At 68.7% G+C, this 55,417-nt stretch carries 55 protein-coding genes and 1 tRNA gene (2 of these 56 only partly in view); 29 read left to right on the forward strand and 27 right to left on the reverse strand.

Annotated features, from left to right (window positions below; genetic code table 11):
- On the forward strand, positions 1 to 600 hold the 3' portion of the coding sequence (locus ACYVOK_RS28325) for a S1 family peptidase (RefSeq protein ID WP_460665600.1). The gene continues 351 nt to the left of window position 1, outside the view; only the last 600 of its 951 coding nucleotides appear in the window; the start codon falls outside the window, past its left edge; its stop codon occupies positions 598 to 600.
- A gap of 145 nt (positions 601 to 745) precedes the next feature.
- On the forward strand, positions 746 to 1,246 hold the full coding sequence (locus ACYVOK_RS28330; RefSeq protein WP_460665601.1) for a GNAT family N-acetyltransferase: 501 nt from the start codon (positions 746 to 748) through the stop codon (positions 1,244 to 1,246).
- A gap of 52 nt (positions 1,247 to 1,298) precedes the next feature.
- Here the strand turns inward: ACYVOK_RS28330 and ACYVOK_RS28335 are convergent, their stop codons facing one another.
- Positions 1,299 to 2,768, reverse strand: a complete 1,470-nt coding sequence (locus ACYVOK_RS28335; RefSeq protein ID WP_460665602.1) for a M28 family peptidase — start codon at positions 2,766 to 2,768, stop codon at positions 1,299 to 1,301.
- A 132-nt stretch (positions 2,769 to 2,900) separates the two neighbouring features.
- Here ACYVOK_RS28335 and ACYVOK_RS28340 point away from each other — a divergent pair, with 132 nt between their 5' ends.
- Positions 2,901 to 3,662: a DinB family protein gene (locus ACYVOK_RS28340; RefSeq protein ID WP_460665603.1), complete on the forward strand. Its 762-nt coding sequence runs from the start codon at positions 2,901 to 2,903 to the stop codon at positions 3,660 to 3,662.
- On the opposite strand, the gene ACYVOK_RS28345 is transcribed toward ACYVOK_RS28340, so the two are convergent.
- The 4 genes from ACYVOK_RS28345 to ACYVOK_RS28360 form a co-directional block, all read right to left on the reverse strand.
- Entirely contained in the window at positions 3,643 to 4,479 is an 837-nt protein-coding gene (locus ACYVOK_RS28345; protein WP_460665604.1) for an AAC(3) family N-acetyltransferase, read from the reverse strand. The genes ACYVOK_RS28340 and ACYVOK_RS28345 overlap by 20 nt on opposite strands.
- 50 nt (positions 4,480 to 4,529) lie before the next feature.
- Positions 4,530 to 5,396: an LLM class flavin-dependent oxidoreductase gene (locus ACYVOK_RS28350; RefSeq protein WP_460665605.1), complete on the reverse strand. Its 867-nt coding sequence runs from the start codon at positions 5,394 to 5,396 to the stop codon at positions 4,530 to 4,532.
- A gap of 150 nt (positions 5,397 to 5,546) precedes the next feature.
- A complete protein-coding gene (locus ACYVOK_RS28355; protein WP_460665606.1) occupies positions 5,547 to 6,797 on the reverse strand; it encodes an MFS transporter in 1,251 nt (416 codons plus the stop codon).
- A 112-nt stretch (positions 6,798 to 6,909) separates the two neighbouring features.
- Positions 6,910 to 7,401 carry an NUDIX domain-containing protein gene (locus tag ACYVOK_RS28360; RefSeq protein WP_460665607.1) on the reverse strand — a complete coding sequence of 164 codons (492 nt, stop codon included), beginning with the start codon at positions 7,399 to 7,401 and terminating at the stop codon, positions 6,910 to 6,912.
- A 17-nt stretch (positions 7,402 to 7,418) separates the two neighbouring features.
- Between ACYVOK_RS28360 and ACYVOK_RS28365 the strand changes: the two genes are divergently transcribed.
- A complete protein-coding gene (locus ACYVOK_RS28365) occupies positions 7,419 to 8,183 on the forward strand; it encodes a hypothetical protein (protein WP_460665608.1) in 765 nt (254 codons plus the stop codon).
- 162 nt (positions 8,184 to 8,345) lie between these two features.
- On the opposite strand, the gene ACYVOK_RS28370 is transcribed toward ACYVOK_RS28365, so the two are convergent.
- Positions 8,346 to 9,740, reverse strand: coding sequence for an FAD-binding oxidoreductase (locus tag ACYVOK_RS28370; protein ID WP_460665609.1), 1,395 nt, complete (start codon positions 9,738 to 9,740; stop codon positions 8,346 to 8,348).
- 184 nt (positions 9,741 to 9,924) lie between these two features.
- Between ACYVOK_RS28370 and ACYVOK_RS28375 the strand changes: the two genes are divergently transcribed.
- Together ACYVOK_RS28375 and ACYVOK_RS28380 are read left to right on the forward strand one after the other, a co-directional pair.
- A complete protein-coding gene (locus ACYVOK_RS28375; protein WP_460665610.1) occupies positions 9,925 to 11,175 on the forward strand; it encodes a lactate racemase domain-containing protein in 1,251 nt (416 codons plus the stop codon).
- A 79-nt stretch (positions 11,176 to 11,254) separates the two neighbouring features.
- A complete protein-coding gene (locus ACYVOK_RS28380) occupies positions 11,255 to 12,712 on the forward strand; it encodes a flavin-containing monooxygenase (RefSeq protein ID WP_460665611.1) in 1,458 nt (485 codons plus the stop codon).
- 285 nt (positions 12,713 to 12,997) lie between these two features.
- On the opposite strand, the gene ACYVOK_RS28385 is transcribed toward ACYVOK_RS28380, so the two are convergent.
- Entirely contained in the window at positions 12,998 to 14,371 is a 1,374-nt protein-coding gene (locus tag ACYVOK_RS28385) for a cystathionine beta-synthase (protein WP_460665612.1), read from the reverse strand.
- Between the two features lie 88 nt (positions 14,372 to 14,459).
- On the opposite strand from ACYVOK_RS28385, the gene ACYVOK_RS28390 reads away from it, so the two are divergent.
- Positions 14,460 to 15,521 carry an SGNH/GDSL hydrolase family protein gene (locus ACYVOK_RS28390; protein WP_460665613.1) on the forward strand — a complete coding sequence of 354 codons (1,062 nt, stop codon included), beginning with the start codon at positions 14,460 to 14,462 and terminating at the stop codon, positions 15,519 to 15,521.
- A 115-nt stretch (positions 15,522 to 15,636) separates the two neighbouring features.
- Positions 15,637 to 15,867 carry a DUF4287 domain-containing protein gene (locus tag ACYVOK_RS28395; protein ID WP_460665614.1) on the forward strand — a complete coding sequence of 77 codons (231 nt, stop codon included), beginning with the start codon at positions 15,637 to 15,639 and terminating at the stop codon, positions 15,865 to 15,867.
- A 67-nt stretch (positions 15,868 to 15,934) separates the two neighbouring features.
- Here the strand turns inward: ACYVOK_RS28395 and ACYVOK_RS28400 are convergent, their stop codons facing one another.
- Positions 15,935 to 16,597, reverse strand: coding sequence for a hypothetical protein (locus ACYVOK_RS28400; protein ID WP_460665615.1), 663 nt, complete (start codon positions 16,595 to 16,597; stop codon positions 15,935 to 15,937).
- A 132-nt stretch (positions 16,598 to 16,729) separates the two neighbouring features.
- A complete protein-coding gene (locus ACYVOK_RS28405; RefSeq protein WP_460665616.1) occupies positions 16,730 to 17,575 on the reverse strand; it encodes a Bax inhibitor-1/YccA family protein in 846 nt (281 codons plus the stop codon).
- Positions 17,576 to 17,799: 224 nt separating this feature from the next.
- On the opposite strand from ACYVOK_RS28405, the gene ACYVOK_RS28410 reads away from it, so the two are divergent.
- From ACYVOK_RS28410 to ACYVOK_RS28425, 4 genes are all read left to right on the forward strand, one after another.
- Entirely contained in the window at positions 17,800 to 18,999 is a 1,200-nt protein-coding gene (locus ACYVOK_RS28410; RefSeq protein WP_460665617.1) for a GNAT family N-acetyltransferase, read from the forward strand.
- Between the two features lie 212 nt (positions 19,000 to 19,211).
- The gene (locus ACYVOK_RS28415; protein WP_460665618.1) at positions 19,212 to 20,519 is read left to right on the forward strand and encodes an NAD(P)/FAD-dependent oxidoreductase; all 1,308 of its coding nucleotides are present in this window, start codon (positions 19,212 to 19,214) and stop codon (positions 20,517 to 20,519) included.
- Between the two features lie 170 nt (positions 20,520 to 20,689).
- Complete coding sequence (locus ACYVOK_RS28420; RefSeq protein WP_460665619.1) at positions 20,690 to 22,393, forward strand: PDR/VanB family oxidoreductase; 1,704 nt, start codon at positions 20,690 to 20,692, stop codon at positions 22,391 to 22,393.
- A 13-nt stretch (positions 22,394 to 22,406) separates the two neighbouring features.
- Complete coding sequence (locus ACYVOK_RS28425; RefSeq protein WP_460665620.1) at positions 22,407 to 22,985, forward strand: PadR family transcriptional regulator; 579 nt, start codon at positions 22,407 to 22,409, stop codon at positions 22,983 to 22,985.
- On the opposite strand, the gene ACYVOK_RS28430 is transcribed toward ACYVOK_RS28425, so the two are convergent.
- Together ACYVOK_RS28430 and ACYVOK_RS28435 are read right to left on the reverse strand one after the other, a co-directional pair.
- Positions 22,982 to 23,641, reverse strand: a complete 660-nt coding sequence (locus ACYVOK_RS28430) for a response regulator (protein ID WP_460665621.1) — start codon at positions 23,639 to 23,641, stop codon at positions 22,982 to 22,984. The genes ACYVOK_RS28425 and ACYVOK_RS28430 overlap by 4 nt on opposite strands.
- A complete protein-coding gene (locus tag ACYVOK_RS28435; protein WP_460665622.1) occupies positions 23,638 to 24,762 on the reverse strand; it encodes a sensor histidine kinase in 1,125 nt (374 codons plus the stop codon). The genes ACYVOK_RS28430 and ACYVOK_RS28435 overlap by 4 nt, the downstream gene beginning before the upstream one ends.
- Before the next feature lie 104 nt (positions 24,763 to 24,866).
- On the opposite strand from ACYVOK_RS28435, the gene ACYVOK_RS28440 reads away from it, so the two are divergent.
- The 6 genes from ACYVOK_RS28440 to ACYVOK_RS28465 all read left to right on the forward strand — a co-directional run bounded on the left by ACYVOK_RS28440 (position 24,867) and on the right by ACYVOK_RS28465 (position 27,801).
- Positions 24,867 to 25,373: a glycine cleavage system transcriptional repressor gene (locus tag ACYVOK_RS28440; RefSeq protein ID WP_460665623.1), complete on the forward strand. Its 507-nt coding sequence runs from the start codon at positions 24,867 to 24,869 to the stop codon at positions 25,371 to 25,373.
- Positions 25,370 to 25,918 (forward strand): peptide deformylase, encoded by a 549-nt coding sequence (locus tag ACYVOK_RS28445; protein WP_460665624.1) that lies wholly within the window; start codon positions 25,370 to 25,372, stop codon positions 25,916 to 25,918. Before ACYVOK_RS28440 ends, ACYVOK_RS28445 begins: the two co-directional genes overlap by 4 nt.
- Positions 25,919 to 26,190: 272 nt before the next feature.
- A tRNA-Leu gene (locus ACYVOK_RS28450) sits at positions 26,191 to 26,271 on the forward strand.
- A 372-nt stretch (positions 26,272 to 26,643) separates the two neighbouring features.
- On the forward strand, positions 26,644 to 26,766 hold the full coding sequence (locus tag ACYVOK_RS28455) for a hypothetical protein (protein ID WP_460665748.1): 123 nt from the start codon (positions 26,644 to 26,646) through the stop codon (positions 26,764 to 26,766).
- 145 nt (positions 26,767 to 26,911) lie between these two features.
- Positions 26,912 to 27,526 carry a hypothetical protein gene (locus tag ACYVOK_RS28460; protein WP_460665625.1) on the forward strand — a complete coding sequence of 205 codons (615 nt, stop codon included), beginning with the start codon at positions 26,912 to 26,914 and terminating at the stop codon, positions 27,524 to 27,526.
- Between the two features lie 101 nt (positions 27,527 to 27,627).
- Positions 27,628 to 27,801, forward strand: coding sequence for a hypothetical protein (locus ACYVOK_RS28465; protein WP_460665626.1), 174 nt, complete (start codon positions 27,628 to 27,630; stop codon positions 27,799 to 27,801).
- A 250-nt stretch (positions 27,802 to 28,051) separates the two neighbouring features.
- On the opposite strand, the gene ACYVOK_RS28470 is transcribed toward ACYVOK_RS28465, so the two are convergent.
- Complete coding sequence (locus ACYVOK_RS28470) at positions 28,052 to 28,504, reverse strand: hypothetical protein (RefSeq protein WP_460665627.1); 453 nt, start codon at positions 28,502 to 28,504, stop codon at positions 28,052 to 28,054.
- Between the two features lie 446 nt (positions 28,505 to 28,950).
- Here ACYVOK_RS28470 and ACYVOK_RS28475 point away from each other — a divergent pair, with 446 nt between their 5' ends.
- Complete coding sequence (locus ACYVOK_RS28475; RefSeq protein ID WP_460665628.1) at positions 28,951 to 29,487, forward strand: hypothetical protein; 537 nt, start codon at positions 28,951 to 28,953, stop codon at positions 29,485 to 29,487.
- A 505-nt stretch (positions 29,488 to 29,992) separates the two neighbouring features.
- Here ACYVOK_RS28475 and ACYVOK_RS28480 read toward each other — a convergent pair.
- Together ACYVOK_RS28480 and ACYVOK_RS28485 are read right to left on the reverse strand one after the other, a co-directional pair.
- On the reverse strand, positions 29,993 to 30,301 hold the full coding sequence (locus ACYVOK_RS28480) for a hypothetical protein (RefSeq protein ID WP_460665629.1): 309 nt from the start codon (positions 30,299 to 30,301) through the stop codon (positions 29,993 to 29,995).
- A gap of 143 nt (positions 30,302 to 30,444) precedes the next feature.
- Complete coding sequence (locus ACYVOK_RS28485) at positions 30,445 to 30,957, reverse strand: hypothetical protein (RefSeq protein ID WP_460665630.1); 513 nt, start codon at positions 30,955 to 30,957, stop codon at positions 30,445 to 30,447.
- 238 nt (positions 30,958 to 31,195) lie between these two features.
- On the opposite strand from ACYVOK_RS28485, the gene ACYVOK_RS28490 reads away from it, so the two are divergent.
- Positions 31,196 to 31,678: a YfbM family protein gene (locus ACYVOK_RS28490; protein WP_460665631.1), complete on the forward strand. Its 483-nt coding sequence runs from the start codon at positions 31,196 to 31,198 to the stop codon at positions 31,676 to 31,678.
- 96 nt (positions 31,679 to 31,774) lie between these two features.
- On the opposite strand, the gene ACYVOK_RS28495 is transcribed toward ACYVOK_RS28490, so the two are convergent.
- Positions 31,775 to 32,407: an AAA family ATPase gene (locus ACYVOK_RS28495; RefSeq protein WP_460665632.1), complete on the reverse strand. Its 633-nt coding sequence runs from the start codon at positions 32,405 to 32,407 to the stop codon at positions 31,775 to 31,777.
- Between the two features lie 38 nt (positions 32,408 to 32,445).
- Between ACYVOK_RS28495 and ACYVOK_RS28500 the strand changes: the two genes are divergently transcribed.
- A complete protein-coding gene (locus ACYVOK_RS28500; RefSeq protein ID WP_460665633.1) occupies positions 32,446 to 33,444 on the forward strand; it encodes an RNA polymerase subunit sigma-70 in 999 nt (332 codons plus the stop codon).
- A gap of 22 nt (positions 33,445 to 33,466) precedes the next feature.
- Here the strand turns inward: ACYVOK_RS28500 and qcrB are convergent, their stop codons facing one another.
- Positions 33,467 to 34,852 (reverse strand): cytochrome bc1 complex cytochrome b subunit, encoded by a 1,386-nt coding sequence (gene qcrB, locus ACYVOK_RS28505; RefSeq protein WP_460665634.1) that lies wholly within the window; start codon positions 34,850 to 34,852, stop codon positions 33,467 to 33,469.
- 192 nt (positions 34,853 to 35,044) lie between these two features.
- On the opposite strand from qcrB, the gene ACYVOK_RS28510 reads away from it, so the two are divergent.
- Positions 35,045 to 35,434, forward strand: a complete 390-nt coding sequence (locus ACYVOK_RS28510; RefSeq protein ID WP_460665635.1) for an ester cyclase — start codon at positions 35,045 to 35,047, stop codon at positions 35,432 to 35,434.
- 3 nt (positions 35,435 to 35,437) lie between these two features.
- Here the strand turns inward: ACYVOK_RS28510 and ACYVOK_RS28515 are convergent, their stop codons facing one another.
- Positions 35,438 to 36,271, reverse strand: coding sequence for a uracil-DNA glycosylase (locus ACYVOK_RS28515; protein WP_460665636.1), 834 nt, complete (start codon positions 36,269 to 36,271; stop codon positions 35,438 to 35,440).
- Between the two features lie 75 nt (positions 36,272 to 36,346).
- Here ACYVOK_RS28515 and ACYVOK_RS28520 point away from each other — a divergent pair, with 75 nt between their 5' ends.
- Complete coding sequence (locus ACYVOK_RS28520; RefSeq protein ID WP_460665637.1) at positions 36,347 to 36,868, forward strand: flavoprotein; 522 nt, start codon at positions 36,347 to 36,349, stop codon at positions 36,866 to 36,868.
- A gap of 4 nt (positions 36,869 to 36,872) precedes the next feature.
- Here ACYVOK_RS28520 and ACYVOK_RS28525 read toward each other — a convergent pair whose 3' ends face one another.
- From ACYVOK_RS28525 to ACYVOK_RS28570, 10 genes are all read right to left on the reverse strand, one after another.
- The gene (locus ACYVOK_RS28525) at positions 36,873 to 37,742 is read right to left on the reverse strand and encodes a Ppx/GppA phosphatase family protein (protein WP_460665638.1); all 870 of its coding nucleotides are present in this window, start codon (positions 37,740 to 37,742) and stop codon (positions 36,873 to 36,875) included.
- A gap of 91 nt (positions 37,743 to 37,833) precedes the next feature.
- The gene (locus tag ACYVOK_RS28530) at positions 37,834 to 38,316 is read right to left on the reverse strand and encodes a DUF501 domain-containing protein (protein WP_460665639.1); all 483 of its coding nucleotides are present in this window, start codon (positions 38,314 to 38,316) and stop codon (positions 37,834 to 37,836) included.
- Positions 38,313 to 38,918, reverse strand: coding sequence for an FtsB family cell division protein (locus ACYVOK_RS28535; protein WP_460665640.1), 606 nt, complete (start codon positions 38,916 to 38,918; stop codon positions 38,313 to 38,315). Before ACYVOK_RS28535 ends, ACYVOK_RS28530 begins: the two co-directional genes overlap by 4 nt.
- Before the next feature lie 4 nt (positions 38,919 to 38,922).
- Positions 38,923 to 40,203, reverse strand: a complete 1,281-nt coding sequence (gene eno / locus ACYVOK_RS28540) for a phosphopyruvate hydratase (protein ID WP_460665641.1) — start codon at positions 40,201 to 40,203, stop codon at positions 38,923 to 38,925.
- A gap of 218 nt (positions 40,204 to 40,421) precedes the next feature.
- Positions 40,422 to 41,270: a phosphotransferase enzyme family protein gene (locus ACYVOK_RS28545; RefSeq protein WP_460665642.1), complete on the reverse strand. Its 849-nt coding sequence runs from the start codon at positions 41,268 to 41,270 to the stop codon at positions 40,422 to 40,424.
- Positions 41,271 to 41,344: 74 nt separating this feature from the next.
- On the reverse strand, positions 41,345 to 42,412 hold the full coding sequence (locus ACYVOK_RS28550) for a MazG family protein (RefSeq protein ID WP_460665643.1): 1,068 nt from the start codon (positions 42,410 to 42,412) through the stop codon (positions 41,345 to 41,347).
- 13 nt (positions 42,413 to 42,425) lie between these two features.
- Entirely contained in the window at positions 42,426 to 43,073 is a 648-nt protein-coding gene (locus ACYVOK_RS28555) for a hypothetical protein (RefSeq protein WP_460665644.1), read from the reverse strand.
- A 28-nt stretch (positions 43,074 to 43,101) separates the two neighbouring features.
- The gene (gene mfd, locus ACYVOK_RS28560) at positions 43,102 to 46,728 is read right to left on the reverse strand and encodes a transcription-repair coupling factor (RefSeq protein ID WP_460665645.1); all 3,627 of its coding nucleotides are present in this window, start codon (positions 46,726 to 46,728) and stop codon (positions 43,102 to 43,104) included.
- 13 nt (positions 46,729 to 46,741) lie between these two features.
- On the reverse strand, positions 46,742 to 47,317 hold the full coding sequence (gene pth, locus ACYVOK_RS28565) for an aminoacyl-tRNA hydrolase (protein ID WP_460665646.1): 576 nt from the start codon (positions 47,315 to 47,317) through the stop codon (positions 46,742 to 46,744).
- A 52-nt stretch (positions 47,318 to 47,369) separates the two neighbouring features.
- Entirely contained in the window at positions 47,370 to 48,017 is a 648-nt protein-coding gene (locus ACYVOK_RS28570; RefSeq protein WP_460665647.1) for a 50S ribosomal protein L25/general stress protein Ctc, read from the reverse strand.
- Positions 48,018 to 48,335: 318 nt separating this feature from the next.
- Between ACYVOK_RS28570 and ACYVOK_RS28575 the strand changes: the two genes are divergently transcribed.
- The 6 genes in view from ACYVOK_RS28575 to ACYVOK_RS28600 are tightly spaced (at most 10 nt apart) and all read left to right on the forward strand, a layout consistent with a single transcriptional unit that may run on beyond the window.
- Positions 48,336 to 50,888: a TIGR03773 family transporter-associated surface protein gene (locus ACYVOK_RS28575; RefSeq protein WP_460665648.1), complete on the forward strand. Its 2,553-nt coding sequence runs from the start codon at positions 48,336 to 48,338 to the stop codon at positions 50,886 to 50,888.
- On the forward strand, positions 50,885 to 52,417 hold the full coding sequence (locus tag ACYVOK_RS28580) for an anchored repeat ABC transporter, substrate-binding protein (RefSeq protein WP_460665649.1): 1,533 nt from the start codon (positions 50,885 to 50,887) through the stop codon (positions 52,415 to 52,417). The genes ACYVOK_RS28575 and ACYVOK_RS28580 overlap by 4 nt, the downstream gene beginning before the upstream one ends.
- A complete protein-coding gene (locus ACYVOK_RS28585; RefSeq protein WP_460665650.1) occupies positions 52,414 to 53,169 on the forward strand; it encodes a choice-of-anchor M domain-containing protein in 756 nt (251 codons plus the stop codon). Before ACYVOK_RS28580 ends, ACYVOK_RS28585 begins: the two co-directional genes overlap by 4 nt.
- Complete coding sequence (locus ACYVOK_RS28590; RefSeq protein WP_460665651.1) at positions 53,166 to 53,909, forward strand: anchored repeat-type ABC transporter ATP-binding subunit; 744 nt, start codon at positions 53,166 to 53,168, stop codon at positions 53,907 to 53,909. The genes ACYVOK_RS28585 and ACYVOK_RS28590 overlap by 4 nt, the downstream gene beginning before the upstream one ends.
- Complete coding sequence (locus ACYVOK_RS28595) at positions 53,906 to 54,793, forward strand: anchored repeat-type ABC transporter permease subunit (RefSeq protein WP_460665652.1); 888 nt, start codon at positions 53,906 to 53,908, stop codon at positions 54,791 to 54,793. The genes ACYVOK_RS28590 and ACYVOK_RS28595 overlap by 4 nt, the downstream gene beginning before the upstream one ends.
- Positions 54,794 to 54,803: 10 nt before the next feature.
- On the forward strand, positions 54,804 to 55,417 hold the 5' portion of the coding sequence (locus ACYVOK_RS28600; protein WP_460665653.1) for a choice-of-anchor M domain-containing protein. The gene runs 28 nt beyond the window's last position; the window shows 614 of its 642 coding nt (coding positions 1-614); the start codon lies at positions 54,804 to 54,806; the stop codon falls past the right edge of the window.

Consider the following 55,417-nt stretch of genomic DNA (forward strand, 5'->3'; position numbering starts at 1 on the left):
TCCACCTTCGTGCCCGACGGCAACCAGGAGCGCTACGAGACGTGGTCCGCACTGCTCGATGCCAGTGACGAATGGTCCGAGGCAGAGTCGACGTTCACGCATCCCGAGTACGTCGACGCAGCCTTCCTGCTCCACGACCTCGGTGTCGTCGAACTGTCCGAGCCGATCGAACTCGCCGAGTACGGCTCGCTGCCCACCCCCGACTACCTCGACCGGTACGCCGGGAAGGCCAAGCAGCGCGCGTTGTTCGAGTCGGTCGGTTACGGGCTCGAGGACAGTGGGCCGAAGTTCTCGTTCGGCGGTGACACCCGCCGGAAGGCCGACCGTCGGCTGATCAGCTTCCGGGGCGCCTACGGTCTGCGCGACATCGCGGTGATGTTCTCCCACGCCCAGGGCGGTTCGACCACCGGCGGAACCTGTTTCGGTGACTCCGGCGGTCCGACGTTCGACATCACGACGCCCGCGATCGCGGAGCAGAACATCATCGTCGCGGTGACGTCGTTCGGCCTGAACTACAACTGCAACGCCAGCGGGAGCTACCGCATCGACCAGCCCGACGACCTGGCGTTCCTGCTCGACCCCGCGGGAGCGTACAGCTGAGTCACTCACCGAAAGGCGAGGGCGTCGTCCGAGGATGACGCCCTCGTCTGCTTCTTCGGGCTACGACTCCGCCGCCCCGGAAAACTGGACGACCGGGCAACGGGCGGCCGGTTACGCTGCGAGTCGCGACCGGAAGGAGCTGGTGATGGCGTACGCGATTCGCGCGTTGCGGGACGACGATCCGGAGGTGATCTCGGCGGCCTTCACCGCGTTGGGGTGGGACAAGCCGGTGGCGCAGTACGAGAAGTACCTGGTTGAGCAGCGCGCCGGGGTGTGCGATGTGCTGGTCGCGACGGTCGACGACCGATTCGCCGGCTATGTGACCGTGCGCTGGGAGTCGTCGTACTTCAACGGGATCCCTGAGATCCAGGACTTCAACGTGCTCCCGCAGTACCGTCGCCGCGGCATCGGCACCGCCCTGATGGACGCCGCCGAGGCACGCGTCGCCGAACGGTCCCCCGTCGTCGGCATCGGAGTCGGTCTGTACGCCGACTACGGCCAAGCCCAGCGCATGTACGTCCGCCGCGGCTATCTCCCCGACGGCCGCGGCCTCATGTACGACAACCAACCTGTCCCGCCCGGTCGATCCATCCCCATTGACGACGCCGCCGCCCTCATGTTCACCAAGTCGCTGTCGACCCACTGAGGAAGGCGCCGGCGCCTCGGCGTCAGTGGCCGAGGCACCGGCGTTTTTCCCGTTACGGGATCGAGGTGAGGTTGAAGGCGTAGCGGGCGGTGGAGTCGGCTATGGCGTCGGCGTTGACGTCGAGGGCGGTGAGGTTGGGGTTGGCGAGGGTGTCGCAGGCCTGGTGGTAGCAGACGTCGTACGCGACTCCCGCCGTACCGCCGAAGAGGGCCGCTTCGGCCGGGGTCTTGATGCCTTCGGCTCCGGTGAAGATGCCGCCGGCGGGGATGCCGACCGCGATGAACGGACCGTAGTCGGAGCGGCCGTCGAAGTCCGTGCCGACCGTGGCCAGGCCGCGGCTGGTGAAGAAGCTCGCCAACTGGCTCTCGATCTGCGCCGATCCGGGCGGTCCGGCCGGTGCGCCGGTCGCGTCTGAGTTGTCACCGTCGTACAGCTTGTAGGCGTAGTTCGGCGACGCGACCATGTCGAAGTTGAGGTACAGCCTGATGTCGTCCCGCTCGGCGGCGGTCAGGCCCTCGACGTACTGGTCGGACCCGAGCAGCCCGACTTCCTCGGCGGCCCAGAAGGCGAACCGGACCTTGTTCTTGACCGGGAAGTTGCCCAGCTGGATCGCGGTCTCCAGGATGGCCGCCGTACCCGAACCGTTGTCGTTGATCCCCGGACCGGCCTCGACGCTGTCGAGGTGGGCGCCGAGCATGACCACGTTGTCCGGGTCGCCCTTGCGGGTTTCGCCGATCACGTTGTGGTCGACTCCGAGCGTCAGGGTGGAGTCGACCTTCAGGCGGACCGTCGTACCCGGGTTCGCGGCCAACTCGTTGCCGACGGCGAAGCTGGCGAACACCATCGGGATGCCGGCCCGCCACTCGCCGATGTCCAGCGGGAACGCGTCGGTTCGGCCCGGCTGGCCCTCGTTGAAGATGATGATCCCGGAGGCACCGGCGAACCCGGCGTTGCGCACCTTCGTCGCGAACGGGCAGGTGCCGCGCTGGATGAGCGCGATCCGACCCGGGACGAACCCGGCGAAGTCGGAGGTCTCACAGCCGCTGGTGGACGACGGCGCCGGGGTAGGCGGCAGGATGAGGTCGACGGCCTGGACCTGCGCGGTCACGTCACCCGCGGGCGACGGCTGGAAGGTGAAGAAGTCGGCGTTCGCGGTGTACGTCTTGGCGACCGGCGCCGTCTGTGCCAGCACGGGCGGGCTGTTCTCCACCCAGGCTTCGACGAAGTTGATCGGGTCGAGCGTGACCTTGTAGCCGGCCTCCTCGAGACGCAGTGCCACGTAGGCCGCCGACTCGTCGTACCCCTTGGTCCCGACGGCGCGGTTGCCGCCGTTGCGGTCGGCGATCGCCTGCAAGGCGACCATGTGCTGCTTCGCGTTCTCTCCGGTGACCTTCTTGACCAGGAGCTTCGCGTACGTCTCCTCGATCGGAACGGCCCCGGCCGGTACCGGTTGAGCGGCGACCAGACCGAAGGTCGCGGCCAGACTGACGGCGCCGACGGCGCCACGACGGAACACACGCATTGTTCCCCCCACGGGCGGATGGACCAGTTCCCCCAGGCCTCACGCCCTGGCAATGTAACCCGGCCGGCGGCACGCGACCAGAGGTCGGCGTTCCGGAAGCAGAACGTCCGGAACCTGTCCTACCGTGAGGGCATGGGCTTCATGGACGGGACATCGGGCAAGCGGATCGAGCGACTCGATCTGACTGAGGCGCTGGTCCGCGACGTGGATCTGCGCGACGCGCGGTTCGAGCGGGTGACACTGACCGGCACGCGAATGCGCGGCGTGGAACTCGGCCACATGACGATCGACGGCGACATCGAGGACCTGGTCATCAACGGAGTCGACGTGGCGCCGTACGTGTACGCCGAACTGGACCGCCGCTACCCGGATCGCGCGAAGATGCGGCCGGCCGATCCGGCAGGATTCCGTACGGCGTGGGACATTCTCGAACGGCTGTGGGACGGAACCGTCGAGCGAGCCCGCGCGCTGCCGCCGGAGCGGTTGCACGAGAGCGTCGACGGCGAGTGGTCGTTCATCGAGACGCTGCGGCACCTGGTGTTCGCGACCGATGCTTGGGTACGGCGGGTGATCCTGGGCGATCCGCGGCCGTGGCACCCGCTCGACCTGCCGTTCGACCAGATGGCCGACGTACCGAATGTTCCGCGCGATCGCGTCGTCCGCCCGTCGCTGGACGAAGTACTTGCCCTGCGCAAGGACCGGATGGCGACGGTACGGCGGTACGTCGACCAGCTCACCGAGGAGCAGCTCGACGCCCACACCACCCCGGTGCCCGAACCCGGCTGGCCGGACTCCGTCAGCTACCCCGTTCGCGAGTGTCTCCTCATCGTGCTCAACGAGGAATGGCAACACCGGCTCTACGCCGAACGCGACCTCACTGTTCTCGAAGGCTAGCCAGGCGTTGCTGGTGGGCGGCGGTGCATCTGCAGCTGGTGTCGCTGCAGAGGAGGGCGGCAGGGTCGCTGAGGATCAGTTCGCGGGTGGCAGCCAGTACGTCGCGGATCGGGATCGTGCGCGCTCGGCAGGGGCCGATGTGGGTTTCGCGGGTCGCCGGCCGGACAGTCGGCTCGATGGTGTCGAACGCGTGGCTCGCGCCGGGGATGTTGGCGAACTCGGACCAGACACGTTCGCCGGTCTTCGCGTAGCGGTAGAAGCAGGACCGGCCGAGGAGTTGCTCGGCGACGTGGATGGTGGTGTTCGAGGTGTGGTCGACGCCTAGGAGGAGTACATCGCCGTCCAGCCTGCCCAGCTCTTCGATCGGGCCGAGCGGCCAGTCGAGGCGTTGCGCTGAGAGCACCTGATCGGCCGCGGGACCGACGGCGATGTAGGAGAACAGCGGGTGTGAGGTCCGCGCGGGTGAACGTGTCAGCCTCAACGTCTCCGGGATGCGCCCGAGCGCGCGGTCGATCGGCAGGTCGCAGCTGAAGGCGGTTGCTCGGGCGAGTCTGTCGTCGAAGGCTTCCCAGGTCGGCGCGGGGTCGTACGCGTTGTACGGCCGGGCGGTTCCGGGCGGTGCTCCGATGCCGGGGAAGTCCCAGGTCCCGGCCGGCGCCAGCACGGTCCCGCACGTCCCGGTCAGCGCCTCGCACACCGCCTCCGCGCCCCCGTCGACGTACCCGAACGACTTCAGCGAAGCATGCACGATCACACTCGACGACCGCCCCAACCCCAACCGCCGAAGCCCCTCGCCGATCTCCTCCGCGCTCACCATCTCTCCATGCTCCCAGCAGCTTCACCCACCCGCTCGCTTGCCATGTGTCGTCAACGAGCCGCTGCGGTCGACACGGCTTCCGCCAGTAGGCCGACCTGGTGCAGCTTCGCGGACGACGGGTACAGGACGACATCGGTCGCGCCGGCAGCGCGAAGAGCGGTCAGGTGGTCGTGGAGTTGGCCTGGGCTGGTCAGTGTGTCAGCACGGGCGGCGTCGAAGAACGCGTCGCCGTAGTAGTGCCGGATGTACTCCTCGGCGACAGAGTCCGCATCAGCACCGAGGGCGAAATAGCGGCCGGTGACGATACGCGGCCGACCGATCCGGCCCGCTTCCTGCCACGCCGTGCGTACGGCGTTCGCACCCTGCTCGAGTGTGGATGTTCCGAACAGCGGCGCCACCCAGCCCTGGCCGTGCAGAGCAGCTCGCCGATAGGCGGCGGGCGCCAGCCCGCCGAACAGCAACCCGGGCCTCTCCGCGGGCAGTTGGGTCATCGGCCCACCTGCGCCGCTCAGCTTGCCCGCCCACACCTGTCGCCACGTCTCCAGCGTCGCTGTCCACAACGTCCCCAACCCGTCTCTGGAAGCTCCGCTGGCAGCGAAGTCTTCAGGCCAGCCGCCAAGACCGAGTCCGGCGGTCAGCCGGCCGCCGGAGAGCTGATCGACCGACGCCAGCTGTTTCGCGAGCAGTACGGCGTTGTTCCGCCAGCCGACGTTGAGCACAGTCGTCAGCAACTCCACCTTCGACGTACGAGCGGCGGCCGCGGCCAACGCAGTCAACGGCTCGAGATTGTCGTACACCAGCCGGTCGATCACACCGACGGAAGCGAATCCCGCAGCCTCAGCCTCTGCGGCCCACTCCCCGAGCAACCGGCTGTCCGCATCAGGCACCGCCGCCGGCAAACCGATCCCGATCCTCATCACACCGTTCCCTCGTCCACGAGAGCAACGTATTCAGTTCGCCCGTCGCATGTATTGAACGAATCGGACACCCCCACCTGGTTGCGCTCACGGCTCTCGTCGCCGCCCAGGCGACCGAATCCAACGGCCCGATGTCCGCATCCTCGCGGGTCACGTCGTACGGCGGGGCTCGGTGGGTGTCGGGGAATCGTCATGGGACGTCTCGTCGACCTCGCGGGCGCCTTCGAGGGCGTAGTACACCGGCAGCCAGGACATGAGGATCAGAGCGGTTGCCACGAGCAACGTCAGGCGCGGGCCGACGAGAGTGCCGAGGACGCCGCCGATGAGGGCGCCGAGAGGGAACAGGCCCATCAACAGGAACCGCATGGTCGCGTTCACCCGGCCGAGGAGCCGTTCGGGGACGATCCGCTGGCGTGCCGTCACGCTCGTGATCGCGTACACGATCTGACCGAACTCCCCCACCGCCGCACTCACCACCAGCAGCAACGTCAGCCACCCCGGCTGCGCCAACGGCCCGGCCACCCCGAGCGGACCCGTCACCGCGAGCGAGAGCCAGATGACCCGCGCCGATCCGAACCGCCGGGCGAGCCGTGGCGTCAGGGCGGCCCCGAGCATCGCCGTCACGGACCCGACCGCCAGCACGATCCCGACCAGGGTCGGCGACAGGCCGAGGGTGCGGACCATGAAGATGAAGTTCACCGCCGAGGCGATCGCGAAGGAGAAGTTGTTCACCGCGCTCGTGATCGCGATCGACCGGATCAGCCGATGCCGGGCGACGTACCCGAGCCCTTCGCGGATCTCCGTCCACAACCGCGAGTCGCCCGTCGGCCGCCGTACCTCTTCCCGCGCGCGGATCGCCAGCAAGGAGAACGCGGACGCGAGGAAGGTGAAGGCCTGGATCAGTACGACGTTCGCCGCACCGATCGCGGTCACCAGCCAGCCGCCCACGCCCGGGCCCGCGATCTGGCCCGAGGCACGAATCGTCTCCATCGCCGAGTTGCCGGTCAGCAGGCGGTCCTTGCCGATCACCGACGGCAGGTAGCTCTGGTACCCGACGTCGAAGAACACCCGGGCGAACCCGGTCAGCAGCGACACCACGACCAGTTGCGTGATCGTCAGTACGCCGAACACCGCCGCGACCGGGATCGTCGCCAGCAACCCGGCGCGGACGAGATCACTCGCGACCAGGATCCGGCGCCGGCGCCACCGGTCGACCCACGCACCGGCGGGCAACCCGATCAACGCGAACGCGACCGTGCTCGAGGCGGTGACCAGGCCCAGCTCGAACGGCGTGGCACCCAAGGAGAGCACAGCCAGCAGCGGAATCGCCACACCACTGATCTGAGCTCCGAACTGGCTGGTCGTCTGACCGACCAGCAACCAGCGGAAATCCCTCTTCACAACAAACCTCCACAGAACCGGATGGGAACCCCACCCGCCTGCAGAAATTCGTCGCTAGGGGTGGGGTACATTACCGGCCCTGCAAACCGAGGTCAAACCCTGGTCAAACGGCCTACCGGGCTTGGAACATCCCCGTCGCGCGATAGTCGTCGTACAACCCCAACACCACCCGAGTCGGCGGATGCAACTCCGCGGGCGCCTCGTCGAAGAACCCGACCTCCACCACCTCGTCCGAGTCCGCCACAAGTTCCCCCGTCCACCGCCGAGCCTCGAAACACAACGCGAAGCACTGCAGGACATCGCCGTTGGGATAGGTGAGGGTGTGGAGATCCGCCTCGGACAGGCTGGCGAACGGAACGAGATCCTGTTCCGCCACACTCAACCCGGTCTCCTCGAGCAGTTCGCGGACCGCCGTACTGCGGAAGCCCCCGCCCGGCTCGGCCGCCCCCGCGGGTAGTTCCCACAACCCGGTGTCGCGGCTTCGCTGGAACAGCATGCGGTCGGCGTCGTCCACGACCAGCACCTGTGCGCCCGGCATCAACAGCAGGCGGGAGCCAACCTGCTGCCGGAGCCCCCACAGGTACGAACCCTCGTACGTCGTCATGGGTGAGAGGGTGGGGCATGGAGTGGATCAGGAGGTGGGCAGGGGGTCTGCTCGCCGTCGCGATCGTGCTGGGGCTGGGGTGGACGGTTGCGGTCAGCACGTCGATGCCGAGTTGGTTCGACCCGGCCGAGGCGTGTGCATTGCGGTACGGCGGTGCCGACAGCGCCGGAGTGGTGGTGCACACAGGCTGGTTCCCGCCGAGCGCGACCTGCGACTTCGGGAACGGCAATGTCCAGGACTACATCTCCCCGGCGAAGTCCGCCGTCCTGTCCGCGACCGGCATCCTCATCCTCATCGCGCTGATCGCCGCCCTGATCCTGACCGTACAGCGCCTGACCGGCGACCCCGGCCCACTACGGACCGCGGGCGACGTCGACCTCGGCAAACGGCGCATGACCCAACTGACCTTCGGCGTGCTCGACCTGGCCGTGGCAGTCGCCGTCCTGACCGCGGGCAACGCGTTCGCGATCGTGCTCGGCGGTCTCCCCGGCGGGATCGTCTTCGCGGTAGCCGCCGTCACCGGGTTGTCCGCGCTGGCCGTCGTACTGGACCGGCACATGGGACCGCTTCCCAGTACGGCGCTCGACAGCCGGCGACGCGGGACGACCGCAGGCCTGACCGTCTTCGCCGTCATCTTCGCGGCGACCGCGGTCTCCGGGCAGATGCCGTTCTTCCGGCTCTGGTCGGTGCCGCTCGCCGCGCTCACGTACGCCGCCGTCGCCGGCATCCAGTGGTCCCGCCTACCCCACAGAAGACGGGACCACCAGACGTCGCCTCACTGAGGCCCTGCCTGCTGATCCCGCGCCTACTGCGCGGCACTCGGCACGGCATCTCGCCGCACTGGCCCGAAGGCCACGATGCTCCGCATCGCAACCTTCGTTCCAGCACGCCGAGCTACCGCACCGAGCACCTGCTCGCGACGGCGCGGGATCAGCAGACAGGACCTAGTCGGCTGACGGCCAACCGGGGAGGATGTTCTGGTTGAGGTGGAAGACGTTCTCGGGGTCGAACTCGCACTTCACCCGGGACAGCCGGTCGTAGTTCTGCTGCCCGAACCCGGCGATCACCCGGTTCTGCCCCTCGTTCCCGATGAAGTTCAGGTACACGTACCCGGTCGCCCACTCCTGCAGGTCGGCACACAGATCCCGCGACCACTGCCGTCCGCGCGCGTCGTCGGCCCGGTCCGCCCACAGCCCGAACGGGTGAACCACCCAGGCGGCCCGCCGATGCGGCAACGGCCACTCGTCTGCACCCCGCAGTACGGCGCCACCCCACGGGAGTGCGACCTGCTGCGACGGTGACGGCGACGGCATGTCCATCGCCCGGTCGCAGAACAGCTGTACAGCGGCGTCCGGGAACGACGACAGGTGCTCGGCCGACCAGTAGTTGCGATAACCCGGCGGATCGTCCAACGCCGAGTTCGCATCGGCGTACGGCATTTCCGCCACGAGCTCGCCGACCGGCCCGAGCGCGAACATCGGCGCGAAGGCGTCCCGGGCCTCGGCCTCGGGACCGGCGTAGATCGCACCGGCGACCACCCCCCGCTCCCCCTGCAGGTAGTCGGGCACGAACGGCTCCGGCGGCGCGGTCAGGAACAGCACGCCACCTCCGAGGTTCTCCGACGCGCCGGCCTCGATCAGGTCCCGGTACGCGCGGACCACCGCGGCACCGGCCTCGGCCGGCCAGAGCAACATCGCCAGCGTGGTCGTCGGCACCTCCTCGAGCCGGAACGTCAGCGAGGTCGCGACCCCGAAGTTGCCGCCGCCTCCGTGCAGCGCCCAGAACAGCTCGGTGTTCTTGGTCTCGTCCGCGATCAGCAGCCGTCCGTCCGCGGTGACGAGCTCGACCGAGAGCAGGTTGTCGCAGGCCAGCCCGAACTTCCGCTCCAGCCACCCCGATCCCCCGCCGAGCGTCAGCCCCGCGACCCCGGTGGTCGACACCCGGCCGCCCGTCGTCGCCAGCCCGTACCGCTGACAGGCGCGGTCGAACGTGCCCCACGTCGTACCGCCGCCGACCCGGGCGATCCGCGCATCCGGATCGACCTGGACGCTGTTCATCCGGCGCAGATCCACCACCAGGCCGCCGTCGGTCACCCCGGCGCCGGCCACGCTGTGACCACCACCGCGGACCGCGATCTCCAGCTCCCGCGCGACGCCGTACCGCACCGCCGCCACCACGTCGGCCGCCGACTCGCACTGCGCGATCATCGCCGGCCGCCTGTCGATCATCGCGTTGAACACCGTCCGGGCCTCGTCGTACGCCGGGTCCCCGGCCTGCAGTACGACGCCCCCGAATCCTTCCGGTCTGGCCCCCGCCGGCCGTTCGATCGTGTCGGACATGGTGGAACTCCCCCTCGCTCAGCACATCGCCCGCTCCCCAGCTGACACCGCCGATCGTGCGCCCACGCCACGACTCGGTCAACGGCTCGCTCCCTTACCTGCCGGTGACGAGATCCTTTGTCCACCAACGGTTCCCGCTCGGTCACCGCCCGGAAGCGATTGAGCAGGCACTAGGGTGGTGCGCATGGACGCGCGACCGGCGGCGGTGATCGGTGGACCGGGGCAGGTGCTGACCGAGGACGAGGTGACAACCTTCGTCGCCGACTCGCTCGCCGGCGCCGGGCTGGAGGGCCGCAGCGTCTGCGTGATCGTCCCGGACGCGACCCGCAGTTGCCCGCTTCCGCTGCTGCTGAACGCGGTGCACGCGGCACTCGACGGCCGGGTCGGCAAGCTCACCATCTTGGTTGCCCTTGGCACCCATGGGGAGCTGACGCCGGAGCAGTTGCGCACGCACCTCGGCGGCGAGTACGACAACGTCCTCAACCACGAGTGGTGGAAACCCGAGACTTTCGCCGACCTCGGCACGATCAGCGCGGACCGGGTCGGCCGGATCTCCGACGAGATGCTGCGCGACGAAGTACCGGTGAAGCTGAACAGGGCCGTGGTCGAGCACGACGTCGCGCTGGTCGTCGGCCCGGTGTTCCCGCACGAGGTGGTCGGCTTCTCCGGCGGCAACAAGTACTTCTTCCCGGGCGTCGCCGGTCAGGAAGTCATCGACTTCTCGCACTGGCTCGGCGCCCTGATCACCAGTTCGACCATCATCGGTACGCCGGGCACCACCCCGGTCCGGGCCCTGATCGACGAGGCCGCGGCGCTGATCCCGGCGGAGAAGCTCGCGCTGTCGGTGGTGGCACAGTCCGGCACCGAGGCCCTGCACGCGATCGCCTTCGGCGACACCATCTCGTCGTGGCGCGCGGCGGCCGAGATCTCCGCCCAGACCCACGTCCGCTACCTCGACCACCCGGTCCGGCGGGTCGTGTCGCTGATCCCGGCCAAGTACACCGACATCTGGACCGCGGCCAAAGGCTTCTACAAAGTCGAGCCGATCGTCGCCGACGGCGGCGAGGTCGTCCTGTACGCGCCGCACGTCACCGAGTTCGCCGCGATGCACCCCGAGATCGAGGAGATCGGGTACCACTGCCGCGACTACTTCCTCGGCCAGTGGGATCGGTTCCGCGATCTCCACTGGGGTGTCCTCGCGCACTCCACCCACCTCCGCGGCGCCGGCACCTGGGACCCGGCGACGGGTGAACACCTGCGCGTCCATGTCACCCTCGCGACCGGGATTCCCGAGGACGTCGTACGGCGGGCCAACCTTGCCCCCCTCGACCCGGCGGACTTCGACCTCACCGCGTACGAGAACGACCCCGACACGTTGGTCATCCCGAACGCCGGCGAGATCCTGTACCGGCTGAAGCACCAAGGGGGTGTCTGATGGTTCCCCGCCTACTGCGCGGAACCATCAGACACACCCCCTAGCCCGCCGTAGTGACCCGCCGGTAACCTCTGCTGGCATGACAGAGGCCGAGGTCGTCGTGGTCGGGTCCGGATTCGCCGGGTTGTGCATGGGGATCAGGTTGCGGCAGGCCGGGTGCGAGAACTTCGTCATCCTGGAGAAGGCGGACCGACTCGGCGGCACCTGGCGGGACAACACGTATCCCGGCTGCGCCTGCGACGTCCCGTCGTACCTGTACTCGTTCTCGTTCGAGCCGAACCCGCACTGGACCCGGATGTTCGCGCCCTGGGACGAGATCCTTGCCTACCTCGAGCACTGTGCGGACAAGTACGGCGTCGCCGGGAAGATCCGGTACGGCGCCGAGGTCACCGAAGCAGTGTTCGACGAGGCGACCGGCCGGTGGACCGTCACGGTGAACGACGCGGAGACCATCGAGACCCAGGCCCTCGTCGCCGGCGTCGGCAGCCTCCACCAGCCCAAGCTGCCCGACATCCCCGGCCTCGACTCCTTCGCGGGTACGACGTTCCACTCGGCCCGGTGGAAGCACGACCACGACCTGCGCGGCCGGAACGTGGCGGTGATCGGGACGGGCGCGTCGGCGATCCAGTTCGTGCCGAAGATCGCGCCGCAGGTCGCGCAACTGGACGTGTACCAGCGGACGCCGCCGTGGATCACCCCCAAGCCGGACCGCGCGATCGGCGCGTGGGAACGGCGGCTGCACGAACGCTTCCCGGCCGCGCAGCGCGTGATCCGCGACGTCGTCTACTGGGGTCTCGAGGGTCGCGGCGCCGGCTTCGCGGGCAACCCGAAACTGATGAAAGGCCTTGAACTGCAGGCGAAACGGCACCTCCGCAAGCAGGTGCGCGATCCCGAACTGCGGGCCGAGCTGACCCCCGGCTACCAGATCGGCTGCAAGCGCCTCCTGATCTCGAACGACTACTACCCCGCCTTCACCCGCCCGAACGTGGACCTCGTCACCACTCCGATCGCGCGGATCTCCCCGGCCGGCGTGGTCACCGCCGACGGGACCACGCGGGCCTGCGACACGATCGTGCTCGGCACCGGGTTCGAGGTGTCGGCCAACCTGACCCGGATGCCGATCCTCGGCAAGGACGGCGTCGACCTGGCCGACCACTGGAAACGCAACGGCATCGGCGCCCACCTCGGCATCACGGTGTCCGGGTTCCCGAACCTGTTCCTGCTGGTCGGGCCGAACACTGTGCTCGGCCACTCGTCGATGGTCTTCATGATCGAGGCGCAGGTCCGGTACGTGATGCAGGCTCTGCACCTGCTCCGGCGGCGGGGAGCGTCGTACGTCGAGGTCCGCGAGGAGGTCCAGGAGCGGTTCGTCGAGGGGATCCATGGCGAACTGGACGACACCGTCTGGCAGTCCGGGTGCAACAGCTGGTACCTCGACGACTCCGGCCGGAACTCCACGATCTGGCCGCGGTTCACGGTGTCTTACTGGCTCCGGACCCGGCGGCTCGACCCGGCCGATTACGTGCTCGTCCACTAGGTTGCGCCAGTGGATCCGCCGCGAAGCGCTGGCCGGCAGCGTGGGCAGTACACCTAGGGGACAACCCGGACTCCGGAAGTAGGACCGGGCCGGTCGCCGTACGACCAAGGGATGAAGGCAGGACCGGCCCTCGGGCCGATGTCCGGACGACCGCGCCGAAGCATCCTTGAGGTATGGAAATCCTTCAGCTCGCCGGAGCAGCGGCCGTCGTGATCGGCATCGTGGTCACGGTCCTGCTCGCCATCGTGCCTTCGGTCGTAGACCGGTAAGTCTCCCGGACGGGAGTCAGTCGACGGACAGGTGGACCAGCAGGTCCTGCCGGGTCAGAACGCCCACCGGCTTGCCGTCGTCCAGCACCATCAGGGCGTCCCGATCCTCGAGCAACTCGACCGCCTTCGCGACCGGTTCGCCCGCGCCCAGCGACGGCAGTGCCGGGTCCATGTGCTGCTCGACCATGTCGGCCAGCCGCGCGTTGCCGGTGTACAGGGCGTCCATCAGGGTCCGCTCCGACACCGAGCCGGCCACCTCGGCCGCCATCACCGGCGGCTCCGCCCGGACCACGGGCATCTGCGAGACGCCGTACTCCCGCAGGATGGCGATCGCCTCGGCGATCGTCTCGTGCGGGTGCGTGTGGACGAGCGGCGGCATGCTGCCGTCCTTGCGGGCGAGCAGGTCGCCGACCGTCGTACCCTGCCGGGTCGCGGCGAGGAACCCGTACTGCGCCAGCCAGTCGTCGCTGAAGACCTTGGTCATGTAGCCGCGGCCACCGTCGGGCAGCAGGACGACGATCACCGCGTTCTCGTCGTCCAGCTCGTGCGCCAGCCGGATCGCGGCGGCGGCCGCCATCCCGGCCGAGCCGCCGACCAGCATGGCCTCCTCGCGGGCGAGCCGCCGGGTCAGCGCGAACGAGTCCGCGTCCGACACCTCGATGATGCGGTCGCAGATGGTCTTGTCGTACGTCTCCGGCCAGAAGTCCTCACCGACCCCCTCGACCAGGTAGGGCCGGCCGGTGCCGCCGGAGTACACCGAGCCCTCCGGGTCGGCGCCGATGATCTGCACCTTCCCGCCGGAGACCTCCTTCAGGTACTTGCCGGTGCCGCTGATCGTGCCGCCGGTGCCGACACCCGCGACGAAGTGGGTGATCTTCCCGTCGGTCTGCTCCCAGATCTCCGGGCCGGTGGTCTCGTAGTGCGACCGCGGGTTGTTCTGGTTCGCGTACTGGTTCGGCTTCCAGGCACCCTCGATCTCGCGGACCAGGCGGTCGGAGACGTTGTAGTACGAGTCCGGGTGCTCGGGTGCCACCGCCGTCGGGCAGACCACGACCTCGGCGCCGTACGCCTTGAGCACGTTGCGCTTGTCCTCACTCACCTTGTCCGGGCAGACGAAGACGCACTTGTAGCCCTTCTGCTGCGCCACCATCGCCAGGCCGACGCCGGTGTTGCCGGAGGTCGGCTCGACGATCGTGCCACCCGGCTTGAGGTCGCCGGAGGCCTCGGCCGCCTCGACCATCCGGACCGCGATCCGGTCCTTCACCGAGCCGCCGGGGTTGAAGTACTCGACCTTCGCGAGCACGAGCGGTTTCGCGCCGTCGGTCGTCGTCGACAGCTTCACCAGCGGGGTGTTGCCGACCAGGTCCAGGAGAGAGTCTGCGTAGCGCACATCTTTACTGTAGTGATGCTTGTGCCAGTTCGATGACACAGACCCTATTTTCACTTGCACCGCTGCTACTGCGTGTAATCCTTGATGCATGAGTGACCGGGGCGAAGCGGTGGGAAATGTATCCAGCGCGGCCCGGGCTGCCAAGAGACTGGCCCAGGCCGCAGCCTTCGGGGGCGGGGGACTCGGACTCATCGGTGCCACCTTGTACGGCGTACTGACCGCTGAGGCGGAGTACGCGAAACGCGTGATCGGACCGATGCGCTACTACCCCACTCCGGGCGACGGCCTGTACGGCCGGTATCCAGGACATCCGATCACGCTCGCCATCCTCGGCGACTCCAGCGCCGCCGGTTACGGCACCGAGTCGCCGGACGAGACACCCGGCGTGCTGCTCGCCTCCGGCCTCGCCGACCTGGCCGAGCGGCCCGTGCGGCTCGTCGACGTGGCGAAGACCGGCGCCAAGTCCACCGACCTGGCCGGCCAGGTGGACGCCGCACTGCAGGCCGGGCCGCATGTCGCGGTCATCCTGATCGGCGTCAACGACGTGAAGGCGAAGATGCCACCGTCGACCTCGGTTCGGCTGCTCTCGGCCGCGGTCCGCAGGTTGCGGGCCGCGCACTGTGAGGTGGTGGTGGGCACCTGTCCGGACCTCGGCGTGGTCCGGCCGATCATGCCGCCGCTGCGGCAGGTCGCCCGGTCCTGGAGCCGCCGGCTGGCCGCCGCCCAGACCATCGCGGTGGTCGAGGCAGGCGGCCGGACTGTGTCCCTCGGGTCGCTGCTCGGCGAGGTGTTCCGGACCGACCCGACGATGTGGGGCCGGGACAACTTCCACCCGTCGGCCACCGGGTACGCCGCCGCGTCCGCCGCCCTGCTGCCGTCGGTGGCCGCCGCGGTGGGCGTCGGGCCGGAGTCGTTCGTGCACCCCGAGCCGTTCCGGGGCGAGGCGATCCTGCCGATCGCGGAGGCCGCCGTACAGGCTGCCCGGACGGCCGGCACGGAGGTCGCGGCCACCGAGGTCGCCGGCCGCGAGCGCGGTCCCCGCGGCCGCTGGGCGGCGCTGCGCCACCGCCGGCGTCATCCGAAGGCGGAGGTCGAGCGGGTCGACGAGGACAGCAGCGACAGCCCGGGCGCCGTTCCGGTCGGCCAATAACGCCGTCGGCGTGCGCGTCCGCTGACCAGGGCTTTCGGGAAGAGAGGGTTGCCTAGCGGTGGCGGTGTGGTGCACAGTCGATAACTACGCGGTACCCCGATGACGGGAGGCGAACATGGGCTTGAACCACTCCGAGGAGACGCACCAGCGACTGGTGGAGAAAGTGCCCAAATGCACCGGACGCGAGATGGCAGAGTGGTTCCAGCTGATGAACGACGGTCCGTCGTTCCTGCGCTTCGACGACAGAGTGAGATGGCTGTCCAGCGAGTACGAGCTCGCGCACGGGCACGCGACCGCCATCGTCCACGAGTACGACCTGCGCCGAGCGCACCGTCGAATGGGCTGACGACCCGAACAGGAGTCTGAACCAGAAGGCCTGCCCCCTCAGGTGGAGGGGCAGGTCTTCTTCGTTCTCAGCCCTGGAACACGTCGACAGGGCGGTCACAGATCCAGCAGCCCAGATCGAGCCGGCCGTCCGGCGCCGCCTGCTGCGATTCCGCGCGGCAGCATGCCGCGCAGATCAGGGCGCCGCACGACGTGCATCTGAACCCTTGGCCGGTCAACTCCAGCTGATCGAGCGACACCGACCACCGCACCCGGCCGTCCCCGTCATGAATCGCGGCCGACCCCGGGGCCGGCGCCGGAATCACCGAGTACCCACAGCGGGCGCAGTCTCCGAAGGAGACGTCGAAGGGCGCCGGGCTGCGCTCGGCGAGTTCGACGAACGGGCCGTCCGCCTCCTCGAAGATCATCACCAGGTCCTTGCCGAGATTCCCCTGCGGGTTCTCGGCGATCACATACACCCGCTCGTCCCGAACCTCACACCCTCGCAGGAACTCCAGCGCAGCCGCTCGGTCCGGGAACTCCTCGATCAGATACAGCGCGTCCGGCCTCCGCACAGTCCGGATCGGCCTCGTCGAGGAGTATCCAGGCGGCCAGGACACCCGCAGCGGGGCTGATGCGGCATGGTTCGCGGCTCCCGATTCAGCGGTTGTCCGCCTCGCCCGCCGCCGCATGACGAGGACCGCGGCCACCACGGCCAGGACCGCTGCCGCCACGACAATCCAGCCCGTCATACCGTCTCCCCAGATCCGTCAGCGGGTCTCCGTCCAACCTAGGCAGCCGTAACCGGGTCTGCCCCACCGTGGCCGGAAAAGGCCGAAGGGCCGGTCCACCTGGGCCGGCCCTTCGGGTGATGTGTTCAGAGGTCAGTCGGAGCCACGCAGGATGGCGAGGATGCGGAGGAGGTTCCAGTACAGCCAGACCAGGGTGACGGTCAGGCCGAACGCGGCCCGCCAGGCCTCGCTCTGCGGGGCGCCGTGGCGGACACCCTGCTCGATCATGTCGAAGTCGAGGATCAGGTTGAACACCGCCAGGCCGGCGCCGATCGCGGCGAACAGCAGACCCATCGGGCCGAAGCCGCCGATCCCGGAGTTGAAGCCGAACAGGCTGGCGATGAAGTTGATCAGGATCACGCCGGCGAAGCCCATCGTGGCGATGATCACCATCTTGGTGAACCGCGGCGTCACCTTGATCGCGAAGTACTTGTACGTCGCCAGTGTCATGCCGGCCGTCACCATCGTGGCGAGCACGGCCTGTACGACGATCCCGGGGTCACCGACCCAGGCGGCGATGAACTTGCTGCCGATCCCGAGGAACACGCCCTCGGCCGCGGCGAACAGCATCACCAGCGCGGGGTTGATCCGCCGGGAGAAGCTCAGCACCATGGCCAGCGCGAAGGCGACCAGCGCACCGGCCAGGAACACCGGCCCGACCAGGTTGTCCGGGGTGAACCACCAGGCGAGCGCGGCCGCCACGACAACCACCCCGAGGGTGATCGAGGTCTTGACGATCACGTCGTCCAGCGTCATCGGACGGCTGTCGGCGGGAGCCCCCTGGTACTGCTGGGGCGGCCCACCGGGTCCGCCGTACTGGCCGGGCTGACCGTATCCATAGGGACCCGGCTGACCGTACGGAGCGGCCCCCGGATAAGCCTGGCCTTGGCCAGGCGCGAACGCACTCGACCGGTTCAGGACCGGGTTACTGCTCTGCATGTCATCCTCCTGGTGACCCACATCCGGGGCCGTACAGTGATACTACGGTCCCACCCTTAACAACGTCTGAGAATCAACCCCCTGTTCCCCAACCGCAACCCCGAAATCAGCAAACGGTTGCACACACCAATCGCTCATCGATACGACCGTGCCGCCGACCCGGTCGGACGGGGTGCTGGAAAAGCTGTGGCCGCCCGAGCGGCCGTTGTCTAGGTTGGGCGGTCATGGTGCAGCCTTATCGAGTTCGACCGGCCGGGCCGGAAGACGTCGCGTTTCTCACCGACGTGGTGATCGAAGCGACGCGCGCGCAGGGGCGGCTACCCGACGACTTCGCCGAATCGGCGTGGCGAGACGGGTTCGCGCGGATGACCAGCGATCTGATCGAGGACGCGGACTCGCCGTCCACCACGAGCGTCGTCGAGGTCGACGGTCGTCCGGCCGGCCGGCTGCGGGTCAGCCGGACGTCCGAAGCCGTCGAGTTGAACGGGATCCAGTTGCACCCGTCGGTGCAGAACCGTGGCATCGGTACGTCGATCATCGCGGAACTGCAGTCCGAGGCGGCGGCTCGCGGCGTACCGCTGGAGCTCAAGGTGGAGCGGGACAATCCGGACGCGCGCCGGCTGTACGACCGCCTCGGGTTCGCCAAGGTCGGGGAGGACGGCTCGGAGGACAGGCTGCAATGGTCCAAGGCTTCGCACCAGAACCAGCTGTGGAACGCGGAGGTGGCGCGGCGGTACGACACGCCAGGGACCGGGATGTTCGCACCCGAGGTGCTGGGGCCGACGGTGGCTCGGCTGGCGGAGTTGGCGGGTGACGGCAGGGCGCTCGAGTTCGCGATCGGCACCGGGCGGGTCGCCGTACCACTGTCCGAACGCGTACCGGTCGCCGGCATCGAGTTGTCCACCGCAATGGTCGACCAGTTGCGGACGAAGGTCGACGAGGAGACGATCCCGGTCGTGGTCGGCGACATGGCGACCACCCGCGCACCCGGCGAGTTCACCCTGGTCTACCTGGTCTTCAACACCATCGCGAACCTGCTGACCCAGGACGAGCAGGTCGAGTGTTTCCACAATGCCGCCCGCCACCTGTCCCCCGGCGGCCGCTTCGTAATCGAACTCTGGGTCCCCGAACTGCGCCGCCTCCCACCCGGTCGACCGGCCACCGTCGGCATAGCCGAACCCGGCTACATCCTGCTCGACACGTACGACGTCCTCCGCCAGCACGTCGTCTCGCATCACTTCCACTTCGGTGAAGGCACCCAGGCCGAGGTCTTCCGCACGCCGCACCGCTACATCTGGCCCGCCGAACTCGACCTGATGGCCCGACTGGCCGGGTTCACCCTCGAATCCCGCCACGCCGACTGGTCCGGCTCCCCGTTCACCGCCGACTCCCCCTCCCACGTCTCGGTCTACCGCCTGCCGTAGCGAGCTCCCCCGCAGCTTGCGGTTCTGTGTCGAGGGGCGTCAGCCCTCGGCGAAACGGCACCGCCGGGAGAGCATGTCGGCATGAGAGATCCCTCCGGAGAGGGAGCGTTTCGGTGGGTGAGATCACCCTCGAGAGGGTTTGTGAAAGTTTTCACGAGTGCAGTAACCTGAAGTCGACATGAAGTCAGAATCCACTCAGGGAGAGTGACCGCATGACAGCCCAGGTGCCGCACATCCTCGTCGTCGGAGGCGGTTACGTCGGGATGTACACCGCGTACGGCCTGCGCCGCGCGGCCAGGAAAGGCAAGATCCGGGTCACCGTGGTGGACCCGCGGTCGGTGATGACGTACCAGCCGTTCCTGCCCGAGGCGGCGGCCGGCTCGGTGGAGCCGCGGCACGTGGTGGTGCCGCTGCGCAAGACCCTCAAGGGCTGCCGGGTGGTGACCGGCCGGGTCACCGGGATCGACCATGCGAACAAGGTCGCCAAGGTGATGCCCGAGGAGGGTCCGGAGTACGAGCTGGCCTACGACCAGGTCGTGGTCGCGCTCGGCTCGATCGCGCGCACGCTGCCGATCCCCGGCCTGGCCGACGAGGCGACCGGGTTCAAGAACGTCGAGGAAGCGATCGCGCTGCGCAACAAGGTGCTGGACCGCCTCGACGTGGCGTCCTCGCAGCCCGACCCGGCGCTGCGCAAGTCGGCGCTGACCTTCGTCTTCGTCGGTGGCGGTTACGCCGGTGTCGAGGCGTTCGCGGAGCTGGAGGACATGGCCCGCTACGCCACCCGGTACTACGACAACATCAGCCCGGACGACATGCGATGGGTGCTGGTGGAGGCGACCGGCCGGATCCTGCCGGAGGTCGGCGAGGAGCTCGGCAAGTACACCGTCGACCAGCTGCGCAAGCGCAACATGGACATCAAGCTGGAGACCCGGCTGGAGTCCTGCGAGAAGGGTCACGTGATCCTCAGCGACGGCGACGAGTTCGACGCCGACACGATCGTCTGGACCGCCGGCGTGAAGGCGAACCCGGCGCTCGCGGCGACGGACTTCCCGCTCGACGAGCGGGGCCGGGTGAAGTGCCTGCCGAACCTGCGAATCGAGGGTGTGGACGACGCCTGGTCCGCCGGTGACAACGCGGCCGTCCCGGACCTCACCTCGGACACCGGCGCGTACTGCGCCCCGAACGCGCAGCACGCGGTCCGCCAGGCGCACCGGCTGGCCGAGAACATCCTGCGCGTCGTGGACGGCAAGGAGCCGGTGGACTACAAGCACAAGTACGTCGGTTCGGTCGCGAGCCTCGGCCTGCACAAGGGTGTCGCCCAGTTGTACGGCGTGAAGGTCAAGGGCTGGCCGGCCTGGTTCCTGCACCGGACCTACCACGTGTCCCGCGTCCCCACTTTCAACCGCAAGGCCCGGGTGATCCTGGACTGGACCCTCGCACTGTTCTTCCGCCGCGAGGTCACCTCACTCGGCAGCCTCCAGATGCCCCGCGAGGAGTTCCGCCGGGCGACCCGGTCCTAGAACACACAACCTGAAGCAGCCGGCCGGACGATCCCGGCCGGCTGCTTCATGTTCAGCCACGCCGACCGGGCGAACTCAGGGGCGAGTGGGGGTTGCGACCGGATGGCACACGTCCGCTCATGTAGTCATGATCGACTAGTTCGTATTGACTACTTGAGAGGTGAGCCTTCATGGTCAAGGCCAGGAACGCTCTGTTCGGCTATACCGGGCTGGCTGGGGTACTGACGCAGGTGCCCTCGCTGTTCCCGCTGCGGGTTCCGGAGCTGCGCACCCCGATGTTGATCGCGCTCGCGGCGAGCGCGGCGGCGCTCGCTCTTCTGCTCGCCGTACGGCCTTCCGCTCCCCGGCCGGTCGTACTCGGGCTCGGCTGGGTGCAATGCCTGCTGACCGTGGCCCTCGCGTTCGTTGTCGGCGACATCCTGGTGATGTTCTGCTGCTGGATCGCCGTACCGATCCTGGCGTTGCTGGCCGGCCAACTGGGCCGGGGGCCACACCGTGCGCTGGTCGCCGCGCACGCGATCAGCGCGGCCGCGTGGGTCGGCATCACCTGCGCGGTGGTCACTCTGGCCGTGATCGGGATGACCACGCGGGACCTCGACACGGCGGTGATCGTCTATGAACTGGTCTCGTACTTCGACATCACGCTGCTGCCGTGGGCGAACTTCGCCACCACCCTGACCGGGATCGCGCTCGGGCTGACCACCCGCTGGGGCCTCATCCGGTACCGCTGGGTCGCGGCCAAGCTGATCATCTCGTTCGCGATCCTGGCCTCGGCGTTCGCGTACGTCGAGGACTCGGTCGGCGCGGTGATCGAGCAGGCCGAGCATCTCGCGGTCACCGGCGGCACGACCGACCAGCTCGGGAACAGCGGCGGCGTGGTGTTCGCCGGGTTCGGACTGCCGCTGCTCAGCCTGGTCGCCGCGATGCTGCTGTCGCTGTACAAGCCGGGCGGCAAGACGCGCTGGGGTCGCCGGGGCACCATCAAGATCACGAGGATCACCCGGCTGGCCGACCGGACCATCGGGCTGACGCTCCGGCCGGTGAAGGGCCCGCTGCCCTCGTGGGAGCCGGGAGCGCACATCGACCTGGTGCTGCCGTCGGGCCTGGTCCGGCAGTACTCGATCGCGGGCGAATCGGACGGCGCCTACCAGATCGCCGTACTGCGGGAACCCGACAGCCGCGGCGGATCGGCGGAGATCCACCGGCTGAAGGCCGGCGCGCGGATCGGGATGCGGGGCCCGCGGAACAAGTTCCCGCTCGTCGACGCCCCGTCGTACCTGTTCATTGCCGGAGGCATCGGCATCACGCCGTTCCTGCCGATGATCGCGGCTCTGGGCGATCGCGACTGGCGGCTGCTCTACCGGGGGCGCTCCAGGGCGTTGATGGCCTATGCCGCGGAGCTGAGCCGCGACGATCGCGTGACACTGCTGCCGGCTGACGAAGTCCCGCGACCGGACCTCGCCGAACTGCTGGCCGATGTCGCTCCGGGTACGGCGGTCTACTGCTGTGGACCGGAGTCGCTGATGAAGGCGGTCGAGGAGGCGATGCCGGAGCACGCGACGTTGCACACCGAGCGGTTCGCCGCAACGGAACGGTCCGGGGAGCGGGCCGCGTTCGAGGCGGTGTTGCAGCGCAGCGGGGTCGTCGTCCAGGTGCCGGCCGAGCGGAGTCTGCTCGACGTCATCCATGAGGTGGACCCGACCGTGGACGCGTCCTGCGAGGATGGGATCTGCGGCAGTTGTGAGGTACGCGTCCTCGGTGGCATCCCGGACCATCGGGACGACGTCCTGCAGAATCATGAACGCGACCGGACCGACCTGATGTACCCATGTGTGTCGCGGGCGAAGGGACGGCGCATCGTTCTCGACGTCTGACGGAAGGGCGGGGATGGCCAAAGGTGTGAGCAATCCGCTCGGCCTCGTCGTGCTCGCCTTCCTGCAGGAACGGCCGATGCACCCGTACGAGCTGGGCCGGCTGCTGAAGGCCCGGAACAAGCAGGAGAGCATCAAGTACCGGCACGCCTCGCTCTACATGGTGGTGAAGCAGCTCCACCGGGACGGGTACATCGAGCCGCAGGAGACCAGTCGGGCCGGTCAGCTGCCGGAGCGGACCGTCTACGCGTTGACCGAGGCGGGTCGCGAGGTGCTGACGCGGGAGATGCGGGAGCTGGTCGCCGTACCGGCAAAGGAGTACCTGCGGTTCGAGGCCGCGCTGGCGTTGATCGTCGTATTGCCGCCGGCGGAGGTCGTCGAGCTCCTGGGCGAACGGCTGGCGGCGCTCGAGCTGCTCATCGCCGGGCTCCGCGAGAAGACCCGGGACCGGGAGGACGTCGAGCGCATCCACCTGGTCGAGTACGAGTACCGGCTGGCGCTGGCCGAGGCCGAAGTGGCGTTCGTACGGCGCTTCCGCTCGCTGGTGGAGCAAGGCGACGTGGGATCGCTCTGGCCTCGACTCCACCAGAGCTAGTCGTCGAGCAACCCGGCGTCGTGGACGAGCAGAGCGATCTGCACGCGGTTGTTGAGGTCGAGCTTGGTGAGGATGCGGGACACGTGCGTCTTCACGGTCGGGACGCTCAGGTAGAGGGTCGAGCTGATCTCGGCGTTCGACTTGCCCTCGCCGACCGCGACCGCGATCTCGCGTTCCCGGTCGTTCAGCTCGGCCAGCCGGCCGGCCGCCTTCGCCTTGCGCTGGTCCGTGCCGGACGACGCGACGCGGGTGATCAGCCGCTTGGTCACGGCCGGCGACAACACCGGTTGTCCCGCGGCCACCCGTCGTACCGCATCGACGATCTCGGCCGGCGGAGTGTCCTTGAGGACGAACCCGGCCGCGCCGGCGCGCAGCGCCCGCAGGACGTGTTCGTCGGCGTCGAAGGTGGTGAGGATGACGACCTCGGGCGCGTTCGGGCGACGCCGTACCGCTTCCGTCGCGGTCAGGCCGTCGGTGCCGGGCATGCGGATGTCCATCAGTACGACGTCCGGCGCGAGCCGATCGATCAGGCTCTGCACGCCGCCGCCGTCGCCGGCCTCACCGACGACCCGGATGTCCGGGGCGCCGCCGAGCATCAGCTTCAGCCCGGCGCGCAGCAGCGGATCGTCGTCGACGATCAGGACCCGAATACTCATGCCGGCCACGGTAGCCAAGCGAAGAGCCGGAAATCGCCGTCCGGAGTCCTGCCATGTTCCAGCCGGCCGTCGACGAGCGCGGCCCGTTCGGTGAGGCCGAGCAGGCCTTTGCCGTCCCCTCGCCGGCGATGGGGTGCCCGGTTGCGCAACTCCACCGACAAACCGTTGCCGGGGGCACCGGTCACGCTGATCCGGACCGGCTCGCCCGGCGCGTGTTTCAGCGCGTTGGTGAGTCCCTCCTGGACGATCCGGTACGCCGTACGCCCGACGTGATCCGGCAACGTCCCCGGGGCGTCGAGGACCAGCTCGACCGGCAGACCGGCCTTCCGCGAACCCTCGACCAGGACGGGCAGATCGGCGAACGTCGGCTGCGGGAGCTCGCCGACGGGAGCGCGGAGTACGCCGATCACCTCACGAAGATCCTGCAGCGCCTGGTGGGCGCTGGCCCGGATGATCTCGGCGGCCCCGGCGACCTCCTCGGCGGACGCGTCCGGGCGGTAGGCGAGCGCGCCGGCGTGGACGCTGAGCAGGGACAGGCGATGACCGAGTACGTCGTGCATCTCGCGAGCGATCTCCTCGCGAGCTCTGAGTTGTGCCTGCTCGGCCTGCAACTTGGCGACGATCTCGGCCCGGTCGGCGCGGTCGCGGAGCGTCTGCAGGAGCTGGCGGCGGGACCGGATGTACAGACCCCAGCCCGCCACCGCCACGTAGAGCGACACGGCCGCGATGACGAGCGCAGCCGGATGATCCGGCTTGTTCCGCACGTCGATGTAGATGAGCAGGCTGACCGCGTTCGCGGCGAAGATCAGCAGGGTCGTCCTGAGTGACCGGTGGATGGCCACGGTCAGGATCAGCAGCAAGGTCGCGGCACCGGCCATGTCCGAGAACGTGGAGACAGCCGCCCCGACCAGGGCCAGCTGGACCGGCCAGCGGCGCCGGAACCACAGGCTCAGGCAGAGCGCCATTCCGAAGTAGAAGTCGAACGCCAGCAGGTTAGGGCTGATCGGGTCGTTTCTGCCCTCGTCGTACAGCAGGAATCCGCAGAACACCGCGGTCAGGAAGGCGAGCGAGTCCACAACCCAGTCGCGGGTGCTGCGGCGACGACGGTCGGACTCGGTCATGGCACGAATGTAGCGGTGCGTAAGCGCTCTCCAGGGGTTCGACGGCTGTCCGCATACCGAAGTCGAATTCATCGGCTACTTAGGTCACCGGTAGGTTTCCGGGCATGAGTCAGCTCGCAGTCACCGTCATCGGCCCGGACCGCCCGGGCATCATCGCGGACGTCACCGAGGCCCTCGCCGGGACCGGAGTCAACCTCGAGGACTCCACGATGACGCTGCTGCGCGGCCACTTCGCGATGATGATCGTCTGCTCCGGGCCGTACGAGGAGGTCAAGGCCGCGGTCGAGCCGCTGCGCGGGGAACTGGTGATCACGGTCCGCAAGGTCGGGCCCGAACACGAGCACGCCCCGATCGGGCCGTCGTACATCCTCAGCGTGCACGGCGCCGACCGGCCCGGGATCGTTGCGGCGGTGACCCGGATGATCGCCACCGCGGGCGGGACGATCACCGACCTGACCACGCGGCTCAGCGGGGAGCTGTACGTGCTGACCGCCGAGGTCGAGCTACCGCTCACCGCCGAGCTCGAGATGCTCAACCGCGCCCTGGAGATCACCGCCGAGGAGCTCGGCGTCGGCATCACCCTGCGCCCGGCGGAGAGCGACGAGCTGTGACCGTGATCACCGGCTGGTCCCCCGCTGACCTGGGCGTCGAAGGCGCCGTACTGGAGGTACTTCGCGCACCGCATCCGGTCCTTGCCACCGAGGGCGCGACCGTGGACCCGCTCGACCCGGCCACGGTCCAGCTCGCCGCCGACTTGATCGCCACCATGCGGGTGTCACCCGGGTGCGTCGGCCTCGCGGCGCCGCAGGTCGGTGTGGCGGCACAGATGTTCTCGCTCGACGTGACAGGTCACCCGAAGACGCGCACCTGCCACGGAGTCTTCGTCCTCTGCAACGCGGTCGTGGTCGAGGCGACCCGGCAGGAGAAGGGCCGCGAGGGCTGCATGTCGGTTCCCGACTTCACCGGCGACGTCAAACGCGCCACCCGGCTGACCGTCACCGGCGTCCTCCCCGGTACGACGGAACAGGTCACCATCACCACCGACGCCTTCGAGGCCCGGGCCCTCCAGCACGAGATCGACCACTGCAACGGCAAACTCTTCCTAGACCGAGTCGCCGGCGCCCACGCCATCTACCCCCGCAAGGTCTACAAGTAGGCTTGCCCTCGCAGCCCGCCCCTCGCGGCCCGCCCGTCGCAAGCCTGCCCCTCGCAGCCTGCCCTCGCAGCCTGCTCCGCGCGCTCCTGCGTCGCGTGCTACGCCGGCAGCCCCACCCGCCCTTCCGCGCTCGCCCCGCTCGCTGAATCTGCTCGCCCCGCTCGCGGTGCGCTCGCGCTGCTCGCTCAGTCGACTGCGGGGTGGTCGGCGGATGATGGATGTGAAGCCCCCATCGGGCTCCCTCAGCTTGTAAGGTCAGTCCTTGCCGCACAGCCCGGGTGGCGGAACGGCAGACGCAGCGAGCTTAAACCTCGCGGCCGCAAGGCATACGGGTTCGAATCCCGTCCCGGGCACAGGACGACGCGGTGTGGTGGGAGGTGGTCCGCCCCACGCGTGCTCCGCAGTGGCTCCCTCGTCGCTCCGCTCCTCGACGCGCCGGCTACGCCCGCTCCCACCCACCCACCGGCTTATCGCCGGTACGTTCCCTGCCGGCTATCGCCGGCGTCCGCGGGCTACCGCCCGACGTACGCGCTACCACGCAACCCACCACCCCGGCGCTCCGAGAGATCGGCCTCGCCCAGCACACTTCCGCGAAGACCTTCGAACTCGCGCCCTCCGATGACGAAGCGTCGATCCCAGGCCCACGCATCCAACAGAAGTCCGGATTAACACTCGTTGACCGTGAGCTCGCGACTGAAGCCTTGCTATAGGCAGCAAACGCGGGTATTCGCAACGTCGGGGCGCACCCACAGGAGCCAACTTGGTCCGAACAGGAGGCCTTGGATTACCTGGCGGTTCTCTCGACTACAGCGCGATGGGCTGAAGAGACTGAGATTGTTGCGCCATGAGCCTATAAAATCGGCCCGCTTGTGATCCGCCAACAGATCCGCGACACCTGCTGCACGATGACAGAATGCCGCCATGTCACGAGACCGGGCGGCTGACGGGCGGCAGCTCGTTGAGGTCGCCGAGTACTCCGCTGAGCCTTCGGTCATGATCGCGGCGACCCAGCTTGGTTCTGCCTACCCAGAGCGGCGCAAGCGCCAGATCGTCGACGAATGGGTCGAGTTCTTCAGATCGGGGCCGACTCCAATCCGGTCGCTCCGCTTCACGACTCGGACACCTAAGCGGCTCTTCGACGCCTTGTCCGGGCAGCACCAGTTGACTTCGCTCCAAGTCAAGTGGGGCGACTACGACGACCTTGCCGTTCTTTGCAGCATGTCTCAGCTGCACACGCTCCGCCTCGCCGGGGCATCCAAGGTCCGAAACTTAGCTCATCTTGCATGTCTTCAACGCGTGGAAACCCTTCAGGTCGACGGCCTACAGGGTCTCATCGACGCCAGTCCTGTCGGGGAAATGCGAGCAGTGAAGGATCTGGAACTCGGCGGAGACTGGATGATTCCGCGGAACGTGCGCCTTCAGTCGGTCGCCTTCCTCGCCCAAATGCCCCAACTCGAGCGTCTTCTACTCCACACCCTGATCGTCGACGACCTGGACTACACGCCGCTGCTGTCACTTTCGAATCTGAAGAAGGTGCGCGTCATGGCAGCCCGAGGTATGACACCGACGCACGACGAACTCAGGCACCGCCTGCCTTGGGACGGCTGACAAACGCACGGATCTGCCGCTGTCGTGAAGCACAGAACTGCCGAGGTGCGCCTGTTCGTCAAGCTGGCGCTATCGGCTCGTGGTGCGGAACGATTCGGATCATGACCAGGTACGAGCGCGGCGCGGAGAAGGATTGGACGCATCACATCTTCGATTTCTCGAAGCGCTTGACGGTCTGGATCGATGCGGCCGGCGTCGCCGAAACGGCCGGCTACCGCCTCCCCGGTGACACGAGCCACCCGGCTGGTGCGTGGGTTCCCGCATCGCCCCGCTAGCAATCATGGAAGGGACGGTCCGGCCCGGCACGCGTCAAGGGCGCCTACGGCGTCCCTCCGGGATCTTCGACCCTTGATCCGCACCGAACCGAACCTAAGGTCGGCAGCTATCGGGGCGATGCGGGAGGACTGCCCGCGCGGACTTGACGCGGTCCCGGCGCTATGTTCGTCAAGGTGACGCGCGCGAGCGGTGGTAGTCCGCGATCCGGAACCGCAGGGTGACGGCTCCAGATCGGGAACGCGGTTGTCGTCAGCGGACTGGGTCGCCGGGGAGGAGGGCTCGCCACCACGGGGTGGCGAGCCAGCGGTGGTAGCGGGCGTCTTGTTCTTCTACGGTGCCTATGGTCGTGGCGGGGGCGTAGTCGAAAAGCATGGCTCGGTGGTGGATGCCGAGGAGGGTACGGCGACTGAGGATATAGACGATGTCGTTGTTCCAGTCACGGCCCTTGCGCATCAATGCGTCCACCCTTGCCCCGGCGCAACACAGTTTGTAGCCCAACCGGTCGGTCTGACGACGCAACGCGACCAGCGCGTTCCACAGTCCCTGCGCGCTGGCTGTCCAGGTCACGCCGTCGGGAGCCGTCAGTACCAGGGTCCACTGCGAGCCGTGACGCGCCGTTCGTTCCAGGGACCAGAGCGTCTCGGTACCGTCCATCCAGACGGCGATCTCTTCCACTTCGCGATACTCGATGCCGTCGCTCACCCGCCGCCGAACCGGGGTTCTTCACAGTTGGTCCACACCTCCCTCCGAAGAGTGTCGGTCTCGCAGACTGAATGTACAACTCGCTCTGTGCGTCTGAGATCAATGCCAGACTGACGACCAGGTCCGGCGAGGCCACCGATCCAGACCGTGGCCCGAGCCACAACGCGCAACAGGAGAAGAGGCATCGGCAGGCCACCGGACCGCCTACCGCCGTGGGAGGATTTTGGGAGCGAATCACACGTAACAACGGTCTTGAAGCGGGTCGAACCTGCAACAACGAGGAAGGCGAAAACGCCTTGCAGGTAAAGGATTGAGCGTCGTCCCGCGTAAGCCATCAGAGCGACCCCCGCCCATGGCATGGAAGGAGTCATAGGTCGATCGGGGCGACGCGGAGGACTGCCGTCTGCTTGACACGTAGTTGTCAACTCGGCATGCAATGATTGCCCGTGCGACGGAGACAGTTCCTCAGGCAACCGGCGACATGGCTCGGAATCGCCGGCGCACTGCTCACTATCTACGGGGCGATCGCCGTGACAGAGCTGACTCTTCGGGCCGAAACCGCCCAGGACTTTCTGAACATCGGCATTCCCGCCGACGCGAACCGTGTGACATTCGATGCTGGCCTCGGGAAGGGAGACCCGTTCCTCAGGGATGTCCAGGTCGAGTTCATGTCCGCCGACCAGCAGAGCATCCGAACCACGCTTTCGTGGATCGATGCGGACACGCCGATCCCACGCAACGAAGAGCGCCAGAGCCCCGACCCTGGAACCCGGTATGCGCCCCCACTCAGGGTCCTCTACCTTCCAGAAGACGCCCACACAGCGATCGCCGAGGCCGACGCACGACGACTCGTCGCCAACCGCGACAGGTACCGAGGATGGGCAACAGCATGCCTTGGTGTCGGTCTCGCCTCGCTGGGCGGCCTGGTGACTGTCCTCGTGCGGCAAGACCGGGCATCGAGAGCAGCCCGTCGACTCCGATGAGGCCGATGTGCCGGCGTTGTACACGAAGCTTCTTGGTTGCACTTCTGGTTGCAGTTCAATGCCGTTCAGTCGTGTCCGCACGCGATCTATGGAGGCGTGCCTAAGGCGAAATGAACCCCTACGGATCATCTCGAACGCTGCCAGGTCGAACTTAGACCTCGCGGCCGAAAGGCATACGGGTTCGAATCCCGTCCCGGGCACAGGACGACGCGGTCGGGATCGGCTGGTCCGCCCCACGCGTGCTCCGCAGTCGCTCCCTCGTCGCTCCGCTCCTCGACGCGCCAGCTACGCCCGCTCCCACCCACCCACCGGCTTATCGCCGGTACGTTCCCTGCGGCTGTCGCCGGCGTCCGCGGGCTACCGCCCGACGTACGTGCTACCGCCTGCCCCACCACCCTGGCACCGCGATTGGTGTGGTCAGCGGGTGACGAGGTACAGCGTCGGTGAAGTCGCATAGGCGAACACGCGACCCCCGGGTGAGAACCCGAGTGCTCGGAACTCCTCGTCATCCTCGACCATGACCCGTAGTTCCGTCTGGTCCGTTGAGGATCGCCCCTTCAGTAGTTCTCATGCATTGCCAGCCGTCGGCCGTGGTTTCTCGTAGACGGCCGCCCCACAAACCCGCGATGGGAACGGTATAGGTGCGGTCGGTGCCCACGTACGTCGCCGAGGGCGGCGGCTCGCTGTACCACTGGTAGGTGCCTTCGGGATCCGGAACATCGTCGATCCGGGCTCCGCTGCTTGCTTCGATGACGCCAATGCCGCTGTGGCTACCAACGATCAGGTGCTGCTCATCGAGGAATCCAACCGCCACGAGCCCCCCGACGACTAGCGGCCGCACTGGCCCCCATCGCGCCATACCGCAACCCTATACCTGGCCCACGACTGAACGTATGCGGAGGGACTGTGCCCGCGCGGCCTCGACACGTAGCCGTCAACTGGCGGCTTGGTCGCGGCTCAAGCTCTGCTCAGACGGGCGGCAGTCGCGACGACTGCGTCCGAGTAGGCGCTGCTCGCGCGGGTGATGCGGAAGCCTTCGGCTAGGCACTCCAGCGTCTCGTCATGGAACAGCAGCACGTAATGCTTAAGCCACTCATGCCAGCCGCCACGGTGCCCCGGGTGCACCGAGTTGCGCCGCTCGGCCTCGGCGATCCATGACGAGTTGATCACCTGGTGCGCGGCGTAGGGTTCGAGGCCACGGCCCCACAGTGGGTGCCCCTCGACTGCCTCGTCGTTGAGCCCGCCGAACCGCATCTCTTGCAGTCCGTCGAACTCGATGATGCCCAACTGTTCAATCTGAGCGGAGCCGGGATCCACCACAGTAACGCTCGTACCATCCCAGTTCGGGTCCTCGATGCGCTCGTAGAACAGCGCAACAGCCGTTGGACCGTTGCTCATGACGAACGGCATTGGAGCGCCAATGTCCCACGCCACATCCAAGTCGAGCTTGATCGCATACTCCTGAGCCATAGCAGCATCGTGCACCAACCCTGGCCTCTCAGGTGAACGCTGACGTGGGCCCCCTCGAATTGCCATCCCGGCCCGAGCCGCGCGGCCCGAACCATGACGTACCCTCCCGGACAGAGCCTGTTCGAACTTGACCTCGCGGCCGCAAGGCATGCGGGTTCGATTCTCGTCGCGGGCACATTTGGCCCTGCCCTGCAGGTATGAAGAACAGCGACATCAGCCGTCACGAGGGAGGGTGCGTATGAGCCTGGGTATGCACTTTGCGATCACCGACGAGGATCGCCGGAAGCTTCTGAAGATGGAGGGGGACGACGAGGGGATCTCGGAGTACGTGCACGAAGTCATCGAAGAGCGCGACGATGACTACAACGTGGAGACCGACAAAGCCTGGGACGCCATCCACCGGAGCCTCACCGACGGCCGTCTTGCATTCGACAACGGTTCCAGTCCACTCAACCTCGCCGTTCTCGGTGGCAAGCTGCTGACCAGCGGCGAGGACGAGCTGGTCGTCCTGGTCGACAAAGACCAGGTCCCCGCTGTCGCTGCCGCGCTCACAGACGTCACAGAGCAGTCGCTACGCACGGGCTACGAGCGCATCGACGCCGCGGAGTACGCCGCGTTCGGCGACGAAGACTTCGAGTACACGTGGGGGAACTTCGTCGATCTGACTGTCTTCTGGCGGCAGGCCGCCGCGAGCAAGCGCCACGTCATCTTCACGGCCTAGCACTCGCGGACGCACTCCCACTTGGCTTGGCCCGCACGTGTCAACAGGCTGCCGGTCGAAGACAGCACGAGTCGCCGCAACGCTCGACATTTCAGCCTATGGCTTCAGGTAGGTGTCGACCTCGGGTAGGACTTCGGACAGGGGTCGGTGCATGTCCAGCTGGAGGTAGTTGTTCGAGGGACGATGGACGCGGTCCATTCCATCGCGGAAGAAGGCCTCGCCGTCCACCGGCTCGTCACCGAGGTCCACGGGCAGATAGTTCACGCCGCGGCGATGCGTTCTGAGGCGGGGCCGCTGTCTGAGTCTCTCGTCGAGCAGCTTCAGGTCGCGGACCTGGCACTCGACGTACCTGTAGGGCACGTCGTGCTCCCTGGCGATGTCGATGCCCTCGGCCAAGATCCTCGGCCAGAAACACGGGCTGTCCATGACCGCCGGATGGCCCTGGGCGAGGACGTGACGCGCCTGCGCGTACATGACCTCGTACGCCGCCTTGGCGCTACTAGGGAGATCGAAACCCGCATCGAGTACGGCGCTCTTGATGACGTCGTAGTCGATGGCGACCGCGCCGTACGTGTCGACGACGTGGGCGGCGACGGTGGACTTCCCAGAACCCGGAACTCCCGACATCTGAAGCAGGAACATCGCTTCCCAACCCTCCATTCGTCGCTGCTGCGGCGCCTCGACGGTGTTGATTGCCGCGTGATGAGTTTTCGCGCCTGTAGCCGTCATACCTACAACGAGACACGACGAGACGGAAGGATGACGTTATGAGTGCGGACTCGCGGTTGAAGGAGCTGGGCGGGAGCGGTCTGGCCCAGGTCGACGAACCGGCGTTCTCGGGACTGGCGGAGCGGCACCGCCGAGAGCTGCATGTGCATTGCTACCGCATGCTCGGGTCGTTCCAGGACGCCGAGGACACCGTGCAGGAGACGTTCCTGCGGGCCTGGCGGCGGCGGGAGACCTTCGAGGGGCGGTCGACGTTCCGGGCCTGGCTGTACCGGATCGCCACCAACGCCTGCCTGGACCTGCTCGCCGAGCGCCGTCCGGAGCCCGCCACCGGCGGCGAGGTGCTGTGGCTGCAGCCCTATCCCGACCGGCTGCTCGACGAGCTGCCCGCGGACAACGCGGACGAGCCGGAGACCGTCGCGCTCGCGCGGGAGACGATCGAGCTGGCGTACCTGGTCGCAGTCCAGCACCTCGCGCCGCGCCCGCGGGCCGTGCTCATCCTGCGGGATGTGCTCGGCTGGCCGGCGAAGGACGTCGCGGAGCTCCTCGGGGACTCCGTCAACTCCGTCAACAGCGCGCTGCAACGTGCCCGCGCGGGCCTGCGCGAGCACCTGCCCGCCGAGCGGCAGGAGTGGACCGGCGGCGAGGAGGACACCCGGACGCGCGAGCTGGTACGCCGCTATACCGACGCCAGCGTGGCCACGGACATCGACAGGCTCGCCGTGCTCCTGCGGGACGACGTCCGCTGCTCGATGCCGCCCACGCCGGGCCTGTACGTCGGGCGCGACGCAGTACTGAACGACTGGGTCGAGAGCGGCTTCGAGGGGATGCAGCACCTGCGCGCCGTTCCCACCTCAGCGAACCGGCAGCCCGCCGTCGCCTTCTACCAGTGGCGGGAGAGCGCGGGCGCCTACCTGCCGCTCACGATCGACGTTCTGCGCATCGCCGACGGGGTGATCACCGAGATCGTCACGTTCCACGACGACCAGTTCCCGCGGCTCGGACTGCCGGAACGCCTGCCGGCCGACGACACCGAGTAGACGCTCGCGGTGGCGGGGAGTTTCATCTGGGTAGCTGGGCGTGTTTGCGATCGCCTGCGAGTTTCCAGCGGCGGTATGCGTCGACCGGGCGGTGGTTCTCGACATAGCCGCCGTCGGGGAGGCGGATTACCTGGCCGGTTTCGACGCCGTGTACTGCGATCTGGATGTCCCGTTCCTGGAGGCCGAGGCAGATGCGGCGGGTGATGACGAGGGCGGCAGGCGGGCCAAGGATCAGAAGGATCTGGAAGATGTGCAGGAGTGTGTTGACCGAGAGGTGGAACAGGACGGCCATGGTGTCGGCGCCGGCTGCGGCCCAGAGGACGCCGTAGAAGGTGATGCCGGCGACGCCGAGGCCGGTTCGGGTCGGGTTGTTGCGCGGACGCTCGAGGACGTGGTGATCGTTGCGGTCGCCGGTCAGCCGCTCCTCGATGAACGGGTAGGCGGCGACGAGCGCGAGGAACAGTGTGCAGATCGCGACCGGCAGCAGTACGGCGACGGTGAAAGTCCTGCCCCACAAGACGAATTCCCAGCCCGGCGCCAGCCGGAGCGAGCCGTCGAGGAAGGCGAGGTACCACGCCGGGCCGACACCGGCCGAGGCATTCGCCGGATCCGCGGGGCCGTACAGCCAGACCGGGTTGATGGTTGCCGTCGCGGCCATGAAGATCGCAACCCCGGCGACGAAGCAGAACAGGCCGACACTCTTGACCGCGGCCACCGTCGCCGGACGTCCCACCACGTTGTTCTCTGTTCGCCCGGGTCCGGCGAGCTGCGCTGGCTTGTGCCTGAGCGCGAGGACCGCGCCGACAACGAAGAGGACGGCCAGTACGGCGGGCAGGACGACGATGTGCAACGGGTAGAACCACGAGATCACGTCGCCCGGGAAGTCCCCTCCGAACAGCAGGGCCGAAAGGTCGGAGCCGATGAACGGAGTCGCCTGCAGGACACCGTCGAGTACGGCGAGGCTCATGCCGGACGCCATGTCGTCCGGGAGTGAGGTGCCGGTGAGGGATGCGGCCAGCATGACGATGAGCAGCCCGAAGACGACGAGCCAGTTCAGGCGCCGAGGCCGACGGAACCCGGCGGTGAAGAACAGCCGCAACAAGTGCAGCGTGATCGCCGCCAGCATGATCAGCGTGGCCCAGTGATGGATCTGGCGCACCAGCAGCCCACCGCGGACCTCGAAGCTGATCGCCAACGTCGAATCCAGCGCCCGTGACATCTCTACGCCCTGCAGCGGCGCGTACGGTCCGTCGTACACGACGTGATCGACCGACGGTTCGTAGTGCACCGTCAGGACCACGCCGCTGAGCAGGATCATGACGAAGCTGTAGAAGGCGATCTGGCCGAACAGCAGCGACCAGTGGTCAGGGAATACCCTCGCTCGCAGGTTGCTCCATGGGCGGTGCATGGCTCCACCCTCCTTGGTCGTCCTCCACGCCGGGCCGCAATCCGCGGTCATTCATACGACACCGCAGCCCCCGCGACTGTGACGTCCCGTGTCGCACATCACTTCGCGCGCCACTGGACCGGACGCCGTCGGCGCAAGGGCGCCTCCTGTTATTCAGGGCCGGAGGGTCGGGGGAGACGGCAGAATGGGGCGATGAGATCGGAGCGGGTCGAGTTTTACCGGCGGTACTTGGCGCGGTGCAACGAGCATCGGTTCGAGGAACTCGACGAGTTCGTCGATGTCGACGTGCAGATCAACGGGAAGCCGGCTGGTGTCGAACAGTACGGCGCGGGGCTTCGGTCGATCGTGGAGGCGTTCCCGGACCTGCACTGGGAGCTGCAGCACCTCCTGGTCGACGGCGACTGGCTGTCAGCGCACCTGGTCGACACAGGCACACACCGCGGCCCCTTCCTCGGCATTCCGCCGACCGGCCGGGCGATCACCGTCCAGGAGTTCGCCGTGTACGAGCTCTCCGGCGGCAAGATCGTCAACTGCTGGGGCGACCTGGACAGCGCGATCCACACGCAACTCACCCGCGGCTGACGCCTATCCGAGTCCGGCGATCGTCTTGGCACGGGAGAGGACGGCGTCGAGCATGGGGGCGGTCAGTTTTCCGGTGAAGGTGTTCTGCTGCGACGGGTGGAAGCAGCCCAGGACCGTGACTTCGCCGTGCGGGGTCGGGATGCGGTGCTCGACGGCGTGGCCGAACTTCGGGCGAGGTCGTGGTACGTCGGCCCCCGCGGCGTGCAGCGCGTTGAGCAGGGAGTCGTAGCCGAACTTGCCCAGGCAGATGATCGCCCGGGTGGTGGGCAGGACGACCTCCAGTTCCCGACGGAACCAAGGGGCGCAGGTGTCGCGCTCCTCGGGCGTCGGTTTGTTGGCGGGCGGGGCGCAGCGGACGGCGGCGATCATGCGGGTCGCGATCAGGTGCAGGCCGTCGCCGGCGTGTTCGCTGGTGGGCTGGTTGGCGAGGCCGACGCGGTGCAGGGCGGCGAACAGCCAGTCACCCGAGCGGTCGCCTGTGAAGACGCGGCCGGTCCGGTTGCCGCCGTGAGCCGCCGGAGCCAGGCCGGCGATCAAGATCCGCGGTTCGGCCGCACCCCAGCCGGCGATCGGCCGGCCCCAGTACGGCTGGTCCGCGAACGCCTTCCGCTTGCCCGAGGCAACCTCCTCGCGCCACTCCACCAACCGCGGGCAGGCCCGGCACACCGACACTCGAGCCTCCAGCTCCGCCAGCTCCCCGGTCTGCGCCAGCCGCAGTACGTCGGAAGCGTCCCGGGCCACCGGAGTACGCCGTACCGCGGGATCCTCCGGCCAACCGGACCCAGGCGGCACCGGACTCTCGAACAGCTCCCCCGTCAGCGGATGCGGCAGCTTCATGCCCTCAGCGTAGTTTCGGTTCCCGCAACCGGCGGTGCGCAGCGGACGACAGCTTCATCCATCCAAACTAAGGACATGAGCGTGATAGGAGTCGTCGCGTCGGCGACCGGCGGGGTCGAGCAGCTCCGCGAGCACCTGGACCAGCCACTGATCGAGCGCGGCCACCAGCCGGCCGTGACACTCACTCCGACTGCAGCCGAATGGCTTGCGCCGGCCGAGCGGTGGGCGTTGGAGCGACTCACCGGCCTGCCGGTGCGGTCGCAGCCGCGGCGGCCGGGTGAGGCGCGACCGCATCCACCGATCGACCTGTTCATCGCGGCCCCGGCCAGCGCGAACACGGTGGCCAAGCTGGCTGTAGGGATCGGCGACAACCAGGCGTTGGCCGTTCTCTCGGAAGGTCTGGGCAGTACGCCGATGGTGCTCTTCCCCAGGGTGAACGCGGCCCACGCGAGGCATCCCGCGTGGGCCGGGCATTTGGAAACGCTGCGCTCGGCGGGTGTCGTTCTGGTGGAGTGGGAGCCGCAGGAGCCGCGGTCCCAGGATGAGCGGCCGTTGCCGTGGGACCGGATTCTCGCGGCGGTCGACAAGCTCCTGTGACGTGCTAGCGCAGGGAGAGCGCGACGCCGTCCAGGATGTCGTGCTCGGACACCAGCACCTCGTCGACCGCCATCCGGTCGTACAACCGCTGCAGGATCAGCGCCCCCGCTCCGATCACGTCCACCCGGCCGGGATGGATCGACGGTACGGCGGAACGCTCGGCACGACTGGAGTTCGTCAGCCAGGCGGTGGCGTCGCGCAGCTCTGTCCCGGAGATGCGAGCGTGGTGAATGGCGGTCCGGTCGTACTGCGGCAGTCGTAGGGCGACCGCGGCGACTGTCGTGACCGTCCCGGCGACGCCGACCAGCGCCCGAGCCCGGCCGACCGGCACCGACGTGGTGTCGAGCAGTGCGTCCACGTCCTTGCTCATCGCCGCGAGTTCGTCCGGCGTCGTCGGGTCGGCTCTCACGTGTCGCTCGGTCAGGCGCACCGAGCCGATGTCGAGTGAGTCGGCGGCGATCACGCCTGAGGCATCGCCCAGCACGAGTTCGGTGGAGCCGCCGCCGATGTCGGCGACGAGGTAGGGGCCGGGGACGTCCAGCGCGGCCAGCCCGTTCGTCGCGCCCCGGAACGTCAGCTCGGCCTCCTCGGCGCCCGAGATGATGTCCGGCTGGACGCCGAAGCGTGCGGAGATCCCGGCGAAGAACTCGTCCCGATTGCTCACGTCCCGCGCCGCCGACGTCGCGACGAACCGCGTCCGCGAAGCCCCCGCTGCCCGGATCGCCGCCGCGAACTCGTCCGAGGCCGCGAAAACCCGCTCCAAAGCCTCAGGCGCGAACGCCCCGGTCGCATCCACCCCCTGGCCCAGCCGCACGATGGTCATCCGCCGATCCACCTCGACCAGCCCACCCTCCACCAGGTCGGCAATCAGCAACCGCAGAGAGTTCGTCCCACAATCCACCGCCGCAACCCGCATCGCCCCATCCCCTGCATGCGCGGGACGTCGGGAGACGCTGGGTACGGAGTCAGACACAGGGTCCTCGGTTGCCCCAGTCGTCGAGGGCGGCCAACGCCTCGTCGCCCAGGGGGTTGGTGCCTGGGCCGGTGGCGAGGGAGTGGCCGACGAGGACGTGGAGGCATTTGACCCGGGTGGGCATGCCGCCGGCACTGATCCCGGCGATCTCCTCGACGTGTTCGATGGACTCGCGGTGGGCCAGGTAGGACTCGTGCGCGGCCCGGTACGCCTCTGCCAGTTCCGGATCAGCACCGAGCCGGTCGGTCATCTGCTTCATCATGCCCTCGGCCTCGAGCGTGCCGATCGCGGACGCGAGTCGCGGGCAGGTGACGTAGTACGTGGTCGGGAACGGCGTACCGTCCGGGAGCCGCGGCTCGGTCTCCACCACGTCGGGCAGTCCGCAACTGCACCGGTGGGCGATGGACCGGATTCCGCGCGCGGCCCGGCCGAGCTGCTTGCTGACCGCTTCGACGTCTTCAGGACCGACGGTCACCGGGTCGCCTTCGGGGTCGGGGTGAGGATGGGCTTCGGGGTCGGCTTGACCGGGGTCGGGGAGGCAGGGGCGGGCGGCTTGCCCGCACCCTCGACACTCCCCCACAGCTTCGTGTACCAGGTCGGCTTCTGTTCCTCGGCCGACGCATCGGTCGGCACCGACGGCTCCGGCGGCGCACCCACCGGCTTGCCGTCCGCGCCGATCACGCGGTACCCGACCTCGCCCGGCATCACCCAGCCGAGCCGCTGCCGCGCCTGCGCCTTCACGTACGCGTCGTCGTCCCAGCGGGCGATCTCGTCGTTCAGCTCGGCGACCCGCTTCTCCCGGTCCCGGATCTCCTGCTGCAGCGCGGTGATCTGCTGGTGCTGGTCGAACCACACCCGCAGGCTCTGCGCGTACGACACGATCAGCGCACCGAGCACGAGCAGTACGACGGCCGCCCGGCCGGTCAGGTTGCGGGAGCCCCGGGTCCGGACAGGCTCGGCCGGGGCTCCCGTCGTACGGCGTTTCGGCTGGTCGCCCCGCCGGGCCGGTGGACGCGACTGGGTCCGGCTCGACGGACGCGAGCCGGGACGTGCACCGGATTCCCGACGGGACGGCATGCGGTCAGCCCTTGAACCGCGGGAACGCCGAGCGACCGGCGTACGTCGCCGCGTCGTCGAGCTCCTCCTCGATCCGGAGCAGCTGGTTGTACTTCGCGGTCCGGTCGGACCGGGCCGGGGCGCCGGACTTGATCTGGCCGCAGTTCGTCGCGACCGCCAGGTCGGCGATCGTGGTGTCCTCGGTCTCGCCGGAGCGGTGGCTCATCATGCAGGTGAAGCCGCTGCGGTGGGCCAGGTCGACCGCGTCCAGAGTCTCGGTCAGCGAGCCGATCTGGTTCACCTTGACCAGCAGGCTGTTCGCCGCCTTGTCGGTGATCCCGCGCTGCAGCCGCTCCACGTTGGTGACGAACAGGTCGTCGCCGACCAGCTGGATCTTGTCACCGAGCCGGCTGGTGATGTTCCTCCAGCCGTCCCAGTCCTCCTCGTTCAGCGGGTCCTCGATCGAGACGATCGGGTACGACGCGACCAGGTCGGCGTAGTAGTCGATCATCTCGTCGGACGACTTCTTGCCGCCCTCGAACGCGTACACGCCGTCGGTGTGGAACTCGCTCGCGGCCACGTCCATCGCCAGCGCGATGTCCTTGCCGAGCTGCAGCCCGGCCTTCTCGACCGCGACCGCGATCAGGTCCAGCGCCTCGCGGTTGCTGGCCAGGTTCGGCGCGAAACCGCCCTCGTCGCCGAGACCGGTGGACAGGCCGCGCTCCTTCAGCACCGCCTTCAGCGCGTGGTAGACGCCGGCGCCCTGCATCACGGCCTCTGCGTAGGTGGCCGCGCCGATCGGGGCGATCATGAACTCCTGGACGTCGACGTTGCTGTCCGCGTGCGCACCGCCGTTCAGGATGTTCATCATCGGCACCGGGAGCACATGCGCGTTCGGGCCGCCGACGTACCGGAACAACGGGAGGCCGGCGGAGTCCGCGGCGGCCTTGGCGACGGCGAGGCTGACGCCGAGGATGGCGTTCGCGCCCAGCTTGGCCTTGTTCGGGGTGCCGTCGAGGTCCAGCAGGGCCTGGTCGATCAGCCGCTGCTCGTGGACGTCGTACCCGACGATCTCCTTGTCGATGTCCTCCAGGATGGCGGTGACCGCCTTCTGGACGCCCTTGCCGCCGTACCGGGCCTTGTCGCCGTCACGCAGTTCGACGGCCTCGAACTGACCGGTGGACGCGCCCGACGGCACGGCCGCCCGGGCTACGGTGTCGTCGTCGAGCAGAACCTCGACCTCGACAGTGGGGTTGCCGCGCGAGTCGAGGATCTCGCGGGCGCCGACGGCCTCGATGGTGGCCACATTGACTCCCAAGTTCTCGATGACGAATCAGTCCCGAGCCTAGCTGCCAGACCAGCGGACAGGGTGGACCGCGTCGGCCTCCACAATCGCATCCGGGGGTACCTCGCGCGTCAGTAACACTCCGTTAGGCGCCCGATAGACCGTGAGATTGCCAGGATCCACGCCCAGCAAGACTTCTACGGCCGAACGGCGGCCGACGTGACTGTCCCGGCCGGGAGCTAGCAGCCGAAGGCGCGGCGGGCGTGGTCGAGGCCCTTCCGGTTCTCGGCCGGGTCGGCGATTCCGGTGCGTACGTCGTTCGAGCACCGCCAGGCGAAGTAGCCGGCCTGGACCGCGTACCGCAACTGAAGGATGGCCTCCAGCCCTGTCTCGACCTCACCCCGCAACTCCGGCCGCTGCGCCAGGTACGCCGGAACCACCTCGTCGGGACCGTTGACGTACATGACGGCGGAGGCCACGTCGTACAGCACCGGGCCGTGCATCGCCGCACCCCAGTCGATCAACGCGGTCGTGCCGTCGGCCTGCCGCATGAACGCCTCAGGTGCCGGCTCTCCGTGCAACCAGGCCCAACTCGACGGGCTGAGCCGCCGTACGCCTTCCAGCGCGCCCTCGACCGCCGGCCGAATCCAGTCCTCGACGTCCAGCCACGGGTCGAAGACGTCCATGAAGCGAAGCCATTCCTTCACGTCACCCTCGGCGGTCCGCGACGCCTCGTGTACGCGTCCGAGCATCTCGCCGACCGCGGCCGCGTCCGCGCCGGTCAACGGCACCCCGTCCACGAACTCGAGTACCCCGACCAACCGGCCGTCGTACGGCTCGACCAGCCGCCTCGCTCGGCTCGGCACCGGCCGCCCGGTCACAAACCCCGCATCACCAAGCCGCGCCGCCAACTCCAACCCAGGCCCGAACGCCTCGTCCGCCGCGTCAACCGCCTTGACCACGACACGCCACCCGTCCCCCTCAGCCAGCCAGGTGGTAGACCCCATTCCCCCAGGCAGCTCCACCACCCGCCCAGCACCAATCCCCCACCGCTCTCGCAACACCGCAGCCACATCCACCCACCCCACCCTGCCAGCCCCAACACCCCCGGGGCACGCCGTTTTCCGGTCGGCGACGGGGAGCGGGTGGCCGCCTCTGAGGGTCAGTTGGTCGTTTCGGTGGTGCGGATTTCTGCGGAGAGTTTCTGGATCGTGGTGCGGAGGGTTTGTTCGGCGTCGAGGCCCAGGGCGCGGGCTTCGCGGACCAGGTCGAGGAGTTGGTGGCCAATGCGGTCGGCGTCGTCGGCCGGGTCGGCCGGCTTGACGTCGGGGAGGACCTTGGCGGCCCGGCCGAGGACCTTGTCGGCGAGCGCCAGGGCCGGGAGGGCGGTGGGGATGCCCTCCAGAACGGACGAGCGTTGTTTCTCGGCGGCCTTGATGGTCTCCCAGTTGGCTTCGACGGCGGCGGCGTCGGCCGCGTCGACGGTGCCGAAGACGTGCGGGTGGCGGCGGACGAGTTTCTCGACGATGTCGCCGGCCACGTCGTCGATCGAGTAGCCCTCGTCGGGGTGTTCCTCGGCGATCCGGGAGTGGAAGGCGACCTGGAGGAGCAGGTCGCCGAGTTCCTCGCGGAGATGGGCGCGGTCGCCGGTGTCGATGGCCTCGAGGGTCTCGTAGGTCTCCTCGAGCAGGTACTTCGCCAGGCTCTCGTGGGTCTGCTCCTGGTCCCACGGGCAGTTCCGGCGGAGCCGGTCCATCACCCGCACCAGGTCGATCAGCCGCGCACCAGGCACGTCGTACGACCCGTGCAGGATCTCCACCTGGTACGGCGGACGTGGCTCCCGGCTCACCTGGTCGGCCAACACCCGCAGCAATCCGGGTTCGCCGTCCTCCCCGACCAACCAGGCCACCCGCTGACCCTCGCCGGCCGCGGCGGAAAGCCACGCCCAGTGCTCGGCGACGCCACCCTCGACCTGAGTGACGGGCAAGCCGGAGCCGACCAGCGCCTGCACGTCCGCCCGCAACGGCCCGGCTCCGGCGGCGCCGATGTGGTCGGCGTCTGCGAAGGCCTGCCAAGCGGCTCGGGTGAGTAGGCCGGGGGCTACGCGCGGGCTGGTCAGGACGACTGTGATCGCACCGGCCCCAGGACCGACCGCAGGACCGCCTGCAGCACCGGCCGGGCGGTCCGCCGGGCGATCGGCCGGGTCGGGGAGGGTGTTGTCGGAGCTCACGGGATCGGCGAGGTCAGCCCTGGGGTTGGGGCTGGTTCTGCCGGGCGGCCTCTTCGGCGGCCTCGCGCTTGGCCTTGGCCTGGGCCGACTCCTCCGAGAGCGAGCCGGAGATCTTGCTGTCGATCCGGCCGTCGGTCCACTGCCCGAACCGCGGCGAGATCTCGACCTTGACGTCCTTCGAGGCTTGCCTGACGGTCTGGATGCCGGCCTGCTGCGCCTGCTGCACCTGCGGGTCCTTGACGCCGGTGCCGCCGCCGAGCTTGATGGTCGCGACCGCGGCCGCGGCCACGTCGTTCAGGAAGTCCCGCGCGACCGGGTCCGCCTGGAACTTCGCGTACGCCGTCGGGTCGTTCACGACCAGCTTGGCCGCCTCGGAGACCTCGGCGTCGCTGACCGCGACTGACCGCTGCTTGCTGACCTCGGCCACCACCGCGTTGTTCACCAACTCGCTCAGCGTCAGCGTGGTGTTGAAGTCCTGCCCGAGCGCGGCGGACACCGCGCGGGAGGTGTTGTCGACGTCGCCGACGCTGATCTCGGTCGTGCCGACCACGGCCGCCGCGCCCGGGTGCGTCCCCGCCGCGCAGCCGCCGAGCAGCAGCACCGACGCCACTGCCGCACCGATGGCCCGAAGCCGTCGCCCCTTGTTCAGCGCTGTGCTCACCGAATCTCCTCGCATCGTCAACTCGAAACTACACCGAGGCCCCGACCGGCTCGGCGATCACGTCGTCGATCAGCCGGGTGCACCACTGCAGCAGCTCCTGGTCGCGGAGCGGCTGACCGGCGACCGGCCGGGTGGCAGGTCTCGGCACCAGGATCGTACGCAGTTGCGGCTTCACCAGACTCTTCGGGTACAGCCTGTTCAGCCGGAGCACCTTCGAATCCGGCAGGTCGACCGGCCCGAACCGGATCAGGTTGCCCTGCAGCGTCACGTCGTGCAGCCCGGCTCGGCGGGCGTGGTTGCGGAACCTCGCCACCTCGACCAGGTTCAGCACCGGCTGCGGGATGTCGCCGTACCGGTCGTGCAGTTCCTCGACCAGCTCGGCGACGCCGGCCTCGTCGCGGACCGCGGCCAGCCGCTGGTACATCTCCAGCCGCAGCCGCTGCGACGGGATGTAGTCGTGCGGCAGGTGGGCGTCGATCGGCAGCTCGATCTTCACCTCCGGCTCCTCGGCCTGGGTGTCGCCGCGGTACTCCGCGACCGCCTCGCCGACCAGCCGGACGTACAGGTCGAAGCCGACGTCGGCGATGTGCCCGGACTGCTCGCCGCCGAGCAGGTTGCCCGCGCCACGGATCTCCAGGTCCTTCATCGCGACCGCCATACCGCCGCCGAGGTCGGCGTGCTGCGCGATCGTGGCCAGCCGGTCGTGCGCGGTCTCGGTCAGCGGCTTCTCCGGCGGGAAGAAGAAGTACGCGTAGGCCCGCTCCCGGCCACGGCCGACCCGGCCGCGCAGCTGGTGCAGCTGGGACAGGCCGAGCAGGTCGGCGCGCTCGACGATCATCGTGTTCGCGTTCGAGATGTCGATCCCGGACTCCACGATCGTCGTACACACGATGACGTCGGACTGTTTCTCCCAGAAGCCCTGGATCACCTGCTCCAGCTGGTGTTCCGGCATCTGGCCGTGCGCGACCGACACGCGCGCCTCGGGCACCAGTTGCCGGATCCGGGCGGCGGCCTTCTCGATCGTGTTGACCCGGTTGTGGACGACGAAGACCTGACCCTCGCGGAGCAGTTCGCGCCGGATCGCGGCGGTCACCTGGCCCTCGTCGTACGCGCCGACGAAGGTCAGCACCGGGTGCCTCTCCTCCGGCGGGGTGGCGATGGTGGACATCTCGCGGATGCCGGTGATCGACATCTCCAGCGTCCGCGGGATCGGCGTCGCGGACATCGTCAGGACGTCGACCGCCGTCCGCAGCCGCTTCAGCTGCTCCTTGTGCTCGACGCCGAACCGCTGCTCCTCGTCGACGATCACCAGACCGAGGTCCTTGAACTGCACCTCGCCGGACAGCAGCCGGTGGGTGCCGATCACGACGTCGACGGACCCGTCGGCCAGCCCGTCCAGGGCGGCCTTGGCCTCCTTGTCGGTCTGGAACCGCGACAGCGGCGCCACGTTCACCGGGAAGGCGGCGTACCGCTCGGCGAAGGTCGCGTAGTGCTGCTGCACGAGCAGCGTCGTCGGCACGAGTACGGCGACCTGCTTGCCGTCCTGCACGGCCTTGAAGGCGGCCCGGACGGCGATCTCGGTCTTGCCGTACCCGACGTCACCGCAGACGATCCGGTCCATCGGCGTGACGCGCTCCATGTCGCGCTTCACGTCGTCGATGGTGGCCAGCTGGTCCGGCGTCTCGACGAACGGGAAGGCGTCCTCGAGCTCGCGCTGCCACGGGGTGTCCTTCGCGAAGGCGTGACCCTTGGTCGCCTGCCGGGCGGCGTACAGCTTGATCAGCTCGCCGGCGATCTGGCGGACGGCCTTGCGGGCGCGACCCTTGCGCTTGGCCCAGTCGCTGCCGCCCATCTTGTCCAGCGTCGGCTGTTCGCCGCCGACGTACCGGGTGACCTGGTCGAGCTGGTCGGTCGGCACGTACAGCCGGTCGCCGGGCTGGCCTCGCTTGCTCGGCGCGAACTCGATCACGACGTACTCGCGGGTGGCCCGCTGCGCGCCGGTGCCGACGGTCCGCTGCATCATCTCGACGTACCGGCCGACGCCGTGCTGCTCGTGCACGACGAAGTCGCCGGGCTGCAGCTCGAGCGGGTCGATCGTCTTCTTCCGCCGGCTCGGCATCCGTTGCGCCGAACGCCGTTCGGCCATCGACCGCTGACCGGCCAGGTCGTTCTCGGTGAGCACCGCGAACTTGATGCCGTCGGCAATGAAACCGTGGTCGAGCTGGCCCTGCGAGATCAGCACGACGCCGGGCTCGGGGATCTGCTCGATACCGTCGACCGCCCGGGCCGGCAGCTCGGCCTCGGAGAACACCTCGGCCAGGCGCTGCGCGGGACCGTGGCCCTCGGTCACGCAGACGACGCGCCAGCCGTTCCGCAGCCAGGCGCGGATGTCCTCGACGGCGGCCGCGGTCTCACCGCGGTACGGGCCCACCTCGTGCGCGGCGATCGCCAGGCTGCGGACGGCGCCGGCGTCCGGGTCGATGTCGAACGAGATCCGCTCGCCCATCGAGTCGCGCAGTTCGGGAGTGTCGGTGGGCGCCGCGGTGAACGGCGACATGCTCCACCAGGCCAGGCCCTTGCTCAGCGCGTGCGACCGGACGTCGGCGAGCGACACGTACGCCGCCGCACCCAGGTCGATCGGCGCCTCGCCACCGCCGGCGGCGGCCGCCCACGACGCCTCCAAGAATTCCTGGCTGGTCGCGACCAGGTCGTGCGCCCGGGCCCGCACCCGCTCCGGATCGCTGACCACCACATGGGTGCCGGCCGGCATCAGATCGACCAGCAGCTCCATCTCGTCGACGAGCACCGGCGCGAGCGACTCCATGCCCTCGACGGCATGCCCCTCGGCCAGTTTCTCGAACAGCTCGGAGAGCTCCGGGTGCTCCTTCGCCAGTACGGCGGCCCGCGACCGCACCTCGTCGGTCAGCAGGAGCTCCCGGCACGGAGGCGCCCACAGGCCGTGCTCGGCGATCTCCAGCGAGCGCTGGTCGGCGACCGCGAAGTACCGGATCTCCTCCACGTCGTCGCCGAAGAAATCCACCCGCAGCGGGTGCTCCTCGGTCGGCGGGAACACGTCGATGATGCCGCCGCGGACCGCGAACTCGCCGCGTCGCTCTACCAGGTCGACCCGGTGGTACGCCGCGCCGGCCAGCTGCTCGACGACGTCCTCGAGCTCGACCGTGTCGCCGACGTGCAACTGCACGGGCTTGAGGTCGGCCAGACCGGCGACCTGCGGCTGCAGCACGGACCGAACCGGCGCGACCAGGATCCTGATCGGCCCGGTGGTCTCGTCGGAAGGATCCGGATGGACCAGGCGCCGCAGTACGGCGAGACGCCGGCCGACCGTGTCGGACCGGGGCGAGAGCCGCTCGTGCGGAAGGGTCTCCCAGGCCGGGTAGTACGCGACGGTCGAGGGATCGACCAGACACTGCAGGGCCTCGGTGAGCTCCTCGGCCTCACGGAAGGTCGCGGTCACCGCGAGCACCGGGCGGCCGGCGCCGTTCTGCTCCGACGCGAGCGCGGCGAGCAGGACCGGGCGGACCGGGCCGGGGGTGCTCAGGTCGAGGGTGGTGACGCCTTCCGCTCTGGCGTCGCGCACCGCCTCCGCCACCACCGGATCGGTGACCAGGGTGTCGACCAGACCGCCCAGTTTCACGAGATGTCCAACCTCACGAGTTGTACCGTCCTTGGGTTGCTTCGAGTCCGTCGGTGAGCAGCGACTCCACCGCGTCCGCCGTACGATCCACGGCGAACGGCAGGTCCTTGCGCTCGGTCGAGGAGAACTCGTTCAGGACGAAGTCGGCGGGGCTCTGCCGGCCCGGTGGACGACCCACACCGAACCGCACTCGATAGTACTCACCGGTGCCAAGTGACTTCCGGATCGACTTGAGCCCGTTGTGGCCGTTGTCGCCGCCGCCGAACTTGCACCGCAGGACGCCGAAGTCGATGTCCAGCTCGTCGTGGACGACGACCAGGCCGGCCGGCTCGGCCTTGAAAAACTTCAGCAGCCCGGACACCGGCCCGCCGGACTCGTTCATGTACGACCGCGGCTTGGCCAGCACGGTCCGCAGACCGCTGATCCGGGTCTCGATCACCTCGGCCCGGATCTGCTTGTGCTGCTTCCACTTGCCGCCGGTCCGGGCGGCCAGTTCGTCGGCGACCAGGTGGCCGACGTTGTGCCGGGTGCGGGCATACGAAGGGCCGGGGTTCCCCAGTCCGACGACCAACCACACGTCGTCCGCCACGGATCCCGGCCCTCCTGCTGTGTCTGTGCGCTGCGCCTGAGTGCGACGCGGACTACTCGGCGGCAGCGGCCACCGGCTCCTCGGCGGGAGTCTCCGGCTCGTCCCGCTCGATGCCGGCCTCGGCCTCGGCGTCGGCCAGCTCGGCCTCGACCTGCTCGGCGGTCTGGGCGGCGGTGACGTTCACGATCAGGGTGTCCGGCTCGATGGCCAGCGAGGTGCCGCTCGGCAGGGTCAGGTCGGAGGCGTGGATCTGGGCGCCGACCTCGAGGCCCTCGATGGAGACCGTGATGCTCTCCGGGATGTGGGTGGCCTCGGCCTCGACCAGCACGGTGGTGTGCTCGGTGACGACCAGGGTGTCGCTGACGGCCTCGCCCTCGAGGTGGACCGGAATCTCGACCTGGACCTTCTCGCCGCGCTTCACGATGACCAGGTCGACGTGCTCGATGAAGCCCTTGATCGGGTCACGCTGGACCTGCTTCGGCAGCGCCAGGTGGCTCTCGCTACCGGCGACCTCGATCAGCAACAGGGCGTTCGCGTTCTTCAGGGCCAGCATGGTGTCGTGACCGGGCAGCGTGATGTGCACCGGGTCACTGCCGTGGCCGTACAGGACTGCGGGAACCTTGTTGTCCCGGCGGATTCGGCGGGCAGCACCCTTGCCGAACTCCGTGCGCGATTCGGCTTGGATCTTGACCTCGGCCACGAGATGAACTCCTCAAGTGCGTTGCGGTGATCAGTTGTCTAGGTGGAACTCGGCTGCGGCCTCAGCGGGCGCCTGGTGACCCGGAGAAGGCGTCAGGCAACGAACCACCGCGTCGATCACGGAGCCGCGCCCAACAGTTCTCGGGGGGCGTCCCTCGCCGAGGCAACCAAAACAGTCTACCCACCACCCCGCCCGGACAGGAAATCCGTTCCTCGGCTGCGTTCCCGGTGCTGTCCACGGTGACTTTTCGCCGTCGTTCGGGGCTGGACCGGAATTACTTACTGAAAATGATTGTCGATTCAGATAGAGTGCGCGGTCGTGACCGCCACTCACTCCAGATCGACCCTGCCCGCCGCGTTGACGTGTTTCCTGCTCGCCTGCCTGAGCCTGCTGATCCCCTGGTCCGCCACCGCCGCCCCGGCACCCGAGGTCCTGCGCGCCGTCCACGCCGACGTTCTGCACACGACGTACGACGGGACGTCACTGAAGCTCGCCAGCCGGATCGGCCTCGGTGAGTACCGGGAGGCGGACCCCGCCGGCCTGATCTTCAACCTGGAGGACCGCGGATCGGCCCGGGTGGAACTGCCCGATGCGCCGGCCTTCGCGTTCCTGGGTACGCCGGGCGACAGCGTCTGGATCGCGCCCGAGTCCCAGGACCCGGAGCTGATCTGGCCGGGTTGGGACACCGAGACGATTCCGGCCGGGGCGTTGCAGGACGACGTCGTCGAACTGACGCTGCTGGGCGCCGAGGGCCCTGGTGCGGTCGAGGTGTTCTTCAACTACGACGAGTTCACCGGCGCCGTGCCGCGGTTGTTCAGTTCGGTCGACCCGGCGTACCGGACGGTGCGCCAGCCGATCGGGCGGCACGTGCACGCGAACTGGTCGTTCGGCGCGTTGGGCACCTACAAGCTCACCTTCCAGGCTTCGGCGATCACGGCCGGCGGTACGGCGGTGTCGTCGGGACCGGTCGACTACACCTTCGTCGTCGGGCCGTACGAGCCCCCGACGACGCCGACTCCTTCGGCCACTCCCCCGACAACCACCCCACCTCCGACCACCCCACCTCCGACGACCCCGCCTCCGACGACGTCCCCGTCTCCGACGACCACCCCGAGCACCACCCCTACCAGCAGCCCGACGAGTCCGCCCGCGTGTGTCAGCGCCGTACTGTCCGCCGGGCACGTGGACGTGGCGGCCCGGACGGTGGGCGGGCAACTGCGGTTCCAGGTGAAGGACGGGACGCGGGGTACGCCGGTCTGGCGCGATCCGGAGACGGTCGCGTTCCAGGTGAAGCCGTCCGCGGACGAGGTGGTGCCCGCGTCGGCGTCGTACCGGTTCCTCGGGCCCGCCGGAGCGACCGTCTGGCAGATCCCGCAGACCCAGGTGGCCGATCTGCTCTGGGCGGGCTGGAACACCGAGTCGGTCGACTACAGCGCACTGGCGGGACCGGTGCGGTGGTCGCTGGACAAGGTGGCCGGGCCGGGGAAGTTCGCGGTCTACCAGTTCGACCAGTTCGGTGCGCCACTGATCTCCTTCGACAGTGGCAAGACGTTGCCGCAGTCGATCACTCTCGCCGGGCCGACGCACGCCCACGGCAACTGGGCGTTCACCAAGCTCGGGCTCTACAAGCTGACCTTCACCTACTCGGCCACCACCAAGTCCGGGCAGCTCTTGAGCGACACCGCGACCCTCTCGGTGGTCGTCGGTTCGGACCTCGGCTCTCTCTGCCCCGGCAGCCCTTCGCCGAGCCCGACCACGACCACAACCACCACGACGACGACACCGCCTTCGACCAGCGCGCCGACGTCGCCCGTGCCCACCACACAAGCTCCTCGCCCGACCTCGGTCTCGACCAGCAGGCCGACGTCATCGCCGACCCTGAAGCCGTGCGTCACCACACCGGCGCCGGCATCCACCTCGACCTCGACATCCACTTCGACGCGTACGACGACCGCGTCCCCCACCGGTACGACGTTGACGAGCGGTCACGCGGATTACGCCGTACGCCTCGAGGGTGGATCGCTGACCTCTCGGCTGAAGGACGGCACCAAGGCCGGCGCCCCCGTCTGGCGTGACCCGGCGTCGGTCACCATCCGGCTGACCTCGGCGGCCGCGGCCAAGGCGCCCGGCGGAGCGTTCTCGTTCCTCGGCGCGGCCGGCACGCCGATCTGGCAGATCCCGCAGACGCAGAAGGCCGGTGTCGTCTGGCTCGGCTGGAACACCGAGGAGCTGACCACGGCCCAGGTGTACGGCGGCGGCATCGACTGGCGCCTCGACAAGGTCACCGGTCCTGGCTCACTGGCCCTGTTCGAGTTCGACTCGTTCGGGCAGCCGAAGGTCGTCTTCAACTCCGCCGACGGCCTGCCCGACAGCCACCGCGTCCCGGTCGGCACCCACGCGCACGGCAACTGGACGTTCACCAAACCCGGGACCTACAAGGTCACCTTCACCCACAGCACGACACTCGCCAACGGCAAGCAGTCGCAGGACACCGCCACGGTCACGTTCGTGGTCGGGCCGACCGGCGGCGCCCGCTCGATCAGCGGGGTTGGCGCTGACCTCCAGTCCGCCATCGCTCCGGCCGCCCCGCCGCCCGTTGCAGCACCATTTCAGGGGTCAACCCCTGAAATGGTGGGTTCGCCTACCGGTATACGAGGGGCTGACCCACGAGCTCAGGGGTTGACCCCTCAGAGGGCGGCGCAGGGAACGGAAGCGCAGGGCGCGGCGGCGAGCGGCGACAGCGCGGCGCCGACCGACTGCAAGCTGGCGATGACCGGCGGGTCTGTCGGCGTGGGGTGGATCGGTGCGGCGCTGGTCTTCCTGGTCCTCGGCGTCGTACTGCTCGTCGGTGCCCGGCGAGGTGTGCGGTGAAGGCGCTGATCGCGGCCGGGACGGCCGCCGTTCTGGTCCTGGCGGGCTGCTCCGGGGTGTCGGCCTCCGGTGGGGACCGCAAGCTCGACGTCGTCACCACGACCGAGATCCTCGCCGACCTGGTGACTCAGGTCGGCGGGGATCGGGTGACCGCGTCCTCCCTGGTCCCGCCCGGTGGTGATCCGCATTCCTACGAGCCGACGCCGGCGGATGCCAAACGGGTCGCCAAGGCGGACGTGACGTTCACGAACCACCTGCTGCTGGAGCCGCAGTCGCTGATCAAGACGATCGACGCCAACGCCGCCGAGGACGCCCCGAACGTCTCACTGGCCGAAGCCGCCGAGTCGTACGGCGCCAACGTGATCCCGTTGGTGGAGAACATCGGCCTGGACGTGCTCTGGCTCGGCCTGCGCGTCCGCGGCACCGGCAAGGCGCGAGGCGCGACCCGCACCTCATCGGTGAAGCTCGCCGCCACCAAGTTGGAAGGTCCAGGGCAACTCGTCGCTTACCTGACCGAATCCCTCGGCCAACCGGACCGGTACTTCGACTCCACCGACGGGCTCGACCAGGCGGACAGTACGACGCTGCCGCCGGCCGCCCACACGCATCTCAACTGGGCCTTCACCGAACCCGGCGTCTACCGCCTCACCCTCACCGGCAGCCTCGACAACGGCGCCCCGCTCGGATCAGGCACCTTCACGTTCGCCGTCGGAGTCGACCCGCACACGGTGAAACCGGCGGACGGCGGTACGGCGACAGTCCTCGGAGACGGGCACACCGACCTCACCGTCGACCTCGACACAGGCCAGGTCTACGCGTACTCCGACGCGCAGAAGGTCGGAGCCCCTCAGTCGCAGGTACCGGCCGGCCGCGTCGTCATCGACGTACCGAACAAGGCCCTCGTCCCGGTTCCCGACGACCCGCGGTTCGCCTTCCTCGGCAAGGCCGGAACGCAGGTCCATCAGCTCCCGCAGGCCGTCCTCGGCAAGCACGTGCACGGCGAGATCGACCCGCATCTGTGGGAGGACGTCGCCAACGCCAAGGCCTACGTCCAGCTGATGCGCGACACCCTGATCACCGCCGACCCCGACGGCCGACAGGTGTACGAGGCGAACACCGCGGCGTACCTGCGCCGGCTGAACGAGCTCGACGACTACGTCCGTACGACGCTCGCGACCATCCCGGCGAGTCGTCGCCAGCTGATCACCACCCACGACGCGTTCGGCTATCTGGCCTCGGCGTACGGGATGACGGTCGCCGGGTTCGTCGTACCGAACCCGGCCCAGGAACCGAGCGTCGAGCAGGTCCGCAAGCTGTCCGACACGATCCGCAACCTGAAGGTCCCGGCCGTGTTCATCGAACCGAACCTGGCCCGGCGCGCGTCCGTCCTCATCCAGGTCGCCCGCGACCAGGGCGTCCGGGTGTGCTCGCTGTACGGCGACTCGTTCGACGAGAAGGCCCGTACCTACGTCGCCATGATGCGCCACAACGCCGACGAACTGCGTCGCTGCCTGGGAGAGACCCGATGAAACTCCTCGCTGTCGTCCTGCTGCTCGTCGCCCCGCTGACACCGGCGCCGACCGACCAGGAAGTTGTCATCAGCAACGGTCACGTGGATCTCGGCCCGCGCTTCGTCGACGGTACGTGGACGGTCCAGGTGCGCGACGACACGACGGAACCGGCCGTGTGGCGCGAGCTCGAGGACGTCGTGTTGCAGGCGACGAACAAGGCTCAGGTGGCGGTGCCGAACGATCCTGCCTACGCGTTTCTCGGTACGCCCGGGCAGAAGCTGTGGGTGATCCCCCAGGTCCAGCAGGACGGGGTGATCTGGCCGGGCTGGAACACCCAGGACCGCGAGGTCGCCACCCGAGTGGATCGTGAGGTGACGTGGCGGCTCGATGGAGTCCGCGGGCCCGGAGCGTTCACGCTGTTCCTGAACTCGGACTTCGGCAAGCCGGCTCCGGTGTTCGACAGCCGCAAACCGTTCCCGCAGGAGACCGGGATCGAGACCAACACCCATGTCCACGGCAACTGGACGTTCGATGCCGAAGGCGCCTATTCGCTGGACATCGCGATGACCGCCCGGCTGACCGACGGGCAACAGGTCACCGACCGCCGCACGCTCCGCATCTACGCGGGCGACGGCGATGTCCGTACGGCGTTCGCCGCGACGACACCAGCACCTGAAGCAGGTGGTGGAAGCCAGTGGATCTGGCTGGGCGGTGGAGCCCTCGTCCTGATCGCCGCGGCCGTGCTACTGATCAGGAAGGTCCGCACATGACCTTGCACGTCGCCGGCCTCGCCGTCGAACTCGCGGGGCGGCCAGTTCTCCACGACGTCGACCTCACCGTCGCGCAGTCCGAGCAAGTCGGTCTGATCGGCCCGAACGGTGCCGGCAAGACCACGCTGCTGCGGTCCCTGCTCGGCCTGCTGCCCATCCGCTCCGGGAGCATCACCATCGACGGTCGTACGCCGGCCGAGGCCCGCGGCACGATCGGGTACGTCCCGCAGCGGCACGAGTTCGTCTGGGACTACCCGGTCCAGGTGCGGACCGCGGTGATGACCGGCCGGACCCACCGGATCGGCTCGCTCCGGCGACCGGGTGCGGCCGACCGCACCGCCGTACAGGAGGCGCTCGAACGGGTTGATCTCACCGGCCTCGCCACCCGGCCGATCGGTGAACTGTCCGGTGGCCAACGGCAACGAGTCCTGGTCGCGCGAGCGCTGGCACTGCAGCCACGGCTGCTGTTGCTGGACGAGCCGTTCACCGGGCTCGACGTACCGACCCAGGAGATCCTCACGCGGCTGTTCAGGAGCCTGACCTCCGAAGGGACCGCGATCCTGATGACCACCCACGACCTCCCGGCCGCGGCCGACACGTGTCATCGGCTCTGCCTGCTCAACGGGACGGTCGTCGCCGACGGCTCCCCGGACGAACTGCGGGACCCGGCCGTCTGGCTGCGGGCCTTCGGCGTCGCGAGGTCCGAACAGTTGCTGCACAGCCTGGGAGTGGCCCGATGATCGAGTTCCTCACCGAACCCTGGGACCACGTGTTCATGCAGCGCGCGTTCCTCGTCGTCCTGATGTCCGGCGTCGTCTGCGGCGTGATCGGGAGTCATGTCGCACTGCGCGGGATGGCGTTCATCGGTGACGCGGTGGCGCACGCGGTCTTCCCCGGAATCGCGATCGCGTTCGTGCTGAAGACCAGCCTGGTGCTCGGCGGCATCGTCGCCGGTCTGGTCACCGCCCTGTCCATCGCGGTGGTTTCGCAGAACCGCCGGCTCAAGGAGGACACCGTCATCGGCGTCTTCTTCGCCGCGGCGTTCGGGCTGGGCATCGTGGTGATGAGTACGGCGCCCGGGTACGGCGGCTCGCTCGAGTCGTTCCTGTTCGGTTCGGTCCTCGGCATCAGCACCGCCGACGTGATCACGGTGGCCGTCGCGGGCGCCGTACTGCTGCTGATCACCGGGGCGCTGCACAAGGAGTTCGTCACCGTCGGCCTGGACCGGGAGACCGCCCGGGCGGTCGGGCTGCCGATCTTCTGGCTGGACCTCGCGCTCTACGCGATGGTGACGGTCGCGATCGTCATCTCGATCCAGGCCGTCGGCAACATCCTGGTGCTGGCGCTGCTGATCACCCCGGCCGCGTGTGCCCGGCTGCTGACCGACCGGATCGGCGTGATGATGCTGGTCGCGCCGTTGGTCGGCGCGTTCTCCGGGCTCACCGGGCTCTACCTGTCGTACGCGTTCAACCTCGCCGCCGGCGGGCTGATCGTGCTCACCGCGACCGCGGTGTTCGTGGCCTGCTGGGTGTTCGCGCCCCGGCACGGCCTGCTCTCCAAGCCCCGCCGAACTGCAGCGGCGGTCGTGCCATCCCCACAACTGAACAAAGCCGTCCAATCCTGAAAGGAACTCCATGCGCAAGCCTTATCGCGTGGCACTGTCCCTCGCGGCAGTCCTCGCGCTCACCGGCGTCGCCTCGCCCGCCGTGGCCGCCTCGCCCGTCGTCCTCGACCAAGGCCATGTCGACGTGTTCGGCATCGCCTACGAGAACGGTGTTCTGAACCTGCACGTCCACGACGACGCGGCCGCCGCGGAGTACGACCCGTCCGAGGTGGAGCTGGTCGCGAAGCCGGCTGCGAAGACCGCCGTGCCGGATGACCCGGCGTACTCGTTCCTCGGCGATCCGGCCGACCCGGTCTGGGTGCTCCCGCAGGTGCAGGACCCTGAGCTGCTGTTCCCGGGCATCGCGGCCGAGGAGGTCGAGCCCGGTGTCTTCAAGAACGACACCCTGAAGATCGACGTCGTCGGCGTGCGTGGCCCGGCAGACTTCAGCATCTTCACGGTGGACGGCGTCGGCGCTCCGACCGTGCTGGTCGACAGCGGCGACGGTCTGCCCGACCGCACCACCGTCACGGCCGGCGGACACAAGCACGCCAACTGGGCGTTCGAGGCCTCCGGCACGTACACGGTCTGGGTTCGCGCCCGCGGCACCCTGGCCAACGGCAAGACGGTCTTCTCCCCGCTCGA

Source organism: Kribbella swartbergensis (assembly GCF_054784135.1).

Bases quoted from the DNA above. Each gene is read 5' to 3' on its own strand.
- ACYVOK_RS28595 (WP_460665652.1), top strand. From the start codon at position 53,906: ATGATCGAGTTCCTCACCGAACCCTGGGACCACGTGTTCATGCAGCGC.
- ACYVOK_RS28440 (WP_460665623.1), top strand. From the start codon at position 24,867: ATGAGTCAGCTCGCAGTCACCGTCATCGGCCCGGACCGCCCGGGCATC.
- ACYVOK_RS28410 (WP_460665617.1), top strand. From the start codon at position 17,800: ATGGTGCAGCCTTATCGAGTTCGACCGGCCGGGCCGGAAGACGTCGCG.
- ACYVOK_RS28520 (WP_460665637.1), top strand. From the start codon at position 36,347: ATGAGCGTGATAGGAGTCGTCGCGTCGGCGACCGGCGGGGTCGAGCAG.
- ACYVOK_RS28485 (WP_460665630.1), bottom strand. From the start codon at position 30,957: ATGGCTCAGGAGTATGCGATCAAGCTCGACTTGGATGTGGCGTGGGAC.
- ACYVOK_RS28495 (WP_460665632.1), bottom strand. From the start codon at position 32,407: ATGACGGCTACAGGCGCGAAAACTCATCACGCGGCAATCAACACCGTC.
- ACYVOK_RS28500 (WP_460665633.1), top strand. From the start codon at position 32,446: ATGAGTGCGGACTCGCGGTTGAAGGAGCTGGGCGGGAGCGGTCTGGCC.
- ACYVOK_RS28510 (WP_460665635.1), top strand. From the start codon at position 35,045: ATGAGATCGGAGCGGGTCGAGTTTTACCGGCGGTACTTGGCGCGGTGC.
- ACYVOK_RS28335 (WP_460665602.1), bottom strand. From the start codon at position 2,768: ATGCGTGTGTTCCGTCGTGGCGCCGTCGGCGCCGTCAGTCTGGCCGCG.
- ACYVOK_RS28425 (WP_460665620.1), top strand. From the start codon at position 22,407: ATGGCCAAAGGTGTGAGCAATCCGCTCGGCCTCGTCGTGCTCGCCTTC.
- ACYVOK_RS28515 (WP_460665636.1), bottom strand. From the start codon at position 36,271: ATGAAGCTGCCGCATCCGCTGACGGGGGAGCTGTTCGAGAGTCCGGTG.
- ACYVOK_RS28465 (WP_460665626.1), top strand. From the start codon at position 27,628: ATGACCAGGTACGAGCGCGGCGCGGAGAAGGATTGGACGCATCACATC.
- ACYVOK_RS28395 (WP_460665614.1), top strand. From the start codon at position 15,637: ATGGGCTTGAACCACTCCGAGGAGACGCACCAGCGACTGGTGGAGAAA.
- ACYVOK_RS28535 (WP_460665640.1), bottom strand. From the start codon at position 38,918: ATGCCGTCCCGTCGGGAATCCGGTGCACGTCCCGGCTCGCGTCCGTCG.
- ACYVOK_RS28330 (WP_460665601.1), top strand. From the start codon at position 746: ATGGCGTACGCGATTCGCGCGTTGCGGGACGACGATCCGGAGGTGATC.
- ACYVOK_RS28430 (WP_460665621.1), bottom strand. From the start codon at position 23,641: ATGAGTATTCGGGTCCTGATCGTCGACGACGATCCGCTGCTGCGCGCC.
- qcrB (WP_460665634.1), bottom strand. From the start codon at position 34,852: ATGCACCGCCCATGGAGCAACCTGCGAGCGAGGGTATTCCCTGACCAC.
- ACYVOK_RS28370 (WP_460665609.1), bottom strand. From the start codon at position 9,740: ATGTCCGACACGATCGAACGGCCGGCGGGGGCCAGACCGGAAGGATTC.
- ACYVOK_RS28345 (WP_460665604.1), bottom strand. From the start codon at position 4,479: ATGGTGAGCGCGGAGGAGATCGGCGAGGGGCTTCGGCGGTTGGGGTTG.
- ACYVOK_RS28360 (WP_460665607.1), bottom strand. From the start codon at position 7,401: ATGACGACGTACGAGGGTTCGTACCTGTGGGGGCTCCGGCAGCAGGTT.
- ACYVOK_RS28420 (WP_460665619.1), top strand. From the start codon at position 20,690: ATGGTCAAGGCCAGGAACGCTCTGTTCGGCTATACCGGGCTGGCTGGG.
- ACYVOK_RS28490 (WP_460665631.1), top strand. From the start codon at position 31,196: ATGAGCCTGGGTATGCACTTTGCGATCACCGACGAGGATCGCCGGAAG.
- ACYVOK_RS28350 (WP_460665605.1), bottom strand. From the start codon at position 5,396: ATGAGGATCGGGATCGGTTTGCCGGCGGCGGTGCCTGATGCGGACAGC.
- ACYVOK_RS28340 (WP_460665603.1), top strand. From the start codon at position 2,901: ATGGGCTTCATGGACGGGACATCGGGCAAGCGGATCGAGCGACTCGAT.
- ACYVOK_RS28390 (WP_460665613.1), top strand. From the start codon at position 14,460: ATGAGTGACCGGGGCGAAGCGGTGGGAAATGTATCCAGCGCGGCCCGG.
- ACYVOK_RS28590 (WP_460665651.1), top strand. From the start codon at position 53,166: ATGACCTTGCACGTCGCCGGCCTCGCCGTCGAACTCGCGGGGCGGCCA.
- ACYVOK_RS28380 (WP_460665611.1), top strand. From the start codon at position 11,255: ATGACAGAGGCCGAGGTCGTCGTGGTCGGGTCCGGATTCGCCGGGTTG.
- ACYVOK_RS28405 (WP_460665616.1), bottom strand. From the start codon at position 17,575: ATGCAGAGCAGTAACCCGGTCCTGAACCGGTCGAGTGCGTTCGCGCCT.
- ACYVOK_RS28365 (WP_460665608.1), top strand. From the start codon at position 7,419: ATGGAGTGGATCAGGAGGTGGGCAGGGGGTCTGCTCGCCGTCGCGATC.
- ACYVOK_RS28400 (WP_460665615.1), bottom strand. From the start codon at position 16,597: ATGACGGGCTGGATTGTCGTGGCGGCAGCGGTCCTGGCCGTGGTGGCC.
- ACYVOK_RS28375 (WP_460665610.1), top strand. From the start codon at position 9,925: ATGGACGCGCGACCGGCGGCGGTGATCGGTGGACCGGGGCAGGTGCTG.
- ACYVOK_RS28460 (WP_460665625.1), top strand. From the start codon at position 26,912: ATGATCGCGGCGACCCAGCTTGGTTCTGCCTACCCAGAGCGGCGCAAG.
- ACYVOK_RS28435 (WP_460665622.1), bottom strand. From the start codon at position 24,762: ATGACCGAGTCCGACCGTCGTCGCCGCAGCACCCGCGACTGGGTTGTG.
- ACYVOK_RS28585 (WP_460665650.1), top strand. From the start codon at position 52,414: ATGAAACTCCTCGCTGTCGTCCTGCTGCTCGTCGCCCCGCTGACACCG.
- ACYVOK_RS28415 (WP_460665618.1), top strand. From the start codon at position 19,212: ATGACAGCCCAGGTGCCGCACATCCTCGTCGTCGGAGGCGGTTACGTC.